Source organism: Pseudomonadota bacterium (assembly GCA_039028155.1).
Lineage (GTDB): Bacteria > Pseudomonadota > Alphaproteobacteria > SP197 > SP197 > JANQGO01.
The window spans coordinates 1-53,622 of sequence record JBCCIS010000020.1 but is presented as its reverse complement, the minus strand read 5'-3'; the positions used below and the strand labels follow the sequence as shown (position 1 = coordinate 53,622).

67 protein-coding genes (1 of these 67 only partly in view) are annotated in these 53,622 nt (G+C 63.6%); 18 read left to right on the top strand and 49 right to left on the bottom strand.

The features are described 5' to 3' along the window. The 4 genes from AAF563_12550 to AAF563_12535 form a co-directional block, all read left to right on the top strand. Window positions 1-1,061, top strand: partial view of a spermidine/putrescine ABC transporter substrate-binding protein gene (locus AAF563_12550; protein ID MEM7122105.1) — the 3' portion only. It extends 4 nt beyond the left edge of the window; only the last 1,061 of its 1,065 coding nucleotides appear in the window; the start codon falls outside the window, past its left edge; its stop codon occupies window positions 1,059-1,061. A 97-nt stretch (window positions 1,062-1,158) separates the two neighbouring features. Next, window positions 1,159-2,271 carry an ABC transporter ATP-binding protein gene (locus AAF563_12545; GenBank protein MEM7122104.1) on the top strand — a complete coding sequence of 371 codons (1,113 nt, stop codon included), beginning with the start codon at window positions 1,159-1,161 and terminating at the stop codon, window positions 2,269-2,271. Further along, on the top strand, window positions 2,268-3,176 hold the full coding sequence (locus AAF563_12540) for an ABC transporter permease (GenBank protein MEM7122103.1): 909 nt from the start codon (window positions 2,268-2,270) through the stop codon (window positions 3,174-3,176). Before AAF563_12545 ends, AAF563_12540 begins: the two co-directional genes overlap by 4 nt. A gap of 1 nt (window position 3,177) precedes the next feature. After that, window positions 3,178-4,026 (top strand): ABC transporter permease, encoded by an 849-nt coding sequence (locus AAF563_12535; GenBank protein MEM7122102.1) that lies wholly within the window; start codon window positions 3,178-3,180, stop codon window positions 4,024-4,026. A gap of 15 nt (window positions 4,027-4,041) precedes the next feature. Here AAF563_12535 and AAF563_12530 read toward each other — a convergent pair whose 3' ends face one another. After that, entirely contained in the window at window positions 4,042-4,755 is a 714-nt protein-coding gene (locus AAF563_12530; protein ID MEM7122101.1) for an RES family NAD+ phosphorylase, read from the bottom strand. Between the two features lie 13 nt (window positions 4,756-4,768). Next, window positions 4,769-5,179 (bottom strand): MbcA/ParS/Xre antitoxin family protein, encoded by a 411-nt coding sequence (locus AAF563_12525; GenBank protein ID MEM7122100.1) that lies wholly within the window; start codon window positions 5,177-5,179, stop codon window positions 4,769-4,771. Window positions 5,180-5,314: 135 nt separating this feature from the next. Here AAF563_12525 and AAF563_12520 point away from each other — a divergent pair, with 135 nt between their 5' ends. Continuing rightward, a complete protein-coding gene (locus AAF563_12520; protein ID MEM7122099.1) occupies window positions 5,315-5,737 on the top strand; it encodes a cytidine deaminase in 423 nt (140 codons plus the stop codon). A gap of 42 nt (window positions 5,738-5,779) precedes the next feature. Here AAF563_12520 and AAF563_12515 read toward each other — a convergent pair whose 3' ends face one another. Continuing rightward, window positions 5,780-6,349, bottom strand: coding sequence for a helix-turn-helix domain-containing protein (locus AAF563_12515; GenBank protein MEM7122098.1), 570 nt, complete (start codon window positions 6,347-6,349; stop codon window positions 5,780-5,782). A 149-nt stretch (window positions 6,350-6,498) separates the two neighbouring features. Here AAF563_12515 and AAF563_12510 point away from each other — a divergent pair, with 149 nt between their 5' ends. From AAF563_12510 to AAF563_12500, 3 genes are all read left to right on the top strand, one after another. Further along, window positions 6,499-7,656: a Rieske 2Fe-2S domain-containing protein gene (locus tag AAF563_12510; protein ID MEM7122097.1), complete on the top strand. Its 1,158-nt coding sequence runs from the start codon at window positions 6,499-6,501 to the stop codon at window positions 7,654-7,656. Window positions 7,657-7,743: 87 nt separating this feature from the next. Then, complete coding sequence (locus AAF563_12505; GenBank protein MEM7122096.1) at window positions 7,744-8,292, top strand: thiamine pyrophosphate-binding protein; 549 nt, start codon at window positions 7,744-7,746, stop codon at window positions 8,290-8,292. Then, entirely contained in the window at window positions 8,289-8,873 is a 585-nt protein-coding gene (locus tag AAF563_12500; protein ID MEM7122095.1) for a thiamine pyrophosphate-dependent enzyme, read from the top strand. The genes AAF563_12505 and AAF563_12500 overlap by 4 nt, the downstream gene beginning before the upstream one ends. A gap of 25 nt (window positions 8,874-8,898) precedes the next feature. On the opposite strand, the gene AAF563_12495 is transcribed toward AAF563_12500, so the two are convergent. Beyond that, entirely contained in the window at window positions 8,899-9,462 is a 564-nt protein-coding gene (locus tag AAF563_12495) for a lipid-binding SYLF domain-containing protein (protein ID MEM7122094.1), read from the bottom strand. Window positions 9,463-9,603: 141 nt separating this feature from the next. Here AAF563_12495 and AAF563_12490 point away from each other — a divergent pair, with 141 nt between their 5' ends. The 4 genes from AAF563_12490 (at window position 9,604) to AAF563_12475 (ending at window position 13,602) form a co-directional block, all read left to right on the top strand. Continuing rightward, window positions 9,604-10,098: an ester cyclase gene (locus AAF563_12490; protein ID MEM7122093.1), complete on the top strand. Its 495-nt coding sequence runs from the start codon at window positions 9,604-9,606 to the stop codon at window positions 10,096-10,098. A 167-nt stretch (window positions 10,099-10,265) separates the two neighbouring features. Then, window positions 10,266-10,682 carry a nuclear transport factor 2 family protein gene (locus AAF563_12485; GenBank protein ID MEM7122092.1) on the top strand — a complete coding sequence of 139 codons (417 nt, stop codon included), beginning with the start codon at window positions 10,266-10,268 and terminating at the stop codon, window positions 10,680-10,682. A gap of 92 nt (window positions 10,683-10,774) precedes the next feature. Beyond that, complete coding sequence (locus AAF563_12480) at window positions 10,775-12,544, top strand: adenylate/guanylate cyclase domain-containing protein (GenBank protein MEM7122091.1); 1,770 nt, start codon at window positions 10,775-10,777, stop codon at window positions 12,542-12,544. 152 nt (window positions 12,545-12,696) lie between these two features. Beyond that, window positions 12,697-13,602 (top strand): DMT family transporter, encoded by a 906-nt coding sequence (locus tag AAF563_12475; protein ID MEM7122090.1) that lies wholly within the window; start codon window positions 12,697-12,699, stop codon window positions 13,600-13,602. 1 nt (window position 13,603) lies between these two features. Here the strand turns inward: AAF563_12475 and AAF563_12470 are convergent, their stop codons facing one another. Then, a complete protein-coding gene (locus AAF563_12470; GenBank protein ID MEM7122089.1) occupies window positions 13,604-13,957 on the bottom strand; it encodes a hypothetical protein in 354 nt (117 codons plus the stop codon). 94 nt (window positions 13,958-14,051) lie between these two features. After that, on the bottom strand, window positions 14,052-15,461 hold the full coding sequence (locus tag AAF563_12465) for an amino acid permease (protein ID MEM7122088.1): 1,410 nt from the start codon (window positions 15,459-15,461) through the stop codon (window positions 14,052-14,054). Window positions 15,462-15,662: 201 nt separating this feature from the next. Here AAF563_12465 and AAF563_12460 point away from each other — a divergent pair, with 201 nt between their 5' ends. Next, complete coding sequence (locus AAF563_12460) at window positions 15,663-16,310, top strand: SOS response-associated peptidase (GenBank protein MEM7122087.1); 648 nt, start codon at window positions 15,663-15,665, stop codon at window positions 16,308-16,310. Between the two features lie 261 nt (window positions 16,311-16,571). Then, the gene (locus AAF563_12455; GenBank protein ID MEM7122086.1) at window positions 16,572-17,846 is read left to right on the top strand and encodes an MFS transporter; all 1,275 of its coding nucleotides are present in this window, start codon (window positions 16,572-16,574) and stop codon (window positions 17,844-17,846) included. On the opposite strand, the gene AAF563_12450 is transcribed toward AAF563_12455, so the two are convergent. The 23 genes from AAF563_12450 to AAF563_12340 all read right to left on the bottom strand — a co-directional run bounded on the left by AAF563_12450 (window position 17,843) and on the right by AAF563_12340 (window position 35,295). After that, window positions 17,843-18,010 (bottom strand): hypothetical protein, encoded by a 168-nt coding sequence (locus tag AAF563_12450; GenBank protein ID MEM7122085.1) that lies wholly within the window; start codon window positions 18,008-18,010, stop codon window positions 17,843-17,845. The genes AAF563_12455 and AAF563_12450 overlap by 4 nt on opposite strands. Next, window positions 18,010-18,255, bottom strand: coding sequence for a hypothetical protein (locus tag AAF563_12445; GenBank protein MEM7122084.1), 246 nt, complete (start codon window positions 18,253-18,255; stop codon window positions 18,010-18,012). Before AAF563_12445 ends, AAF563_12450 begins: the two co-directional genes overlap by 1 nt. 1 nt (window position 18,256) lies before the next feature. Continuing rightward, window positions 18,257-18,610 (bottom strand): hypothetical protein, encoded by a 354-nt coding sequence (locus AAF563_12440; protein ID MEM7122083.1) that lies wholly within the window; start codon window positions 18,608-18,610, stop codon window positions 18,257-18,259. A 1-nt stretch (window position 18,611) separates the two neighbouring features. Continuing rightward, window positions 18,612-18,779 carry a hypothetical protein gene (locus AAF563_12435; protein ID MEM7122082.1) on the bottom strand — a complete coding sequence of 56 codons (168 nt, stop codon included), beginning with the start codon at window positions 18,777-18,779 and terminating at the stop codon, window positions 18,612-18,614. A 91-nt stretch (window positions 18,780-18,870) separates the two neighbouring features. After that, a complete protein-coding gene (locus tag AAF563_12430) occupies window positions 18,871-19,200 on the bottom strand; it encodes a hypothetical protein (protein MEM7122081.1) in 330 nt (109 codons plus the stop codon). A gap of 13 nt (window positions 19,201-19,213) precedes the next feature. Next, window positions 19,214-20,638, bottom strand: coding sequence for a hypothetical protein (locus AAF563_12425; protein ID MEM7122080.1), 1,425 nt, complete (start codon window positions 20,636-20,638; stop codon window positions 19,214-19,216). Window positions 20,639-20,702: 64 nt separating this feature from the next. Then, the gene (locus AAF563_12420; GenBank protein ID MEM7122079.1) at window positions 20,703-21,893 is read right to left on the bottom strand and encodes a tail fiber protein; all 1,191 of its coding nucleotides are present in this window, start codon (window positions 21,891-21,893) and stop codon (window positions 20,703-20,705) included. A 254-nt stretch (window positions 21,894-22,147) separates the two neighbouring features. Further along, window positions 22,148-22,348: a hypothetical protein gene (locus AAF563_12415; protein MEM7122078.1), complete on the bottom strand. Its 201-nt coding sequence runs from the start codon at window positions 22,346-22,348 to the stop codon at window positions 22,148-22,150. Next, window positions 22,341-23,150, bottom strand: coding sequence for a serine protease (locus AAF563_12410; protein MEM7122077.1), 810 nt, complete (start codon window positions 23,148-23,150; stop codon window positions 22,341-22,343). The genes AAF563_12415 and AAF563_12410 overlap by 8 nt, the downstream gene beginning before the upstream one ends. A 623-nt stretch (window positions 23,151-23,773) precedes the next feature. Next, the gene (locus AAF563_12405; protein ID MEM7122076.1) at window positions 23,774-24,055 is read right to left on the bottom strand and encodes a hypothetical protein; all 282 of its coding nucleotides are present in this window, start codon (window positions 24,053-24,055) and stop codon (window positions 23,774-23,776) included. 104 nt (window positions 24,056-24,159) lie between these two features. Beyond that, window positions 24,160-24,414, bottom strand: a complete 255-nt coding sequence (locus AAF563_12400) for a hypothetical protein (protein MEM7122075.1) — start codon at window positions 24,412-24,414, stop codon at window positions 24,160-24,162. Between the two features lie 42 nt (window positions 24,415-24,456). Beyond that, window positions 24,457-24,717, bottom strand: coding sequence for a hypothetical protein (locus AAF563_12395; GenBank protein ID MEM7122074.1), 261 nt, complete (start codon window positions 24,715-24,717; stop codon window positions 24,457-24,459). Beyond that, window positions 24,714-25,871 carry an ADP-ribosyltransferase domain-containing protein gene (locus tag AAF563_12390; GenBank protein ID MEM7122073.1) on the bottom strand — a complete coding sequence of 386 codons (1,158 nt, stop codon included), beginning with the start codon at window positions 25,869-25,871 and terminating at the stop codon, window positions 24,714-24,716. Before AAF563_12390 ends, AAF563_12395 begins: the two co-directional genes overlap by 4 nt. 289 nt (window positions 25,872-26,160) lie before the next feature. Then, window positions 26,161-26,388, bottom strand: a complete 228-nt coding sequence (locus AAF563_12385; protein MEM7122072.1) for a hypothetical protein — start codon at window positions 26,386-26,388, stop codon at window positions 26,161-26,163. After that, window positions 26,385-29,210 carry an ADP-ribosyltransferase domain-containing protein gene (locus tag AAF563_12380; GenBank protein ID MEM7122071.1) on the bottom strand — a complete coding sequence of 942 codons (2,826 nt, stop codon included), beginning with the start codon at window positions 29,208-29,210 and terminating at the stop codon, window positions 26,385-26,387. The genes AAF563_12385 and AAF563_12380 overlap by 4 nt, the downstream gene beginning before the upstream one ends. Window positions 29,211-29,341: 131 nt before the next feature. Further along, complete coding sequence (locus tag AAF563_12375) at window positions 29,342-29,596, bottom strand: hypothetical protein (GenBank protein ID MEM7122070.1); 255 nt, start codon at window positions 29,594-29,596, stop codon at window positions 29,342-29,344. Beyond that, window positions 29,589-30,422 carry a hypothetical protein gene (locus tag AAF563_12370; GenBank protein ID MEM7122069.1) on the bottom strand — a complete coding sequence of 278 codons (834 nt, stop codon included), beginning with the start codon at window positions 30,420-30,422 and terminating at the stop codon, window positions 29,589-29,591. The genes AAF563_12375 and AAF563_12370 overlap by 8 nt, the downstream gene beginning before the upstream one ends. Further along, on the bottom strand, window positions 30,412-31,122 hold the full coding sequence (locus tag AAF563_12365) for a hypothetical protein (protein MEM7122068.1): 711 nt from the start codon (window positions 31,120-31,122) through the stop codon (window positions 30,412-30,414). The genes AAF563_12370 and AAF563_12365 overlap by 11 nt, the downstream gene beginning before the upstream one ends. A 37-nt stretch (window positions 31,123-31,159) precedes the next feature. Then, window positions 31,160-31,687: a hypothetical protein gene (locus AAF563_12360; GenBank protein MEM7122067.1), complete on the bottom strand. Its 528-nt coding sequence runs from the start codon at window positions 31,685-31,687 to the stop codon at window positions 31,160-31,162. Next, complete coding sequence (locus AAF563_12355; GenBank protein MEM7122066.1) at window positions 31,687-32,118, bottom strand: hypothetical protein; 432 nt, start codon at window positions 32,116-32,118, stop codon at window positions 31,687-31,689. Before AAF563_12355 ends, AAF563_12360 begins: the two co-directional genes overlap by 1 nt. 5 nt (window positions 32,119-32,123) lie before the next feature. Then, window positions 32,124-34,148 carry a hypothetical protein gene (locus AAF563_12350; GenBank protein ID MEM7122065.1) on the bottom strand — a complete coding sequence of 675 codons (2,025 nt, stop codon included), beginning with the start codon at window positions 34,146-34,148 and terminating at the stop codon, window positions 32,124-32,126. Then, a complete protein-coding gene (locus AAF563_12345; protein MEM7122064.1) occupies window positions 34,149-34,715 on the bottom strand; it encodes a hypothetical protein in 567 nt (188 codons plus the stop codon). A 121-nt stretch (window positions 34,716-34,836) separates the two neighbouring features. Further along, window positions 34,837-35,295 (bottom strand): hypothetical protein, encoded by a 459-nt coding sequence (locus AAF563_12340; protein ID MEM7122063.1) that lies wholly within the window; start codon window positions 35,293-35,295, stop codon window positions 34,837-34,839. Window positions 35,296-35,587: 292 nt separating this feature from the next. Between AAF563_12340 and AAF563_12335 the strand changes: the two genes are divergently transcribed. After that, window positions 35,588-36,451: a hypothetical protein gene (locus tag AAF563_12335; GenBank protein ID MEM7122062.1), complete on the top strand. Its 864-nt coding sequence runs from the start codon at window positions 35,588-35,590 to the stop codon at window positions 36,449-36,451. On the opposite strand, the gene AAF563_12330 is transcribed toward AAF563_12335, so the two are convergent. From AAF563_12330 to AAF563_12250, 17 genes are all read right to left on the bottom strand, one after another. Next, the gene (locus AAF563_12330) at window positions 36,448-40,062 is read right to left on the bottom strand and encodes a hypothetical protein (GenBank protein MEM7122061.1); all 3,615 of its coding nucleotides are present in this window, start codon (window positions 40,060-40,062) and stop codon (window positions 36,448-36,450) included. The two genes, AAF563_12335 and AAF563_12330, sit on opposite strands and share 4 nt — an antisense overlap. 118 nt (window positions 40,063-40,180) lie before the next feature. Next, complete coding sequence (locus tag AAF563_12325; GenBank protein MEM7122060.1) at window positions 40,181-40,666, bottom strand: hypothetical protein; 486 nt, start codon at window positions 40,664-40,666, stop codon at window positions 40,181-40,183. 13 nt (window positions 40,667-40,679) lie between these two features. After that, window positions 40,680-41,543, bottom strand: coding sequence for a phage capsid protein (locus AAF563_12320; GenBank protein ID MEM7122059.1), 864 nt, complete (start codon window positions 41,541-41,543; stop codon window positions 40,680-40,682). Between the two features lie 211 nt (window positions 41,544-41,754). After that, the gene (locus AAF563_12315) at window positions 41,755-41,913 is read right to left on the bottom strand and encodes a hypothetical protein (GenBank protein MEM7122058.1); all 159 of its coding nucleotides are present in this window, start codon (window positions 41,911-41,913) and stop codon (window positions 41,755-41,757) included. Between the two features lie 11 nt (window positions 41,914-41,924). Next, complete coding sequence (locus AAF563_12310) at window positions 41,925-42,122, bottom strand: hypothetical protein (protein ID MEM7122057.1); 198 nt, start codon at window positions 42,120-42,122, stop codon at window positions 41,925-41,927. A gap of 15 nt (window positions 42,123-42,137) precedes the next feature. Next, on the bottom strand, window positions 42,138-43,325 hold the full coding sequence (locus tag AAF563_12305) for a hypothetical protein (GenBank protein ID MEM7122056.1): 1,188 nt from the start codon (window positions 43,323-43,325) through the stop codon (window positions 42,138-42,140). Beyond that, window positions 43,325-43,951: a hypothetical protein gene (locus tag AAF563_12300; protein ID MEM7122055.1), complete on the bottom strand. Its 627-nt coding sequence runs from the start codon at window positions 43,949-43,951 to the stop codon at window positions 43,325-43,327. The genes AAF563_12305 and AAF563_12300 overlap by 1 nt, the downstream gene beginning before the upstream one ends. Further along, window positions 43,948-44,466: a hypothetical protein gene (locus AAF563_12295; protein MEM7122054.1), complete on the bottom strand. Its 519-nt coding sequence runs from the start codon at window positions 44,464-44,466 to the stop codon at window positions 43,948-43,950. Before AAF563_12295 ends, AAF563_12300 begins: the two co-directional genes overlap by 4 nt. 11 nt (window positions 44,467-44,477) lie before the next feature. Beyond that, entirely contained in the window at window positions 44,478-44,918 is a 441-nt protein-coding gene (locus AAF563_12290; protein ID MEM7122053.1) for a hypothetical protein, read from the bottom strand. Next, window positions 44,918-45,385, bottom strand: a complete 468-nt coding sequence (locus AAF563_12285; GenBank protein MEM7122052.1) for a hypothetical protein — start codon at window positions 45,383-45,385, stop codon at window positions 44,918-44,920. Before AAF563_12285 ends, AAF563_12290 begins: the two co-directional genes overlap by 1 nt. Window positions 45,386-45,388: 3 nt before the next feature. Then, window positions 45,389-45,733: a hypothetical protein gene (locus AAF563_12280; GenBank protein MEM7122051.1), complete on the bottom strand. Its 345-nt coding sequence runs from the start codon at window positions 45,731-45,733 to the stop codon at window positions 45,389-45,391. Between the two features lie 57 nt (window positions 45,734-45,790). Further along, window positions 45,791-46,603 (bottom strand): hypothetical protein, encoded by an 813-nt coding sequence (locus AAF563_12275; protein MEM7122050.1) that lies wholly within the window; start codon window positions 46,601-46,603, stop codon window positions 45,791-45,793. Continuing rightward, window positions 46,600-46,854, bottom strand: a complete 255-nt coding sequence (locus tag AAF563_12270) for a hypothetical protein (protein ID MEM7122049.1) — start codon at window positions 46,852-46,854, stop codon at window positions 46,600-46,602. Before AAF563_12270 ends, AAF563_12275 begins: the two co-directional genes overlap by 4 nt. Next, window positions 46,841-48,475 (bottom strand): portal protein, encoded by a 1,635-nt coding sequence (locus AAF563_12265; protein MEM7122048.1) that lies wholly within the window; start codon window positions 48,473-48,475, stop codon window positions 46,841-46,843. Before AAF563_12265 ends, AAF563_12270 begins: the two co-directional genes overlap by 14 nt. 229 nt (window positions 48,476-48,704) lie before the next feature. Next, a complete protein-coding gene (locus AAF563_12260) occupies window positions 48,705-48,914 on the bottom strand; it encodes a hypothetical protein (GenBank protein ID MEM7122047.1) in 210 nt (69 codons plus the stop codon). Beyond that, window positions 48,914-50,356 carry a TerL gene (locus AAF563_12255; GenBank protein ID MEM7122046.1) on the bottom strand — a complete coding sequence of 481 codons (1,443 nt, stop codon included), beginning with the start codon at window positions 50,354-50,356 and terminating at the stop codon, window positions 48,914-48,916. Before AAF563_12255 ends, AAF563_12260 begins: the two co-directional genes overlap by 1 nt. Next, window positions 50,334-50,804: a hypothetical protein gene (locus tag AAF563_12250; protein ID MEM7122045.1), complete on the bottom strand. Its 471-nt coding sequence runs from the start codon at window positions 50,802-50,804 to the stop codon at window positions 50,334-50,336. Before AAF563_12250 ends, AAF563_12255 begins: the two co-directional genes overlap by 23 nt. Before the next feature lie 14 nt (window positions 50,805-50,818). On the opposite strand from AAF563_12250, the gene AAF563_12245 reads away from it, so the two are divergent. Then, the gene (locus AAF563_12245) at window positions 50,819-51,247 is read left to right on the top strand and encodes a hypothetical protein (GenBank protein ID MEM7122044.1); all 429 of its coding nucleotides are present in this window, start codon (window positions 50,819-50,821) and stop codon (window positions 51,245-51,247) included. 165 nt (window positions 51,248-51,412) lie between these two features. Here the strand turns inward: AAF563_12245 and AAF563_12240 are convergent, their stop codons facing one another. Continuing rightward, the gene (locus tag AAF563_12240; GenBank protein ID MEM7122043.1) at window positions 51,413-51,883 is read right to left on the bottom strand and encodes a DUF5680 domain-containing protein; all 471 of its coding nucleotides are present in this window, start codon (window positions 51,881-51,883) and stop codon (window positions 51,413-51,415) included. Window positions 51,884-51,909: 26 nt separating this feature from the next. Then, window positions 51,910-52,287, bottom strand: a complete 378-nt coding sequence (locus tag AAF563_12235) for a GFA family protein (protein MEM7122042.1) — start codon at window positions 52,285-52,287, stop codon at window positions 51,910-51,912. A 108-nt stretch (window positions 52,288-52,395) separates the two neighbouring features. Between AAF563_12235 and AAF563_12230 the strand changes: the two genes are divergently transcribed. Further along, a complete protein-coding gene (locus AAF563_12230) occupies window positions 52,396-52,815 on the top strand; it encodes a RidA family protein (GenBank protein ID MEM7122041.1) in 420 nt (139 codons plus the stop codon). 9 nt (window positions 52,816-52,824) lie between these two features. On the opposite strand, the gene AAF563_12225 is transcribed toward AAF563_12230, so the two are convergent. Next, window positions 52,825-53,139 carry a metalloregulator ArsR/SmtB family transcription factor gene (locus AAF563_12225; protein ID MEM7122040.1) on the bottom strand — a complete coding sequence of 105 codons (315 nt, stop codon included), beginning with the start codon at window positions 53,137-53,139 and terminating at the stop codon, window positions 52,825-52,827. Between the two features lie 96 nt (window positions 53,140-53,235). Here AAF563_12225 and AAF563_12220 point away from each other — a divergent pair. Beyond that, window positions 53,236-53,622 (top strand): DUF899 family protein (locus AAF563_12220; protein ID MEM7122039.1); only part of this gene is annotated, 387 nt, incomplete at its 3' end.

Below are 53,622 nucleotides of genomic sequence, written 5' to 3'. Positions count from 1 at the left end.
GCGATCCAACCAGAACGGCGGCAGCAGCTTTGAAGGGCGTTTTCGCCGGCGTGGCGGTGGCCGCGCTTGTCGCGGCCACGGCGCCCGAAGCCCGGGCCCAGGGCGAATTGAACGTCTATAACTGGGGCGACTACATCAACCCGGAGGTCCTGAAGCGCTTCGAGGACGAGACCGGCATCAAGGTCAACCTGGATACCTATGGCACCAACGAAGAGATGCTGGCCAAGATCCAGGCCGGCGCGACCGGTTACGACATCGTGTTCCCGTCGGTCCACATGCATGACATCATGTACAAGCTGGACCTCTTGTGGGAGAGCAACATCAACGAGAGCCCGGGCTTCGAGAACATCGATCCGGACTTCATCCGTGCCCAGACGGATCCCGATGGTTCGTGGTGCCTGCCCTATGCCTGGGGCACGGTCGGCATCATCTACAACAAGAACATCGTGCCGGAGGTGACGAGCTGGGAAGACTTCTTCGCCATCCCCGAGGAGCATGGCGGCAAAATCACCATGCTGGACGATCTGCGCGAGACCATCGGGGTCGGCCTGATCGTCAACGGCTATTCGGTCAACACAAACAATCCCGACGAGATCAAGGTCGCCGAGGATTACATCACCGAACGGCGCGACAACATTTCAGCCTTCACCTATGACGTGATCCCGCTGGTGCAGTCCGGCGATATCGCCGCCGCGCACTGGTATGTCGGCGCCATGTACGCGGTGCTGCAGGATCCCGATAACCTGGGCTATGTCATCCCGTCGGAAGGCGCGACGATGTATCAGGAAGACATCTGCGTTCTTGAATCCGCGCCCAACAAGGAGAACGCGGTCAAGTTCATGGAGTTCTACCTGCAGCCCGAAATCCCGGTGCTGAACGTGGAACAGCAGCTGAACGGCACGCCCAATATGGTGTCGCGCGAGATGCTGCCGGAGGAGTTCAAGAGCCACCCCGGCATGAACCCCTCCCAGGAGGTGATGGCCAAGCTGCAGATCTTTGAGGATCTGGGCGAGGACCTGAAACTCTACGACCGGGCGTGGACGAGGATCCGCACCCAGTAATCCCAGAAACTGCGGGCGGGGGCCGCCATGCTTGCGGCACCCGTCCGGCTTCGTCATCCTTGGCACTGCTTGGGCAGTTGGGGCGTCTGATCATCCCATGCTTGTTGTCATCTCCGAAGCGGTCAAGCGGTTCGCCGCGCCGGAAGGCGGCTTCATCAACGCGCTCGATGCCGTTTCGTTGGATGTCGGCGACAGCGAGTTCGTGACGCTCCTGGGCCCGTCGGGCTGCGGCAAGACCACCCTGCTTCGCGCCATCAGCGGCTTCGAGGATCTGGATTCCGGCTCCATCACCATCGACGGCCAGGCGATGGAACACGTGCCGCCGCACAAGCGCCCGGTCAACACGGTCTTTCAGAACTACGCCCTCTTTCCGCATCTTTCCGTCGGCGACAACATCACCTATGGGCTGGAGGTCACCGGTTGTCCCAAGCCCGAACGCAAGAAACGTATGGCGGACGCACTCGAGCTGGTCGGGCTGGGCGGGTTCGAGCGGCGCAAACCGCGCCAGCTTTCCGGCGGCCAGCAACAGCGCGTCGCCCTGGCGCGCGCCATCGTCAACCGGCCTAAGCTGCTGTTGCTCGACGAGCCGTTGTCGGCGCTGGACCGCAAGCTGCGCCAGACCATGCAGCTTGAGCTGAAGAACATCCAGGACGAGCTCGGCATCTCCTTCGTCTTCGTGACCCACGATCAGGAAGAAGCGCTGACCATGTCGGACCGCATCATCGTGATGGACCACGGGCGGGTGCAGCAGATGGGCACGCCGACAGAGATCTATGACGCGCCGGCCTCGATCTTCGTCGCCCAGTTCATCGGCGAGAGCAACCTGTTCGAAGGCAAGGTCTCGCGCGACGGCAACGCGGTGATGGTGGAGACCGAACACGGCCTGCGCCTTTTCGCCACCGACAGCGCGGGCGCTCTGACAAACGGCGGGCGCGCGACGGTCCTGATTCGTCCGGAGGACCTGGACCTCGCCAAGGACGACGATACGGGCGGCAGCGATCACGCGCTGATCGACGCGACGCTGATGCAGACAGTCTTTGTCGGTTCCGACTTCCAGGTCGTCGCCGAGACGGCGGACGGTCAGGAGATCAAGGCGACGATCCGCGATCCCTCGCGCAGTCTTTCGTCCCGCCTGACCCACGGCGCGCCGGTGCGTTTCCGCTATCGTCATGACGCGGCGCGCCTGTTGCCGGCGGATCAGGTGTCATGAACGGCAGCGCGCGCGGGCGCCGCCGCGGCGACCTGATGCGCCTTCTGGCGCCGGTCACGATCTTTCTCGGCATCTTCTTTCTGGCGCCGCTCTCGATCCTGTTCGTGTATGCCTTTCTGGAGCCGGGCCTTTATGGCGGCGTCTCCTGGAACTTCTATCACCAGAACTTCGGGCGCATCCTGGGCTGGGCCGACGGCGTCTATGAGGAATACGACCCCGTCTATATCCAGATCTTTCTGCGCTCGGTGCGCCTGGCGCTGACCACCGTCTTCGGGTGTCTGATCATTTGCTATCCCGCCGCGCTATGGGTGAGCCGCCTGCCCGACCGCTGGAAGTCGTTCTGCATCTTCCTGATCACGCTGCCCTTCTTCGCGAGCCTGGTCGTGCGCCTGTTCGCCTGGATGCTGATCCTGAAGCCGAGCGGCTGGATCAACGAGACGCTGCTCGCTTTGAGCCTGATCACCGAACCCTTCGACATGTTGTTCACCGAAGGCGCGGTCATCGTCGGCATGATCTATGTCTTGATCCCCTTCATGTTTCTGCCGCTCTATGCCAGCCTCGAAAAACTGGACCGGAGCCTGATCGAGGCGTCGAGCGATCTGGGCGCCAACCGGCTCAAGACCTTCCTGCGCGTGACGCTGCCGCTGTCGCTGCCTGGCATCATCGGCGGCTCGATCATCGTCTTCATCCCGAGCCTCGGGAACTTCGTCGTGCCGGACCTTCTGGGCGGCGCCAAAGTGCTGATGATCGGCAATCTGATCGAGCAGCAATTCCTGATGGCGCGGAACTGGCCGTTCGGCTCCGCGCTCGCCATGATCGTGCTTGCCGCGGTCCTGATCTTCCTCTTGATCTATGTCTCCGTCGTCACGCGTTCGGAAGACACGCGCGGGCAGCAGGGCGTCTGACATGCTGGAGCGCCTGACATACCGGCTGACGCGGCTGAGCGGCAAAGTGCTGATGCTCTACGGCATCCTCTTCTTCTGCTTCATCTACGCGCCGATGCTGATCATCCTGGTCTATTCGTTCAACGCGAACCCCATCAACATGATGTCGTGGAGCGGGTTCACGTTTGACTGGTACCGCTCGATCTTCGGTCTCTCCAACAAGCTCACCGAGCAGGCGCTCTATATCGAGTCGACGGAGCAGCTGACCAACGCGGTGATGAACAGCCTGATCGTCGCGTTCACGACGACGGCAATCTCGACGGTGATCGGCACCATGACGGCGCTGGCGCTCGCGCGCTACCGGTTCAAGGTGAAGGCGTTCTACCGCATGCTCGTCTTCATGCCGATGATCATCCCCGACATCGTGCTGGGCCTGGCGCTGCTGATTTACTTCGTCACCATCGGCGTCAAGCTGGGGCTGACCACCATCATCATCGGCCACTGCACGTTCTTGGGCAGCTACGTCTTTATCGTGGTGAGCGCGCGGCTGGCCGGCATGGACCAGACCTATGAGGAGGCCTCCGCCGATCTGGGCGCCAACAGCTGGGTCACCTTCCGCCGCGTCACGCTCCCCTTGATCATGCCGGGCGTCATCGGCGGCGCATTGCTCGCCTTCATCATCTCGATGGACGATCTGGTCATCACCTACTTCATCGCCGGCGTCGACTCGACGACGCTGCCGGTCTTTATCTACGGCATGCTGCGCCGCGGCGTGAAACCGGAGATCAACGCCATCGCGACGCTGATGATCCTCTTCTCCCTGATCGTCGCATCCGCCGGGCTTTACTTCCGGTCGCGTTCGACGCGGTAGCGGGCGACAACCACTTCAAACGATCTCGAATACCTCGCCCGAGCCCGTGTCGCGGTAGTAATCCACCCGCTCGCCATTCCAGTGGTAATCGAGGTGGCGGCCCTGGAGCGGGTTGGTGGCGAGGTCGGGATAGAAAAGACCGGTGCACTCGCCGCCATCACACCGCACGCTGCGGTAGGCGACGCCGTCGGATCCCGCCCGGCGCAGGTCCGCGCCCACCACTTGGGCGGCGGTGTAGTCGTCGGGATCGTGTACATCGGCGGATGCCGCGTCGTCGGCACGCAGGTCGTGCAGTTCGCCGGCGACGTCGAGCACGATCTCGCGGAACTGGGAGGCCCAGCCGGCTGCCTCGTTGGTGCGCGCCATGAAGCGGCCATGGTGATAAACGGTCTCCAGCAGCGCGACCTCGAACCGGTCGCCGGCATAAAGCACGCCATAGGTGCCGTCGGTGAAGCGGCTGGGGCGGTCGGTGCTGATATGGGTGAAGGGCGCCATCAGATAGGTTGCGCCGACACCGCCGACGCGCCGGTCTTCGGGCACCAGATCGAGGTTGCCGATGGTTTCCATCAGGCGCGGGTTTGTCTTCTGCTCGGCGGAGATCAGCAGCGGCCAGTCGGCGGGATCGGCGATATCCTCAAAGAGGTCGATGGGCGGATGGCGGCTATTGATGATGCGCACGGCACCCGGCCACGAGACACGCGTCGTCGGGATCGTGTCCGTATCAATCACGTGTTGTTAGCCATCATGGGCCACGCACCGCGTCGAGATAGCGGCGCACGCGCATGAGATCGGTCATCTCGCCGCCCAGCATGACGTCGAGCGCGGTGCGCCCACCAAAGGCGTCGTTCGGCGCCTTGATCCAGCCATAGGCGCGCTGTGTCTCGCGGAAGGTAATGCGAAGTGCCTTGTGAATGCCCATGATGTTCGAGAGCCGCGCCCGCCCGTCGCGGCTGATGCGCCCCGGCCCTTCCGCTTTCCAGCGGCCATAGGTCCGGGGTTTGAGGTCGAGCAGGACGGCGGCCTCGTCGTCGGTCAGGCCCCAGCGGCGGAACAGATTGACCGCGGCGCGGAACATCGCGGCCGCCTCGTCGTCGGTGATCGGCGCGGGCACGAAGTCAGGCGCGCGGGTGTCGATGGGCTGTAGCTGGGCCATCACACAATCTCCTATATGGCACTATATAGGAATTTTCTCGCCAATTGGCAAGGTGACGGGTAGAACGGAGCGCGACGCGCCCGGGAGCCCGTGCTTTTCTTGTCGAAACAGGATGGCCGAAACAGGATGAATGCGATGAAGAAACTGCCCCTGGACCCCGCCGACCATGATCTGATCAAGGCGGCGCATGACGAGTTCGACAAGCCGACGTCCCATGACTGGCACGGCGTCTCTGCCGCGATCCGGCTGAAGTCAGGGTCGGTCGTCACCGGCCTGGTGCTGGAGGCTGAGGTGCCGGCGCTGACCGTGTGCGCCGAACCGATCACGATCGGCAAAGCGTTGGCCGATATCGCGAGTGATCCGGTTGTCTGCGTGGTCGCGACCCGGGAACGCGAGGAGAGCGACCACAAAGTCATACCGCCATGCGGACGGTGCCGGGAGTTCATCACCGACTACTGTCCCGAGGCCACGGTCATCGTGTTCGATGAGGCCGACGCTTGTCTCTATAAAGTCCCGGCCGGCGACCTGCTGCCGTTCAAGTATGTCGCCATGGCCTAGAGCGGATCGCGATTGATCGCGTCATTCCGCTCTCGATTGTCTCTAAGCAATCGGAAAGTCGTCGAGCGCCCTCGCCCAATCCTTCAGGCTTGCCACCATCTGTTTGGCCTCGTTCTTCGGCCGCGCCGTCGCGTCGCGCAGGACCGCATCGATGGCAAAGGTGAGGACGCGCATGCGCGCGATCTGTTCGGCGGTGGGTCGCGCCCCGCCGGCAAGGGCGGTCGCGCGATCGTGGACGACCTTGTTCATGACGTCCTGATCGTAGGCATGAAGCCGCGGAATGGAGCGGGCAGCGTTCAGGAGCTGTGACGCGCCAGGCTCCTGGAAGTAGATTTCAGCACGCGCGTCGATCATGGCGTCGATGGAGTCATCGTGCAGATGTTCCGTCTTCGCGTACCAGCGTTTCAGCAGCATCAGGAGAATGTCGTACTTGTCGGCGAAGTACTGATAGGCCGTGCCCACAGCCATGCCCGCCTCGCGCGCCGTCTTGTCGACCGAGAATCCATCGACTCCATCGCGTTCAAGAACACGGGCTGCGCCTTCGAGCAGGCGCTCAACGGTTTCCTGGGCGCGGTCTTGGCGCGGTTTTCTGCGCGATACGGATGATGCCATGGACGCGGGGATCCTCTCTGAAGCCGGGCGACGACGCCCTTAACCCACAGACGGGTCGTGTTGACAAACACGGTAGCATGGGCGATCTTTCCTGAATATGAGGAATTCCTCATATTCTTTGTCGCGCTAAGCTGAGGGAGAATTCGATCATGTCGTCGCTGGAAGGTCTGCTGGGCGCTTGCCATACCTACCTCGACCTGCCGGTCGAGCGGATCCGTACCTTCGAACCCGGTCACTACACGTCGGAGGCGTTCTATGACCTGGAGATCGATCACATCTGGAAGAAGGAGTGGATCAACGTTGGCCATGTCAGCGAGGTGCGTAACCCCGGCGACTATTTCACCATCGAGCTGATCGGCGAGCCGATGATGATCGTGCGCGGCCAGGACATGAGATTGCGCGCGCTCTCCACGGTCTGCCGCCACCGCTACATGCTGGTCTCGAAGAACAAGGAGACCGGCAACAAGCGGCGCTTCCAGTGCCCGTATCACCACTGGACCTACGACACCTCGGGCCAGCTCGTGCACGCCATGTACATGGAAGACAATCAGGACTTTGACCAGTCAACGATCTGCCTGCCCGAGTTCCGCCTGGAAGTCTGGAACGATCTGATCTGGGTCAACCTGGACGATAATGCCCCACCCTTCGCGCCGAAGGTGGAAGCCTTGGACGATCTCTTCAGCGTCTACGCGCCCGGTGACACCTGGGAGATGACCAACCACTACGACAAGATCTGGCCCGGCAACTGGAAGAACTTCTGCGAGAACAACATGGAGGGCTATCACCACATGGGCCTCCACAAGGACACGCTGGAGATCTATTCGCCGACGCGCAACACGACCAACATTACATACGGTGAAAACTGGACGCGCTATCAGGTGCTCTACGACATGGATCTGGAGATGGCGAAGGAACTGGTCGAACAGACCGACTGGAAGCCCGGCGACATGAAGCAGAACCATCCCGCACTTGACATCCTGATGATCCACCCGGCCAACGCCTTCGTCATTTATCCGGGTGGCGCCGGTTTCTACGCGCTGTGGCCGACCGCCGTCGACGAGGTGCGGTACCGCGCGGGCTCGATCAGACCGATCGGCGGCGATCTGGACCGCTTCACCGCCGAAGGCGAGGAGTACGATTCCATGCGACCGCTGGACGAGGACGGCGAGAGCATGCCGCACATCGCCCGCGGCGTGCGCTCATCAAAGGCCGCCGCCGGCTACCTCACCTGGATGGAGGAGCCGATCCTGCGCTGGATGCAGTGGATTTCCAGACGAGTCGTCGATGGGGCGGCAGCTCCGCACTGAGGACGGTTCCGGTACACTGAGAGCATGACTTGCCCTAACCTCTCGGGCGGCCGCAGTGTGCCGTGTTGATCATTGGGTGAGAGGGCAATGCCAGGAAACCAAGGCGCCGACGTCCAGCCGGCCGATTGGAAGACGCAGATCTATGCTGTCCTGAAGGAGGCCGGCGTGCGGCACGCGGTCTATGTGCCCGACGCCGGCCACGCGACGGCGATTGAGCTGTTCGAAGCGGACGACACCGTCACCTCCGTCGTTTTGACTACCGAAGAAGAAGGCATCGGCTATCTGGCTGGCGCGTGGCTGGGTGGCGAACGTGGGGTGCTCTTGATGCAGTCCAGCGGCGTCGGCAACTGCCTCAACACTCTGGCGCTGCAGACGTGTTCGCGGTTTCCGCTGTTAATGGTCGTCACCATGCGCGGCGAGTGGGCGGAGTTCAACGCCTGGCAGAACCCGATGGGTCAGGCGACGGAACCCGCGCTGAGACTGATGGGCGCTCTCACCTGGCGCGCCGATCGGCCTGATGAGGTTGAACCGTTGCTGCGCGGTGCCGCGACCATGGCGTTTGACGGCGATCAGGCCTGTGCCGTGCTGTTGGGCCAGCGCCTGATCGGCACCAAGGAATGGGTCAAACCGACATGACCGGCGCACGCTTGAACCGGCGCGACGTTGTCGCTGAACTTCTGCAGGGCCGTGGCGACCTTATCGTGTGCAGCGGACTGGGTTCACCGTCTTACGATGTCATGGCGGCAGGCGACCACGACAGGAACTATTATCTGTGGGCGGCGATGGGAAGCGCGGTAACGGTCGGACTGGGTCTTGCCATGGCGCGTCCGCAAGACAGCATTCTCGTCGTGACCGGCGATGGTGAAATGCTGATGGGACTCGGCGCGCTTGCGACCATCGCGGTCAAGGCGCCGAAGAACCTGACCATCGCTGTCCTCGACAACGGCCACTATGGCGAGACAGGCATGCAGCGAAGCCATACCGGCCTCGGCGTCGCGCTCGATCAAGTGGCAAAAGGCGCCGGATTTGCATGGACGTCACGCATCACGGCGATGGCGGGTGTCGCCGATCTGCGCCAGCGGCTGCATGCAAACGACTCCCTCGCCTTCGCATCGATCGACATTTCCCAGGACGACGTCCCGCGCGTTCTGCCGCCGCGCGATGCCGTCCATATCAAGAACCGTTTTCGCGCGGCGCTTGGATACGCACCCCTTTGAGGTCGGATGCCGTGGGCGTGACGCTTCACTCCGGCGTGAAGCGTGAGATCTTCGTGCCTTGGATGCCAGCGCCCGCCATGAGGCCTTCCTGATCGAAGAAGAAGACCAGGATGTCTTCTTCCAGCTCCGAGACGGTGACACTGGATGACCAGCCGTCGTCGCCATAGACGAGCGTCGGCGCGGAACCGACATCCCAGCCATCGCTGCTGTCGAGATACGAGAGCGCTTGGTCGTTCATGAAGAACATGGCGTAGCCGAAGGTCTGGCCGCCGATCTGCAGACCGAACGACGCGGCTGTGGTCTCGTAGTAGCCCTCTGTCTTGCCGCCGGACAGCAGCGCGCCTTCGCCATACTGGCCGCCGATGATGAGGCCCGCTTTGGTCACGTCCGGGAACACCAGAACGGCGACCGCCTTCTCGTTGACCTCGGCCGCGGCCGGCACCGTTTCGAGCAGCTTGGCGAGCGCCGCTCTGGTCGATGCATCAAGTTCGGCCGCCGTGGCGGCATATGTCTTGGACGGTGCCAACGAAAGCGACAACACAAGGCAGACGGCAACGACGTGCAACGCCAGAATAGTCCGTGTCCCCATGATCTTCCCCCTCTGGATCGATTGGACCAGGCTTCGTAGCCACCACGTTACCAGATAACCTGCGCGTGGCGACCACCCCAAGTGTGTTAACGTCACGACAGCGCACCAAACAAGACGTCACTTAGCAAACGGGAGGCGACGATGTTGAACCCTTTCAGAACGGCAACAATGGCTTTCCTGGTTCTCGTCACGAGCTTTGGCGTGGGCTGGGCCGGTTCCATGGATGAGGAAAAGGCGCTCTCGGCCGGTTCGATCGAGATGTGGTCAACCGGTGACCTGGATCTGGTCGATCAAACGTTCACGAAGGACTACATCAACCATCAGCAACCGGATGTCGACGGCGGCGTCGAGTCGCTGACGCTCGATGAGTGGACAAAAGCGCTGAAGGGCTACCGCCAGTCGTTCCCAGAGACCACCGTCGAAATCCTGATGCAGGTCGGCGAAGGCGACACGGTGGCGACACACTGGCGGTTCACGGGAACCCAGACCGGCACCTATCTGGGCCTGGAGCCAACCGGCAAGACTGTGACGTGGACCGGCACCCAAATTGACCGCTTCGAGGACGGCAAGATCGCCGAGAGCTGGGTCAACTGGGACATGTACACCATGTTCAAGCAGCTTGGCCTGCTGAAGTAGCGCCACCTCTCGCTGGACGGTGCGGCGACCTCCAAGGGGGGCATGAGTGGAGCGTCGTGAAACCCACTGCACCGGTCCGAACTGGCACTAGCTGTGGGCCCAGAACCCAATTTTTCGAAGAGGAAACCGTTCATCCCAAATCGATATTCTCAATAAGGAAGACAGACATGACACAGGAAGAATCGAACGTCGCAATTTTGAAGGGTGCTTACGATGCCTGGCACGAAACGAAGGGTGACTCCAATGTCTGGATGGACATTCTAGCCGACGAGATTGCTTTTGGCTCGGCAGCGGACGGGAGACCCGGGCTCGATTTTACGAAGGCCCGCGCCTCGAAACAGGAGGTTGCCGAGTACTTCGAGGGGCTGAAGCAAGATTGGGAGATGGAGTTTTACCACATCAATGAGTTCGTCGCGCAGGGTGAGCGCGTCGTGGCGCTGGCTGAAGTGTCATGGATAAACCGGCAGACCGGCAAACCGCTCAGAATGCCCAAGGCCGACGTGTGGATGTTGAAGGACGGCAAGGTAACGCAGTTCATGGAGTTCTATGACTCCCAACCAGCGATTGAGGCGACCCAAAACTAACGCGCTTGTCTAACCCGCCATCCATGCCGCCGCGCGGTTCATGGAAACTGGCGTTAAGCTCCGTTAATCTCCCGGCCAAGGGAGGTCAATCCATGGAGCGCCGTCTGGCCGCCATACTCGCTGCCGATGTGGTCGGCTACACGCGCCTCATGGGCAGGGATGAGGCGGGAACGCTGCGTCGTCTGACCGAGCTTCGCCAACAGCATCTGGAACCGCTGATCGCCAACCACCACGGCCGCGTCTTCAAGCTGACGGGAGACGGCTTCCTGATCGCGTTCGCCAGCGTGGTCGACGCGCTCGCCTGCGCGGCAGCGTGGCAGGACACCGTTGCCGCCGAGGAGGCGTCGACCGAGGACGACCGGCGGTTTGCCTTTCGCATCGGTATCAACCTTGGGGATGTCATCGTCGAGGGCGACGATGTGCACGGCGACGGCGTCAACATTGCCGTCAGGATCGAGAATCTGGCCGATGCCGGCGGCATCTGTCTGTCCGAAGACGCCTATCGACAAGTGAGAGGCAAGATCGATCTGACCTTCGACGACCTCGGTGAGAAGAGTCTGAAAAACGTGGCCGAGCCGGTTCGCGTTTTTGGCGTCGCCGACGTCACAACGGGCGCCCCACCCGTACCCGCGATGTCAGAAGCGCTGACGCTGCCCGACAAACCGTCGATTGCCGTGCTGGCCTTTGACAACATGTCCGCCGATACCGAGCAGGAGTTTTTTTCCGACGGCATTACCGAAGACATCATCACGGAGCTGTCGCGTTTCTCCGAACTCTTCGTCATCGCCCGCAACTCGTCCTTTGCCTACAAAGGACGGTCCGTCGACCTGGCGCAGGTCGCCGAAGAGCTCGGCGTTCGCTACATCCTGGAGGGCAGCGTCCGGCGTCTGGGCCATCGTTTGCGCATCAATGCGCAGCTGATCGACACCAAAACCGGCGGTCACATCTGGGCCGAGAAGTACGATCGCCAGGTCGAGGATATCTTCGAGCTTCAGGAAGAAGTCACCCGCAGCGTCGTCAGCAACATCGCGCCCCAGATCGAACTGGCGGAGGTCGAGCGCGGCCGCGCGGCCGGGGGCACGGACGTTTCCGCCTATGAGCTGGCGCTGAAGGCTCAAGGCCGTCTTTACGACGCCTTGCACCTGGCGGATTCAAGCCTGCTGGACGAGGCGATGGCGACGGCCGATGCAGCGCTAAACCTCGACCCCCGCAACACCCATGCGCTTTGGACCAAGGGCATGGGCTACTTCTACCCCCATGTTTACCGCTGGGGCGACGACCCCGACGCCCTGCTTCCCTTGGCCAATGAGATCGCCAACCGCCTGGTCCAGATCGATCCGGCGAACGCCAAACCCTACATCCTGCGCGCCTGGGTCAGCCTCTACGACAAGGACTTCGATGGCGCGATCGCCGATCACCGGCGCGCGCTCGCCCTCAATCCCAACCTCGCCTCTAACCTGTTCGCGATGGCGTGGAGCGAAAGCGCGGCAGGCCTGGCCGATGACGCGCGCCAACACGCCCAGATGGCGCTTCGGCTGAGCCCACGTGACAATTACACCTGGCTGGGCGAAGGCTATGGCGCGATGGGACTGGCGAGCTTTACCGAAGGCGACTTTGACCAGGCGCTTGCCTGGCTGCGTCAATCGATTCAGATGCACGCGCGCATGCCGGTCTGTCAGGCGCTGATGATCGCGACCAGCGCCTATTTGGGCAACATGGACGCTGCGAACCAGCACGCCGCCTTTCTGGACGGCTTCGCGCCCAAGTTCGTGCCGGGCGTGCTCGCGGGCCGCATCGAAGTCTGCAAGCTGCCCGAGCACAACGCGCTCCTGATCGAAGGGCTACGCAAGGCCGGGCTATAGGCATAGGCGCGCGCAAAAGACAGCTTGCGAATGTGAATGCGCCCCGGCCGGTTTCGCTGGACCCCGCGGCATTGTTCTTCCACCATGACGTGCCCGGTTGCCGGGTGGCCGCTGGCGTTTCGGCGCCGGCCCTGTTGTTGGGACGCGGGCCCATGAGGGTGCGAGGTTTCGATGCCGGTAACCGGTCAAGCTGGGTGCTTCTGGCGCTCTTCCTGGCGGTCGTCTGGAGTCTGTCGGGCCTGATCTTCCGCATGGTCGAGGAAGCGGACGCGGCCCAGCTTATCTTCTATCGCGGTATTGCGCTCTCGAGCTTTCTGGTCGGCCTGGTCGCGTTTCGGTATCGCGGCGGTACGATCCGGGCGTTCCGCGCCATCGGCGGTGCCGGCCTGACAGCAGGTGCCAGCCTCGGCATCGGTTCGGTCTTCTTCCTCTATGCGATCATGAACACGACGATCGCGAACGTCAGTTTCATCATCGCGTCGACGCCGTTCCTGGCGGCAGCACTCGCCTGGGTCGTGATGCGCGAGCGGGTGGGGTCGCGCACGCTTGCCTCGTGCGGACTGGGTCTGATCGGCGTCACCGTTATGGTGTGGGAGGGTTTTGCCTTTGGCGGTTGGTTCGGCAACCTGGCCGCGCTGGGCTGCGCGTTCCTGATGGCCGGCTATACGGTGGCGCTGAGGCGCGGCAGCCAGGTCGACATGATGCCGGCGGTCGCGTTGAGCGGGTACATCGCCGCCCTGACCGCCGTGACCTTGATCGACAGCTTCGCGATCAGCTGGCACGACTTTCTTTTGGCCGCGCTGCAGGGCGTCATTATCAGCGCGCTGTGCAACACCGCCTTTGCCTACTGCGCGCGCCACATCCCGGCGGCCGAGCTCACCCTTCTCTCGATGCTGGAGACCGTGCTGTCGCCGTTCTGGGTCTGGCTGGTCATCGCCGAGACACCGGAAGGCGCGACGCTGATCGGCGGCGCCGTCGTGTTGGCCGCAATCGGTTTCGAGGCGCTGTGGCCACTGCGCCAACGCTTGCTGCGGCGCGCGCGCAGTGTCGGGCGGTAGATCACGACGGCGCGCGCAGTTCGCCCGCGAGCGCGACGACATCCTGAGGGAACGGGCCAGCCGGGCGGAACATTTCGAACAGCAGATCGGTGCCGTTCCAGAAGGTGATGAGCCCCTCGCCGCGCGACGTGCCGATTTCCGCGCGGGTGACGAGATCCCAGTCGATGTGGGCGTGGTGGGTGCAGTCGCCGACATCCAGCCGATCCTCCTCGCCATAACGGCGAATGGTGAAGGTGCCGACCAGATTGGCGCTGACGCTGTCGCCGCCGTTCGAAAAAATCAGGTCGCCCGAGCCGCAGACCGCGTCCATCAGCGCTCGCTGGGCCGCGTTCATGGGTTTCCGGGGTCGCGCCATCGCCACCTCTCCAAGCAAGGGGCCGATACCTTAGATCGGATCGCCGGGGGATTGAACAGCCGCGTGGCGCGGCCGCCTCTATCGCCGGTGCGCCTCAGTCCTCGCCCGGCTGGCTGGCCACGGCCTGCAGGCCGGTTTTGAGTTTGACGTAGACGGGAACGCCGAGGAGCAACAGGAGCAGTCCCCACAAGGCCGCCTGGGGGCCGGAACCGTAGATCGTCCACATGGAGAACACGAAGGCGAGCATGGCAATCGGCAGATGTCGGCGCGTCCCCATGACGCTGACATCCCGGCCCAGGTTGCGCAGGATGACGCCCTCGGCGAAGCAACAGAAGACGAAGGGCACCATGTAGACGGTCATGGAGAGGTCGACGATGAAGTCGTAGATCTCGATCAGCGCCTTGGCGCCCGACACCTGCATCAAAAGGATCGCAGTCGACAGGCTGACGGAGAGCGCAATGCCCTTGGCCGCCACGCCGTTACGGTTGAGCTCGCTGAAGATCTTCGGCAACAAGCCATGGCGCGAGGCGGCCAGCGGCACCTGCGACATCAACAGCGTCCAGCCATTCAGCGCCGCGAGCGACGAGAGGATCACGGCCGCGGCCATGATGTAGCCGGCGACCGGTCCCCATATGTCGGTCGCCGCATCGGCGAACGGCGCATTCGACTTGGCAAGCGCGTCGAGCCCGATGATCCCCATCGTCGACATGGTGCCGGTGACGTAGATGACGACCGCGGTCAGCGTGCCGGCGATGGTTGCGATCGCGATGGTGCGTCGCGGGTTCTTGACGTCGCTGGCCGGAACGGTCGCCGACTCCATGCCCGCGAACGCGAACATGATAAGCGGCGCCGTCGCCGAGAGCGCCAGGAAGAACGGCATCGACGACGGATTGATCGGCGTAAACTGACCCCAGTCCACCCATAAGAGGCCAAGCAGCGACACGGCGAGCAGCGGCACCAGTTTGGTGCCGACAAGGATAAGCTGGATGCGGCCGGCTTCCTTGACGCCCAGCATGTTGGCCAGGGCGACGGCCCACATGGCGATCAGTGCGATTATCGTGTTGGAAAGGGGGACGTCGCCGAAACCCGGCACGAAGACATGCATGTAATCGACGATCGCCAGCGCGATCGCCGGCAACGACGCCCAGATCGCGATCCAATAGCCCCATGCCGCCAGGAACCCGGCGAAGTCGCCGAAGGCGCTGCGTACGTATGCGTAAGGCCCGCCGGTCTCCGGCATCAGGCGGCTGAGCCGGACGAAGACGATGCCCAGCGACAGGGCGCCGACCGCGATGACAACCCAGCCGATCAGCGCAACCGCGCCGTAAGGCGCCAGCGCGGCGGGGACCAGGAAGAAACCGGCACCGACAATGTTGCCGATGACGAGCGCCGTGCACGACCACACGCCGAGCGCGTGCGGCGGCCCGTCGGCCGCCCTGCCCCCGCCATGTGCGGAGGAGGCCGCGCCTTCCCGCCTCCGATTAACGGCCGGTTCAATCGTCACCCAACACCCCTTCTTCGCGGACGCCTCACGCGACCGCGACCTATAGCGCGAGGCGGCGCGAACCGGCGCCACCTCTGGGTCTATGGACCTGGGCCGGCGCCACGCTTAGGTTGGCTGTCGACCCTGATCGGCGTGTCCGGTTCGCCTCGCCTCAGATCGCAGGGAACCAGAAACCAGAACCCTACACGAGAGGCCGGCGTCATGTGTAATCTGTATTCCATGACCTCGAATCAGGAGGCGATGCGCCGCCTGTTCAAGTTCTCCAGCATGCAACTAAACCTGCCCTCGCTGCCGGCGATTTTCCCCGGTCACGATGCGCCGGTTGTGCGGTTGACCGGTCAGGGCGAACGCGAACTGGTCATTGTCTCCTGGGGCTTCGTCTTGCCGCAAAAGGACAAGGCGCCGAAACGGGTCACCAACGCGCGCGCCGACAAACTGAACCAAAGTCCATTCTGGAAAGGCTCGTTCGAAGAACGCCGCTGCCTGGTGCCCGCGTCCAGTTTCGCCGAACCGAAGGGCAAGAAGCCGGCGGTCTGGCATTGGTTCGGCATGGCGGGCGACGAACCGCGCCCGCTGTTCGCCTTCGCCGGGCTGTGGCGTTCCTGGCGCGGCCGGCTGAAGGACGAATTCGTCGAGATGGACGTGATGGCGATCGTGACGACAACGCCCAACGACGTCGTCAAACCGATCCACCCCAGCCGCATGCCGGTGATTGTCGATGAAAGTGACTACGATACCTGGCTTACCGCCGCGCCCGTTGACGCCTTCAAACTCGCCCGCCCCTACCCTGCCGAGAAGATGCGCATTGTCCACAAGGGAGAAACGAAGGACGACGCCGAGGCGGCTTAGCATCGAGCGGCGGTCTGAGGGTTCTGAGGATGCCGCCCGCCTGACTGCAGGGCTCTGGGTAAGATTTACAAACACGATGCGCTGAAACGTCCGAGCGCTTTTCGCTCATCGGTTCGATATCACGTCCGATCTGTCAACGGCCGCCCGGCGGTTGCGGTCTAGCGGAACGGAATCGTGGCGCCGCACGGCCCGGCGTGGCAGGCTTCGTTTCGAACTCACCTAGCGGGCATCTTTCCCATCACCACATCTGAGAACCAGGACGTGCCGGATAACGGTGCATCGCCATCACAGAGAAAACGCGTCGCGGCCAGCGGTGTCGTCGGCAACGTGCTGGAGTGGTACGACTTCTCGCTCTATGGCTACCTCGCGCCGATCACCGCGCCGCTGTTCTTTCCCTCCGACGATCCCCTGACCTCGCTGGTCCAGTCATTTGCCGTCTTCGCCATCGGTTTCGTGGCGCGCCCCATCGGCGGCGTTATCTATGGCCACATCGGCGACCGCATGGGCAGGCGACATCTGCTGATGCTGTCGGTGGTGGCGATGGCGGTGCCGACGGTGCTGATGGGCCTTTTGCCGACCTATGAGGCAATCGGCATCGCGGCACCCATCCTGCTCGTCGTCCTGAGGCTTGTTCAGGGTTTGTCGGCGGGCGGCGAATTCTCAGGTTCCATCATCTTTCTGGTCGAGCATGCGCCGCCGGGCCGACGCGGCTTCATGGGCAGCCTGTCGAACTTCGGCGCCATGATCGGCGGCCTGCTCGGCCTCTTTGTCGGCTGGCTGGTGACCGAATGGCTGGACGCGGAGACCATGAGCGACTGGGGCTGGCGCATACCGTTCCTGGCCGGCGTCCTGGTCAGCCTGTTCGGCCTGTGGGTGCGCAAGGGCATGCCGGATTCACCGGCCTATGTCAGTCTGCAAAAGGCTGGCCAGATCTTGCGCAATCCCATCGTCAACGCGTTCCGGCACCAGTCGCGCCCGATGCTGATCACCGTCGGCCTCAACTGGATCGTCTCGGCCGGCTACTACGTTGTGTTCGTCTGGCTGATCACCGATCTCACCAAGGTCGCCGGCCTCGACATGCACGACGCGATGGGCATCGGTGTGTTGGGGCTTGCCTTCGGCATGGCGCTGACGCCGGTCATGGGGCACCTCTCCGACCGCATTGGGCAACGCGCCATGCTCGTCATCGCATCGCTCTTGACCGCGGTCGCGGTCGTGCCGCTTCTGCTGCTCGCCGACATCGGGACCTACGGCAGCGGGCTTGCCGCGCAGCTCGGGCTCGCGTTCTTGATGGCCATGCTGCTCGGCACTATGCCCGCCGTGTTCGTCTCGTTGTTCACGGCCGACGCACGCTGTTCCTCGATGTCGATCGGCTACAACGCGGCACTCGCGCTCTTTGGCGGCACCTCGCCGCTAATCGCGACCTATCTGGTCGACGTCACCGGCTGGAGCGGCGCGCCCGGCCTTTACCTCGCCGTCACGGCGCTGGTCTGCCTGGCGCTGGTGCCCTTCGTGCCACGGTCCATGACAGACTAGTCGTCAATCTCGACGACGACGTGGGAATCGAGCACCAGGTCACACTCAAGACACTGGATCGAGCCATCCGAAAACAGCCGCCAATGGGTCTCGTCGCACTCCGGGCAGGCGATGCGCGCCAGTTCGACCTGGGGCTTAAAGACGATGACGTTGTCGTCGTCCATCAGGCATCACCGTCGGTGGGATCTGATACCGTCTGATCCTGGCCATCGCGGTCCTTGGCCGCCTGCCACAGCCGGTTGGCCTCGCGGACGTCTGTGCGCACACGGGCCTCCCATTCGGCGATCATTTCCTCTTCGGTCATCTCGCCGCGACCGGCCCGGCCGACAAAACCGACCGTCCACTGGATGAGTTCAAGACCGGCCGCGATGTAGGGCCAGGCCGTTACAAGACTTGCCGGCAACGCCATCTCACGTTTCCTCCACCGATTGGCTCAAGACGATCAGCTCGTAAAGCGAGGTCTGGATGGTTGAGAGCGCTATGGAAATGGCCAGCGGGTCGACGGGCGCCGGCCCATCGCAAACCGGATTGATGACCGCGCGCGCCGTATCCACCGTCAGCACCTGTTCGCTGCCAAGTTGCCCGGAGGCATGCGCCACCGCCGCCACCCTGAGCGCGGCGGCATAGGCGCGGCAGGCATCCGTCAGGCTGTTGAACACCGCCTGGCGCTCAGAGACCGAGCCGGTCGTTGCCGTGCATCCGGTCACCGTCATGGCGGCGACCAGACAGGCCCATGCCAGGGGCCGCCTTAGGAACCTACGCATATCAAACGCTCCGGTTCGGCACGAGCCAGACTAGGATCGGCGTCAGGCCGGCGATGACGACGGAAACCGTCTGTTCATCCCAGCCGAGATCAATGCCGAGGAACGTGTTGGCCAGAAACGCCGCGGCCATGACGACCGCGGTCAACGCCTTATCGATCGATGTGAACATGGGACCTCTCCGGTTGTTGCAACGAAAAAGGGCGGCTCCGAAGAACCGCCCTTTGTGGGTGTGTGCTTGATAGAAGAGCGTTTCGCCGCCGCTACGTTCGAAGCGCGGCGCCCCGTGGCTTGACGTCGCTCGGCAATTCCGCGTCGATTTCGGCGCGGCTGATGACGTTCTTCTTGATGGCGGCCTTCTCCAGCGCCTCCAAGCGATCCTCGATCGAGGCCTGCCGCCTGTCCTCGCCTGCCGCCCGCCATTCTGAAAACCAGCTGACGAGCTGCGTCGCTGTGGGCTTCGCGCCCTGATCCTTCGGCCAGGCGGTGATTTCGATGGCGCCGGTGTCGTCGTTTTCTCTTGTCTCGATGCCCTCGACGCCCGCGAACTTCCATTCCAGGACATTGGGGATCTTGCGCGGTGGGATAGCCATGTCGTCTGCTCCTCTAGTACGCCGACAACAGCTCGAGCACGCGCAGGCCGGACGTAAAACCCCCGCCGCCTTTGTCGCCGTCGCTCGAACGGTTCGTGTAGAGCGTGCCGGCACTGGCGGAGCCGACCCTGAGTTTCCACGTGTGCTGCACGCCGGCACTATGGCCGGTGTGGTGATGCTGCAGATGCAGTCGGAGCATCTGCGCGGCGGCGGAGCCGGACGATGCCGCGACCCGGCGGGCGCTGGTTTCGCTATCCAGGAACAGCGCGCCCCAGAACTCGACATAGCTCGTACCATGTCCGCCGTTCCACCAGGCGTCGACCCATAGCGTGCTGTCCGAGCGGAACGGTGTGTAGTTGATAGTCCGGATCTCGTTGCCTTCGGTCGATTGCGGGATCGTGTCGTCGTCGGGGATTGTCGTCGTGCCGGTCGCCTCGGCCGACGTAAACGACCAGGCCCAACCGATGACACCGGAATTGAGCATGAATCCGTTGGCGCGAAGCACGTTGGTCACGATCACCTGATTGTTGGCGAGCGCGAACAGCTCCCAGATGTCACCGGCCTCAACCGTGATGTTGGCGTCGCGCGGTGTGATCAGACTCGTTCCGTTGTAGTTGATCATCGGCGTCGACAGAAAACGCAACCAGAAGCGCGTGCCGGCGGTCACGGTCATCGCCGTGATTGGACCGGTCGAACCCGTCACGTCGAAGAAGTTGCCGTCACTGCCGATGACCAGTGTCGCTGCGCTGGCAATGTTCGCACCCTTGGCCAGGCGGGATTGGCCGCTATGCGTCGTCACCCCGGAGAACGTCTTGTTTCCGGCAATGGTCTCATTGCCGGTCAGGCCGGCCGCGCCTAGGGTCGTGCGCGCTGTCGCTGCGTCACCGTCGTCAAGCAGCGTATCGATATAGGCCGACACCGGCTGAAAGTCCGACGTCGTGCCCGCCGCGGCGATCGGTTTGCCGGTCGCGTCGAAGGCCAGGAACTTGCTCGCGCGCAGGCTGTCGATCGGCAAGGACAGGTCCGCCGCCGTATCGGATGACGGCACGACCAGCGCGCGCGACGCGGCCTCGTCCTGCTGCTGTACCAGCATGGTCAGCTTGTCCAGCGCCCGCTCGTGGGTTTCCGCTGGAAAGTTGTCGTTCTCGCCGTAGTCGACCTCCTGCGTGCGCGGCACGTTGCGCGTGATCACCAGGGTCTCACCGGACGCCGGCGTGTAGTTCGTCGGCGATGTCTTGACCGTCAGCGTGCCGCTGGTACCACCGGTTCCGCTCAACGTGTACTGCGTGCCTTCGGTCCATGCGGTTTCGCCACCCTGGGCATCGCGCAGGATGACCTGAACGTGGCTTTTCTCCAGAAACCGAAACGTGACCGTGAATACCGTTGTCGAACCGTTGCCGGCATAGGAGACCTTTGCCGTCGCGCTTGTTACTGCCATGCGCTTCTCCGTAAGCTCTGATACCGCCAGGCGGTTCCCGACGGGACAATGGCGCGTGGCGCCATCAGGTTTTGATCAGAAAGTTGACGACCGTGAACGGCGGCATGTTGTTGTGGGCGTTACCGCCGCCCGTGCTGCCGGTAACCGACGTTCCGCCGACCGTGTTGCCGGCACCGCCCGGACCTGATGCCGTCCCGCCGGGTGAGTCGAAACCCTGGTGCGTATGCGCCGGCATTTCGTCGACGCTCAGCGTGTGGTTTTCGGCGCCGCCTTCATTGCCCTCGTTACGCGTGCTTAGCCCACCATCGGCGCCATTCGGCAGAGCCGCATCGTTCGTACCCAGCGCAAAGCGCGCCCTCAGGTCCGGAACATTGAACGTTGTGCTGCCGTTACCGGCGCCATAGGTCGTGGCGATCACGGCGAACAAATCCGCATAGGTCGTGCGCGACACCGCCTGGCCATCGCACAAGAGCCAGCCGCTCGGTTCGCTGCCGCCGCCGGCGCCGTACATGACGATGGAACCCGCCGGCAGGAGCGACGTCCAAACCGCGTCCGTGCCATTGCTGCTCAGGACCTGGCCGTTGCTGCCCAGCGCGACCCGTTCGGCCACCCCCGATGCCCCGGCCCGCACGACGTCGCCGCGCGTCGTCATCACGTTCGCAAGCGCCCCCAATGTCGCCCGCGCCGCCGCCGCGTCGCCGTCATCCAGTAGCGTGTTCATGAACGTCGAAACCGGTGTTAGGTCCGCGCTGGTCCCCGCCGCGGCGATCGGCTGGCCGGTACCGTCGAAGGACAGGAACTTCCCGGCGCGCGCGCTGTCGATCGGCATGGCGATGCTCGCCGCCGTATCGGAGACCGGCACCGTCACCGCGCGCGCCAGGGTCTCGTCGAGCTGCTGCGCCAGCATGGTCAGCTTGTCGAGCGCCGCCTCATGCGTCTCGGCCGGGAAGCTGTCGTTCTCGCTATAGTCGGTCTCCTGGGTCACCGGCACCATGCGTCGGATCACCAGGGTCTCGCCGCTGGCCGGCGTATAGTCATCCGGGTCGGTCAAGACGGTCAGCGTGCCGCCGGCGGCCTCGCCTTCGCCTTCCAGCGTGTACTGTGTGTTCTCGACCCAGGTCGTTTCGACGCCCGCGGCGTTGCGCAGGATCACGTCGACATCGCTGTTGGCGAGAAACCGGAAGGTCACCGCGAACACCGTGGTCGAGCCGTTGCCCGCATAGGACACCTTGGCCGTGCTGCTGGTCAGCGTCATGCCGTCCTCCAAGTCATGATGAGAGAGTGCGCGCCGTCGCCGAGCGGAACCGCGCCTCAAATAGTCGGCGCCGCGCCTTGAACGTCGCGGCAAGCCACCCATATGTTCTTACTGCGTTCTCCAGGACATCGTTGATGTCAGCCGGAGCAACCACGTGATCGGGCTCTGAGTTTCGGACTCGGTTCGGTTTCGGACGTGGCTCGGGCACCTCTGGCTGTCCCGGCACTGGAGAACGCACCGCGCTTTCCCACCCCTCAAAGCAGCCGGTCGGCCAGGAACAGGATCACAGCACCCTGGCCGCCGACGAGCGTCGCGACCATCCACCACTGGGCGCGCTTCAGGCCCATCATCTGGTCGCGCGCCTCGCGCCAGCGTTCGGCGCATTTGTCCTCGTGGTCGTCGATCTTCTGGTTGGCCAGCGCCGCCTGCTGGCGCGCGTAGTGGTCCTCAGTCATCGCCGGAACCATCGCCATCCCCGTCATCACCATCTCTGCCGACAGCTGACGGCCCGACGTCATGCGCCTCGGCATGCACCGCCATAAGATACCGGCGATAGTCGATGGGCGTGGCGAAGATCACCGGCAGGCCGGTCATCGCCTGGCGCGCGGCGACCAGCACGCCCACCACCTCGCCCGTCGCCACATCCACCACCGAGGAGCCGGACGAGCCCGGCGCGCCGAAGATCTGCATCAGGATATAGTTGTCCATGTCGTTGCCCGGCCGCTCGAACCGCCCGGCGACGATGCCCTCATAGACGATCTTCGACACCCCCAGCGGATAGCCGACAATGGCGAGCTTGGCGCCATAGACCAGGTGGCCGCTGCCGGCCGCCAGCGGCGCCACCAGCACGTCGGCGCCCGCCATCAGGAACAGCGCCATATCCGTTTCCGGCTCGCCATAGGCGCGCGGATAGGCATCCGCGTTGACCGCATAGTGCGGGATCTTCCACGCGGTCACTGGGCGCAGATTGTTGTCGCCGAAATTGATCAGATAGCTCACGCCGCGCTGCAGGCAGTGATAGGCGGTCAGGATCACCGTCTGCCCCTGATGCCGGTCGACCGCCGTCGCCGTGCACAGGAACTTCAGGTCGCCGTCGCTTTCCAGCGCATAGAGCGCACCGACCGAGGGCGAGACCGCGGCAAAGGTCTCGATCAGCGCCTCGCGCTCGGTCTCCGCGCGCGCACCGCCGCCGGCTGCGCCCGCGGTCACAAAAAGGGCGGCCAGCGCGGCCAGCCCAAGGGTTCTGAGGCATCGCATGATGGAGTGATCCCAGATGTTTGAAGGAGGTTCGGATAACGCGTAGGTCGCCTGGGTACGGGCGGTGGGTCCCGCGATCGGCTCAAGCCAGCGCTTATCTAAGATTGTATTCTTAAGAGCGACACATCCGTATTTGACATACAGTTCAGATCACACTAGTGTTCGCTCTGCGTTCTCCAGCACGTCTTGGGCGTATGCTGGGGTGTTTATCGCATGATCGGGATCCCGATTTTTTGGATTCGGGCCGTTTCGGACGTCAAACCTCGGGCATGCGGTGCTTTGGCACGATCGGGGCACCGAGTTAATCGCTCGGTTCGTTTTGGACGTTTCATCTCGGGCGTGTTGTGTGGCTGCTAAGTGATCGGGCCATCAGCCTAAAAAACTGGGACGTTTCGGACGTGGAGGCCCGGGCACTTGGCAAACGATCCAGCGCTGGAGAACGCACGCTGCATCGCAGTGAACGTTTCGATCAGCGGACACCACTGGGCGTGGCGGCCGGTTTGACGGCGCGGCGTCCTCGGATTATGTCACGCCTCGCGTTCTCCCAGTGCGGTTTTGGACGTAACCTCAGGCATCGCAAGATGATGGAGGCCTGGGAGGCGCAACCACCTAGTGGCGCTCAGTCAGCTGTCTTTCTTGCTTTGGCCGTCGCGCTTCTCTGTGCGGCGGCTTTCTTCCGCTTCGTCGCGTTTCTTCTCTTCCCACCACTGTCGAAATGCCGTCACCCTTTTTGTCGTGAACGGGTGCACCGCTTCAAAACCGACGTCGAGTGTCGGCTTGTTCTTCTTGTCCGGCACATCCTTAAGAAGGTCGATGAACTCCTGACATTCCTGGTCAAGGTCGCGGCGTTCTTCTTCCGTCAGAGACGGGTTGTACCAGACATTATCTTTCTTCTCGCCGCTCATGTGGGAATCTCCTCAAGGCGAGCTAACGTTGCTCAACCTGCGCTCCGCGCATTACCCATCACGACGACTGAAGACATGTAGTGGGCCGAAAGCCACATTTGCGTTCAGCCATTGCCGTCACTACTTCCCTTTTTCACGTTCTCCGCCGCCTGTTCAGCTCGCCACTGTCTGTAAGCCGTCTGCCGCAGAGGCTCGCCCGGTCGCACAAACTCGAACTCAACATCGAGCCTTTGTTTGTTCTTTTTCTCAGGTCTGTCCGTCACGCCATCCATGAGCTCGTGATACTCGCGATCTCGTTGACGCCGTTCATCTTCCGTTAGCTCCGGATTGTACCAGACCTTACCCTTCCTCGGCCTCATGCTGTTATCTCCTCAGAGACGTCACCACCGCTAGGCGTCGTTCTATGAATCCTCGTTCGTATCTTTGTTGCTGCCCGGCCCTTTCGCCAGTCGCTCGGCTTTCTCGCGCTTCCACTTTTCGTGAGGCGTCTCCGGCGCCGGTTCACCTATCTTTAGGGGGCGAAAGCCAACTTCGCCTGACTTCGTTGGCTTGACTTTCGGTAACCTCTGCAGCCTGGGAATGAGCTCCTTGTCTTCTTCTTCCAATCTTCGACGCTCTTCGTCGGACAGGCTTGGATTGAACCACTTCTCTCCCTTTCTCATTCAACGACCTCCCTCAGTTTGATGAGCAGACGTCCCTCCGGACCACCTCCCTCAACAAACTCTGTCACGATAAATCTCGTCTTCGGCAAGAACAGCACCTCCTCGTCGAGGGGGTTGAACGCCATTGGCGAAAAGTACCGCGCGCTCGATGCTTCTATCTTCATATAGACATTACCGGTGTAGGTTAAAGCCCTATCCTCCAAAAGCGACGCGCTCATGAAAGCTGCATCGTCAATACTTCCCTTCAGTCGAATCTCTTCAATCAACGCGTCGGGTAAACTGGCGACACGATAGAAAGTTTGTTGCCCCGTGGTCGGCAAGCTCAGAAGTGCCGACTCCAGATCGTCGGAGAACGACGACAACGCATCTGTCATCGGAATCAACCCACGCTTCGCACTGTTCAGTTCGTCGTGGATCGAGACCGCGACTTGTTCCCCATTCAGCGTGAATGGATCAAGCGGACGTCGCGTGTAGACGTGAAGGGCATAAGCCTGCGGGTCGGTCAAAGACGAGAACGGCCCGCCGGCCTTCACGGCTAGGCTTCGCGCATGGCTCGTCATGAAAGCCTCGACTCCCTCATCGCTCAGCCCCACCAGTCGCGGTGGCGTATCATCGGTGCTTTCTGGCGTCGATGACTGAGGGATCTGCTCGAGATCGCCTTCGGCCTGTGTACCGCCGTCGAGCATCCGGCGGTTGCCGGCGGCCACGATGTTGATGCCCAGCCGTAGTGCCTGGTCGTTCAGCGCATCCGCGACCTCGTCCAGCCCGCGCATGCGCCGCACCAGGTTGCGCATGCCCGGCAGCAGCTTCAGCACGCCCTTGGTCAGACGCACGCCCGGACCCAGCAGCGGCACCGCCCCCAGGGTCGAGATCGTGCCGCGCAGCAGGTTGTCCAGCGCGCGGTCCGTGTCGCCGTCCGCCAACGCGCTCACCGCGATCGCGAATGCGTCGATCGCGTCGACGGCGCTGATCACCTCGCCCGTGCCCGGCAGGATTTCGAACAGGAACCCGACGAGCTCGCGGGTGTCCTCGCCCATCCGGCCGTCGGAGCGGATGTATTCCTCGATCAGCCTCCCGAGCTTGTCGAACTCGTCGGCGCCCAGTTCGACGACGTCGCCGGTCTCCAGGTCGACGATCTCGGCGGAGACCGGCACCCCGTTCTCGTCGGTCGTCCAGTTCTGGACCTTGATCGTGCGGTAGTTCTCGGCCGGGATCTCCGGCCCTTCAACAAGACCCGTCAGCTCATTCAGAACATGGATGCTCTCGACAGCGCCTCATGGTCAGGTGAAAGCCCACGTGAGCGAAACAGGCTGAACTCTTCGGTCGACCCCAGTTAAGTTGCCTGCAGGCCAAACCCGAGTTTCAACCTATGTCGTGTTGTCCATGGCTCTAGTTCGAATGTGCGAAGCACACACCATCGCTCACGACAAACAGCCAAGGACATCAGCGCTCGTCGCTGTCCTTGTTCGTGCGCTCTTCTGCTTCCCGCTTGTCTCGCTTTGCCTTCGCTTTGGCAATACGGTGCTCATCCTCGATAGCCCAACGACGGAACAGTGGATGTTCCATGGGGTCGACCTTTGGCGCCCTCATCAATCGCTCGGCGAACGCTTTCCTTTCCTTTTGACGCTTCTTTTGGTGCTCCGTGAGGTTCTTCACGGTTCCAAACTTCATGGCTCTTTCTCCACAAGTTCAACGTGGATTGTACCATCAGGCTGGGGTTCAACCGAAGTGATATCGAACTCGGTGCCTCGGGGGATGAGTATCTCCTGCTCGAAGTCGGATCGCGCGTACGGCGCAATGTCACAGCCAGAATGGGTCGTTATGATGAACATGTACTTTCGACCACGCGGTGTTCGCGCTTCGTCAAGTGAGGCGCTCATGAAGCCAGGATCGACCCAGGTGCCTCCAGGGAACAGCTTCGCTTCTTGATCGGGCTCCAGGTCAACGGAACGAAAGACCTCTCCCTCAAATGCCGGAAGCTGTTCGACACCCAAATCCATCATATCGATGATCGCATCGATCCTAGGGTCCTCGCCAACGGTTCCGTCGCGAAGCGCATCGTTGACAAGCAGGTATGTCGAATCCCCGCTGCCGATCTTCTCCGTCGTGTAGAGATTGAACGCCGTCCTCGGCTCGTCGTCGAGAGGATCATCATCGGAACTCACGCGGCGATCGCGATTTGCGTCGTCCAAGTGCAGTTGATAGTCCAAGCCCATGGCGTCTCGAAATGCCTGTTTGCGCTCGTCCACCGATGGCAGCGGCACGTTCGCGCCGGACTGACCACCGCCGGTTGACGCTCCGCCGCCAGTCGACAAACCGCCGCCGCCTGACCCACCGCCACCGCCGCCTGAAGTGCGATTGTCGATCGGTAGACCGCCGCCACCTGAGCCACCACGACCGCCGCCTGACGTACGACCGTCGGCCGGCACGCCGCTGCCACCGGCGGACTCGCCGCCAGTCGACACACCATTGCCGCTTAACGTGTCACTGTCAGTCGCCACATCGCTGCCACCGGGCGCGTCGCTACCAGTCGACACACCATCGGCACCCGACCCGTCACCGCCAGTCGTCGCACTGCTGCCGCCTGACTCGTCACCACCAGTCGATGCGCCGTCTTCAGCTTGTGTGCTGTCGGTTGAGGTCGTGGAGCCTTCGTCAGTAGACTCCTGTGGAAGCGGTATCGGGGTATGATCCGTCTCGTCGGCGGAGTCGTCCGGCGGTTCGAGGAGCGGTGTACCGCGCTCGGTCAAGTCATCGGGCTCGACGGTAATCCATCTCACGAGACGCTCCAGAAATCGGCGTGCAGGCTTGATGCCTTTTGCGACGAGTTGTGCGAGCCGCGCAAAAAGAGGGCCAAGTACTGCGGCATTGATCGCCGTAGGTGCGGGCTCGATGGCATCGAGTAACGCGTTTGCTCGGGCTTCATCGAATGAGGCTTCGCTGCTCACGAGCTCGGTTAGTTCTTCGAGGGCATCACGCACCGCTGAACCGGACGCCGCCTTTCCGGCTCCGGCGTCAGGACGAAAGGCCGCGACCGTGCGCAATTCGGGCGCTTCAACGGGCGCGAGCGCATCGGCATTGGGGATCAGGGTGTCGGTGCCGTGGCCATCGAGCGCGATGACGGTGCCCGCGCGCGCCAGTTCGCCGTCGGTGAACGCGGCACCCGCCGCCGCCGGCGCTGCCTCCCGCAGCGCCGCGATCTCGCGCGATGCCATGAGCGCCACCGCCGGGTCCGCGCTTCTGAGATCAAGCACCAGGTCCCGGTGCAGATCATCGGGCACATGACCCAGGCCCGACACCGCCTGCGCGACCGTATCGATGCGTGCCTCAGGGTCCAGACCGGCGAACAGCGCTTCGCCCTCGGCCGCGTACCACAGCTCCGCCGCCAGGCGGTGCTCGCGGTTGCCGGCGTCCAGCGGCGCGCCGCCGGCGGCGGCGTCGCCGGCCAGGTCGATCAGCCGCTCCCGCTCGGCCTGGCGTTCCGCGCTCTCACGTGTGACCCGCGCGAGCTGGCGCCGCTCCGCCGGGCTGATGACGCCGTCTTCGGCCAACTGGTCCGCCTGCCAGCCGACATCCGCGCCCGCCTTGGCGCGGGTCGTCAGCAGCAGCATCCGCTGCCGCCGCTCGCTCTTCCCGGCCCGCTCAAGCGCCTCTTGACCACTTTCGATACTACGCTCCAGGAACGTCGCCTGCCCGTCCGGTAGTTCACCGCTATATTGCGACAACACACCCTCAGCCGCGTCGATCTCGCCACGCGAGACCAGGCCCAGCACGTGGGCCTCAATCAGCTCGCGGTGTGTGTTCGCGATGAAGTTGTCAACCACATCGGCGCCCAGGCCCGGGGTGAACCGTTCGCCCAGCTCGCGCACCTCCTCGAACGATGTCTCCAAGTCGCCCCCGGCGCGCGAGGCCAGCACCAGGCTATCGGCCGATGCGTCCAGCTCGGCCATGGCGCGGTCCATCACCTCGCGGTCCTGCAGGGCCTGCGCCTTGACCACAGCGTTCGCGCGCATGGCCGCGTCGTGGCGTTCGCGGTTCAGCAGCGCGGCGTCGGAGATGCCCGCCGGCCGGTCGGCGCGGTCGGCCTGCTGCGCCTCGGCCACCGCACGCTCGACACCGGACGTGAAGGTCGGCGATGCCGGATCGTCGTCTTCCGTCGCCCGACGTACCAGGATGTCGCGTACTTGACGCGACAACGCCCGGTCCCGCCCGGTGACATAGATCTCGTCTGTCAGATTGGCGATGTGTGGCGGACGATCGTCGGCCGCCGGCTGCGGCACCGGTGTGTTCAACGCGGCAACCTGGTCCGCGGGATCGTTACCGCCACCGTTCAACAGGCCCTTGGTCATGATCGCCTCCAGGCTCTCGGCAAGCGGCACGGCCGCGTCGGCGACCTCACCGGCCAGGAACGAGGCCCTCTCGGGGTCCTGCTGCACAAGGCCCGACTTCTTAGGCAATTGCGCCTGGGTCAAGAAACGCGGGATCACAGGCATGGGAAGATCTCCCCGGTGCCCGGTCGCGTCATGGTCGTTGTCGTCGTCATGATGTGCTCCATCAATAAGGACGTCCTAGAAAGGGCCCGCGCTGTCGCGGCTCCTCAATCTCATGGTGGTTTGGCTGGGTGTCAGGCCGCGCTGCCGTCGTCGTCCGGCGATGGCCGCCAGATCCAGCTGTCGTAACCAAAGCGAATGCGCCGCGCTTCCAGTTCAGCCTGCGCTTTTTGATCGATCTCCGGCTCAGGCGCCGGCGGCCCCACGCCGAACCTTCGGGATCGACCTTTCTCTTTCGCCAGTGCCTTCACGCGCTCACGCCAGGCGGTGTCTCTCTCGCCGGTCGGCCGCGCACAGCCGGGGCCGGGGAAACGGATGACCTCACCCATGGTGCCCGCTGCCTGCGCGCTGCCCATTGGCGCGATGGGCATTCAAGCGAAAGGCGCGGTCGACCAGCGCGCCGTGATTGGGATGGAAGCGGTCGGTATAGGCGGCCTCGCCCATCACCCGCGCCAGCTCCAGCGCCGCGCGGTCCTTGGTGAGCCCGCTGACACCACGCTCGGCGAGCGAGGCGACCAGGCGCACCAGGGCCGGATCGTTGCCGGCGCGGGTCTGATCCAGAAGCGCCACCAGCCCTTCACCACCGACCGAACGTACCAGAGCCTCGGCCTGGCCGACGTTTTTCTCATAGGCGGCACCCCATTCCCGGCGCAGTGTCCGCTCGGCGCTCTCGCGCGCGGCGGCCTGGGCCTCAGGCGTAGTCGCCACGGCCTTCAGGCTGTGCGCGTGAAAGCGGTCCCAGACCGCGCGCGCTTCCGTCTGGCTCAACCCGGCATCGTGAAACCAGCCGCGCGCGGTCGCCGCCAGGTCGTCGTCGAACGTGGCACCGTCGCTCAGGTTCGGCCGCGGCAGATCGTAATCGTCGGGGCTTTCCGGCGACCCGGCCGCGTCATCGCTCTTGCCCTGCGGGGGTTCGTCCGCTGCTGTCGCCTCGGCATCAACACCCAGCATTTCCTGGCGCAGGTGAAGCGCGCGCTGGACCAATTGTTCGTGGCGCACGGGGTTGGCGCTGCGGCTCTGATAATCGGGATCACGCATGATCGTCTGCAGCGCGGTCTCCTGCGGCAACGGTCCGGGCGCGGCATCGCCGCTCGCATCGGGCGCTGCCGTCGCGGCGGGCATCGCCGTCTCCACCACCGTGTCGTCACGCGTCATCGCAAATCTCCTCAGCGCCATAGAACGTGCGCATCTTCTTCTTCAGCCGTTCGCTCACGCTGGGCAGCGCGTGGTCGACGCCGTGCGCGGCGATGAACTGCTCGGCGTTTTGCTTAGCCGCCGCCGCGACATCCGGGCGCTTGTCCAGGATCGATTCGGGGATCGCGCCACCGTTGACCAGCCAGCCCAGCCCCAGCTTCACCGCGCCGACGCGCAACTGGTCGCGTTCGGCGGCGCTGTTGAAGGGCGAGGCGTTGCGCCGCACCGGGTCCGGCCAGGCATCGACGATTTCGCCGGCCAGCGCGTCGTAACGCTGATAGGTCTCGGCCAGCACGGTCATCTGCTTGGTCATCTTCTTGGCGAGCTTCAGCCGTTCGTCCATGCGCGCCCTGGCGCTGGCCTCCGAACCCCGGCGCGCCACCTGTTCGTCGCGCGCGGCCTCCAGCGCTTCCAGTTCGCCGATCTCGGCAAGCGTCGCCTCCAACCATTCGCGCTCACGGCGCAGCTCGCGTGTCCGGCGTTCCAGGCTGACGATCTCGCCGCGCACCTGCGGGTCGTCCAGCGCGTCCAGCTGGAGGTCGCGGATCTTCTCTTCGGCCTCGTTGTGCCGGTTCAGCACCTCGGTCAGTCGCGCCTCGGCCTCCGCCCGTTTCGCCGCCAATAGCGCCAGCACGTCGCCCGCGGCTTTCTTCGATGTCATCAGCGCTGTCTCCATGGTGGGTGAACACAATGTCTGGTCATGCAAACGAGGAACCGGTGCCGAGCGTGATGCGAGAGCTAGCCGTTCGGCTGGTCTTAGGTCCGGTCGGCGCCGTCGTGCGCCCGCGCGAACCAAAGGCTCCGGCGTCCGCCCCCGCAAGCAACGTCTGCCCTGCATTCAGGAACCCGCCCGTGCGCAGCGCCGATGCCTCGGACCGCTGGACCGCCGCACTGTTGCGCAGCGATGTCGCGTCGACATTGCCGCCAAAGCGGATGATGCGCGCCTCCAGTTCACCTTCGGCCGCCGTTTCGTCCTGCACCAGAAGCGGCGTTCCCTGCAGCGTCACGCCGGCCTTGCCAAAGCGCGCTCGCTGCGTCGCCAACAGCCGCGCTGTCTGGCGTCGTGATTGCTGTTCCTGCAGGCGCGCCGATTGCTGGGTCGCAATGGCGTCTGCCTCCAGCGCCTTGGCGTTCGCCTTCGCCGCGTTCGACGCCTGGACGCCTTGTGCCACAGCCGCGCCGGCCGAAACGACCGTGGCGGCCAGAAGAACCAATTCCGGGCCCATCAGACGACCCTCGCCAGACGCCAGTAGTCGTCGCCGTTCAAACCAAACTTTTTCATCAGTCCCTCGTTTTGAAAGCCCAGGCGCTCCAGCCAGCGGACGCTCCGGGGATAGTGGACGTGAACCACGGTCTGCACGCGGTTGAGCCGCTTCATGGTCTGGACCTCGTTCAGCATGCGCGCGACGGCCCGGTGCATGGCGAAGCGGTGGCGGTTGGCCAAGGTCCCCGGCAGCATCCAGCCCTCGCCGACGCCCGCCCACAGCAGCATCACGCCGCCGCAGCCGACCACACGCCCATCGCAGACAAGCGTCCAGGCCGGCCCCAGCGTTTCGCCGGCCATCAGCGCATCGGGATTGGCGCCGCCTTCGATCGAACCGGGCCAGCGCGCCTCGAACAGATCCGCGTGCGCGGCCTTGAAGGGAACAAGCTGCACGCTGGCTAGAGGTCGTTCGTCTGCAGTTGCGGCATCAGCGCGATGACATGCATCGGCAGCGGCTGATCCTGCTGGATGACGACGCGGCCTTCCGTGTTCCAGCCGCCGCGCAGCGCGACGCGCTTGTCGCCGGTGAAGAGCGGCGGCGCCGAGTCCATCGTGTCGGCGCCGGTGCGGAACGGCACCGTGTCCAGCTTCGCCGCGTCCGTGCCGATCTTCAGCCCCAGCGTGCGGAACAGGCGCACGGTCGCGCGGTGGATGCGCTTGGTCTTGCCCTGCGCGGTGCCGTCCTGCGCGCCCGCCTCGATCCGCATGGTCTTCAGCCGTGATGTAAAGGCGAGCCCCGCATGCACCTTGGTCGCCGGGTCCGGCAGCGTGATCTGGCCGGACGCCACGACCTTGTCCGGCACCACCGCGCCGTCGGCCAGCACCGACACCGTCTCGCCCTCCAGGTGATCCAGGCCCGACATCACCGTCGCCGCCGCGCCTGAGTATGTTAATCCGCTGTCGACGAAGAACGCGTCTTCGGCCGCGGTCGACCCGTCGAAGCCGTCTTCCATGAACTCGATGTACCGCACGGTCGCGCCGCCCACCGTGCGTTTGACAACGATCCACAACTGGTCCGCCGTGCCCGCCGGGCTAGGGATCGCCGCGACACTCTCGACCACCGCCTGACCGCCACCGAACGAGCCGCCGACGGTATGCCGGTGCCAGCCGACCACATCCTGCGGCCGGTCATAGGTGAGGCCCAGCAACGTGCCGTCGGCGCGCACGCACCAGACAACGCTGTCCGGCTCCTGCTGATAGGCGATGTCGGTGATGCCGCCCTCGCTCACATGTTCGGCCAGCAGGGTCAGGTCCGGCGCCACATAGGCGTCGGTCTCGAACTGATAGACCAGCTCGCGCAGCTTCCGGCCCGCCCGCTGCATGAAGAGAACGGCGTTGCCGATGCGCAGCGGCCGGATCGCCGCGCTGCCATAGGTCGTCTGTCGGCGCACGTTCACATTGGTCGGCGTCAGCGGATCGCCCGCCGTCGTCGAACGCATGATCCATTCGCCGCCCACCGTGCCGATCAACAGCACCTGGCCCGCGTTGATCCAGCGGATCGCGTTCACCTCGCCCGCGGCCAAGGTGTAGCTCACCGGATCGTCGTCATTGGTGCCCGGCGTGAAGTTCTCGAAATCGGCGATCTTCGAACCGTCGATCCGCTGCGGAAAGTCGGTCGCGCCGGCGAACATCAGCCGCTGTTCATAGAACGTCACCGTCGCCGGCCAGCCCGTGGTGTCCGACCACGTGCCCAGCCGCCAGGTCGTCACAGCCGTCGCGCCGTTGAAGTCCTTGACGACATCCGCGGTCACCACCGTCGTGCTGGTGAAGCCGGTGATCTTGGCATAGCCCCAGGTGCCGCTGTGCTCCATCGCCACCAGGCGCCCGACATCGCTCGTCTTGAACCCGTCGCCGCCGTTGATGCCGGTCACCGCCGAGGCGGTAATCGTGATCCCCGTCCCCGTCGCCGCGGAGGGATCAAGCGTTGTCGCCGTCGTGTTGTCGTCCATATAGGGTCCGTCGGTGAAGTCGATCACCGACAGCGTCCAGCTCGTATGGCTGGTGCGTTCCAGCTTGCGCGGCTCGTGGTTCGGGTGCACCAGATAAAGCACGTCCGCCGACTGGGCGAACTGTACGTCGAACAGCTCGGCCTCCAGGTACGGCGTCGCGACCTCCACCGCCCCGCCATCCACGATCTGGCCTTCGTTGCGGTAGAACCGCATGTACTGATCGCCCATCTCGATCACATAGGCCTGCACGGTCGAGAACTCGAACGGGATCAGCCGCGTCGCCTGCCCCGCCGTCTTGACCGCCGCGACATGGCGGAACCCGCTCCGCCGAACCGCCCCGCCATGGGGTTTGGCGGTGAAGTTCAGGAACTCCGAAAGCCCGTTGAAGTACTTGTTGAAGTCGACCCGGCCCTCAAGCTGGGGCGACAGCTCGCCCGCCGTGAAGTTGGTCGTGATCGGGGAAACGCGCGCCATCTAGAACCTCGCGTCCAGCCACTCGTCGGCCTGGAGCTGCTCGGCCGTGCCCTCCTGGGCGTCGGCCTTACGCGCCTCGACGAGCTTCCTTTGATAGATCTCCCACATCTGCCCGGCGAGCGAGGCCGAGCCGGCCAGCGCATAGGCGAGATCATGGGCGAGCCTGGCCGCGATCGCGTCGACCAGCAGAATGTCGAACTCGTTGGGGTCCTCGATGCGCTTGATATAGAGCACCTGCAGCGGCGTCGTGTCCGACAGCACCCGCCTGCCCGCCTCGACCTTAAACTCGACCCGCCGGTCGTCGGCCTTCAGCCGCAACAGCCGCACGCAATCCGACGGCAGGCTGTGCTGATGCGCATAGCCGAACGCCGGCGCCGTCGACAGTGCCGCCAGCTCGGCGCGCGCCACGGCCGCGTTCCACGGATGGGCGCGCAACACGGCGTCACGCGTATCCGCATACAGCAACTCGCAGCGCCTTGCCGCCTCGCTCTCGTCGGTCAGCGCCGTAATCGGCTCCTCGCCGATCAGCGCCAGCGCCCGGTTACAGATCCCGACCACAGAAGCCATGCCTGTCTCCCCAATGAAAAAAGACCGCGCCCTCTGCCGGGCTGCGGTCTTTCGGTGATGGTAGTGTGTGTTGTTGGTGGTGAGGCGCGAAGACCTCCGGAAGCGTCGCGCGCGCGGTCAGCTAGGTGTCGCTGTCCGTCTCCTCGTCATCAGACTTCCCGGCCGCTTCTTTTGCCTTCCGTTCGGCCTCAAGGCGCTTCCACTTGTCGTACGCAGACTCCGGCCAAGGTAGCCACGGCTTTTCCTTGAATACTGGAACGAACGGCTCCGGTTCTCGCTTTGGTTTGTTGCTCGGTTGCCTCTCCAGCCGGTCGAACAGCTCGCGAAGCTCGCGGCTTCTTTGATCGAGTTCTCGACGATCCGCCTCGGTAAGGTTAGGGTTCGTCCACCTGCGCCCCTTCTTTTGGCGCAAGCTCGATGCAGACGCAGGCTCCTTGGATTCTCTTGCCATGGGGACTTGTCGACTGGTCTCTTCAACAGCAACAGGTTTTGCCGTTCTACGATCAACGCGGACGCCTGTAAGCTCGGCCCTCTCAGCCTCACTCAGGCTCGGATCGATCCATCGTTTCGCTGCGGCCATGCCCAGTCCTCACGATGCAAACCCTTCCAAGATGCCATGTCAGCTACCCTGCTCTCAGTAGGCCAACAGCAACCCCGGATAGATATACTATATAGTCAATACCGTGATTTGACGCAATTCCACATAGTTACTAGTGTTCGTCCTGCGTTCTCCAGCACGTCTTTGACGAATCTGCGACGGCTGCGTGACCGGACTCTGAGGGATAGCTCTTGGCACGTTTCGGACGTGGACCGGGCATGCTTTGGCCCAAGCCAGGGCTGGGAAACGCACAACCAACAAGGACGACACCACCATGCCCAGTCCCTGGCACCAGCACCCGACCGCCTATCCCGACCTCTTCCTCCATAAGCGGGAGGAGCAGGTGGTTGCGGCAAGACTGTATGGTCGACTGTTCTACAGTCAGGTCGACGATGAGGTGTTGTTAGCGCCTCTTCGTGACGATCAGGGACAACCGGTGGTCTTTGCCGATCGTGATTTCGACGACAATACGCATGACGGCATCCACTATCACGCCACCATGTTGGGCATCGGAACTTATGAGACCCTCAACTGGCGCGTGACCATGTCGTCATCGGGCGAATGGGGCAACTGGAACGTCGTCGTCTATCCAAGTGAACAGAACTGGTGGGAAGCCCACGTCCTCGAGGAGGTTTCGGGAGACCGTCACGGCCTTCGCCGGTTTCTCTATGCTTCCCGTGTCCTTTCCGACAGGTATCCCGTCCAGATCTGGGAAGGCGACTTGCCAACCCTTGACGATGCATCTTTCGATGCTATCGAGAACCTTAAGGGTGACGCAACACGCTATCCTGGCCTCTTCAAAGATGCCGAAAGCGAGTCGTGGCTGGTCAATTCGCTCGTTCTCTCATCACAAGAGAATTGGTTCATGACGTGCACCATCCCTTCGGAAATGCGAATACATGACGTGTGGCTCGTCAACGTTTGTTATTTTCACGGGCTAACCCAGGTCGGCCTCCGTCACAGTCGTTTTGCCTGTTTGTTCGATTCGCCAGGCAAGAACTGGGGACGTTGGTCCTGCTACTTTAGGAGTGAGGGGGGACGGAGCTGGTTCGATTGGATACACGGCGACACCGACGGCATGGGTAGATTTCTCGCACGATACAATGGTCCCGTAGCGTGGATAAGTGACGACGGCTAGAACGACTCTGTTTCTTGTCGAAAGAGCAATGTAGAGCGGTTCAACTGACTGATATTGAAGGCCGGCTGGTTCTGTTGGCTGACGTTCTTTTCATATCCGGTCAGCACCCATGTTCGTGGTTCGCCACTTTCACCGTACAGGAGGCCAAGAATTGCTACCCGGCCCTCGTGCTCTATCTTGAGGTTGACGGATTGTCCGCCGCCAGCCTCTGGTTCAAGCGGTTTGATCTCGCCGTTGGCAATTGTGTTGACGACTTGGACTAGCTCTTCGATGCCATGCTTGGCGATCAGGTGCTCGATACCGTAAGGATTGCCCTTTCTCGGATTCTGTGAACCCCACAGAAAATCTATGCTCGTACTCGCGGATACTCTTTGATTGCCAATGTTGAATGTCGTCTTCGCAAGATCTGGCCGATACATGACCCCGCTGATTTCTGTACCTACCCCAGGCCCGGGGTGCGACAAGAGCGCGTCGATCGCAGCTAGTCCACGCAAGATGTTCTCACGCGCATTCTCAGTCTGGGCCGGTATCTTCGTTAACGCTGACCGACCTGTTTGGTCGAAGAACCCAGCTTTACGAAGATCTTCAAGCCAGGGAAAGAGTTCCTTCGCCAGCTCACGTGTATCGTTGTAGCGCTGCTCGGGTGTACCGCCGGTGTGTGGGGTGGGTCGCCCGCCCTTCGGCGACGTGCCGTCGACGCCGAAGTCCAGAACCGGTATGTCGAGCACTTCGATCTGTGCCTCGATATCGTCCTGACTCGGATCAAAGATCTCGTACTCCCTGAGGGCCTCCCTCGCGAGATCTTCCAGCGTTGGCGGTTCCGTTCCAATGATCCGATCGATGAAGTCCGCCGTGCCATCAGCAAGGCGTTGGGCGCGACGAAGATCTTCGGCGGTTGGCGTCTGTCCGGTCGGAGGTGGGTCAATCGGACGTGGCCCTTCCGGATCACCCTGAACGGCAACGGCCGCGCCATCCTCCGGCGTTGTATCGTCCGGTACAGGGATCGGGATGTCTTTCTTGCCCTCGCCCTCTTCCTCGGACTCATCATCGTCCGGACCATCCCCCTCACCGCCATTGGGCGTGTCCGCGTCGTCACTCTCGATGATGGCAAAGCCTTCGATGCCAAGCAGTGCGCCGAGCCCGATACCCAACATGGCAGGCGCCAACTCATCGATGCGAGACCCACCATGTCCGTCCCGGCGTGGACGAACGCCGCCCAGCTCGCCGAGGAAGACGGGGTCGTCGAAGGCGTGCAGATCGATCTGCACGACACCGTCCTTGTCCAACATGGCGACGTCGGTGCCCTCGAGAGTCAGAACCGGCGCGCCCGCGCGATCCCTCGCGATAGCACTGGCCACCAGAAGGATCTGCGCTTCGCCGACGCTGATGGACTGCCCGTCAACGTCGGTGATCGGCTTGCCCGTCTCACCATCCGTCAGATAGACACGACGGTCAGCCCCGACGACCCAAACGCCCTCGCCGCCGTAGATTTCACGCAGCTTGTCGAACGTCTCAAGCAGCAATGTCGGCGCCTGATAGGCCTCGACAATGCGCCGGTCCTGTTCCGCGCGCGCTTCAGCCTCATCGACGGCCCGCGACAGCTCGGCCATGTCCTCCGGACCGAGCCCGGCGATCGACAACTGCGGCACAAACGGTGTGTCATCGCCCTCGCCGCTTTGGCCGCCGCCAGTTGAAGCTTCGAGATGCTGTTCAACGTTCTCAACACCTCCCTGGCCGACCAGCCAGCGGAGCAACCCGTTGAGAACATCTGCTCCACTAGCCCCGCTGCCGCCAGCACCGGCGCCGCCGCCAAGCGGCCGGCCGAAGCGGTCGAACGCCACTTCAAAGCCAAGAACTTCATCATCTTCGCCGGGCCGGATCGTGGCGACCTGCAAACCATCGGCAGTAGGTCCTGCGCCACGACGGCGCGCCCGAGCGATCTGGTCGGCAATGAGGAAGACCTGCGCCTCACCGGCGCTGACCGGCGCGCCGTTTTCATCCAGAACCGGTTGGCCCGTTGTCCCATCGATCAGATGGAACCGCCCGTCGTCACCAATGGTCCAAGCGCCCTCATTGCCATGAACGCGGCGCAGCTCGGCAAAGGCGTCGCGCAGGATGAGCAGGCCGGTGTTGGCGTCGATAGCCTCACCAACCGGTCCGACATTCGGGTCATCCACGGGCGCGAGCGCGTTGGCGTCAGGGATCAGGGTGTCGGTGCCGTGACCGTCGAGCGCGATGACGGTGCCCGCGCGCGCCAGTTCGCCGTCGGTGAACGCGGCGCCCGCTGCCGCAGGCGCCGCCTCCCGCAGCGCCGCGATCTCGCGCGATGCCTGCAGCACCACCGCCGGGTCCGCGCTTCTCAGATCAAGCACCAGGTCGCGGTGCAGATCGTCGGGCACATGCCCCAGACCCGACACCGCCTGCGCGACCGTGTTGATGCGCGCCTCAGGGTCGAGCACGGCGAACAGCGCTTCGCCCTCGGCCGCGTACCACAGCTCCGCCGCCAGCCGGTGCTCCCGGTTGCCCGGATCCAGCGGCGCGCCACCGGCGGCGGCATCGCCGGCCAGGTCGATCAGACGCTCCCGTTCCGCCTGGCGTTCTGCGCTCTCGCGCGCGACACGCGCGACCTGGCGCCGCTCCGCCGGGCTGATGACACCGTCTTCGGCCAACCGGTCGGCCTGCCAAGCGACATCCGCGCCCGCCTTGGCGCGGGTCGTCAGTAGCAGCATCCGCTGCCGGCGCTCGCTCTTCCCTGCCCGGTCAAGCGCCTTTTGGCCGCTTGCGATACCGCGCTCCAGGAACGCCGCCTGCCCGTCCGGCAGCTCGCCGCTGTATTGCGACAACAGACCCTGCGCGGCGTCGATCTCGCCACGCGAGACCAGGCCCAGCACGTGGGCCTCGATCAGCTCGCGCCGTGTGTTCGCAATAAAGTCTTCGACCACGTCGGCGCCCAGGCCCGGGGTGAACCGGTCGCCGAGCTCGCGCACTTCCTCGAACGATGTCTCAAGGTCACCGCCGGCGCGCGAGGCCATCACCAGGCTGTCGGCCGACGCATCCAGCTCCGCCATGGCGCGGTCCATCACCTCGCGCTCCTGCAGGGCCTGCGCCTTGACCACAGCGTTCGCGCGCATGGCCGCGTCGTGGCGTTCGCGGTTCAGCAGCGCAGCGTCGGAGATCCCCGCCGGGTGGTCGGCACGGTCGGCTTGCTGCGCCTCGGCCACCGCCCGTTCGACACCGGACGTGAACTTCGGCGAAGCGACGTCGTCGTCTTCCGTCGCCCGGCGTACCAGGATGTCGCGCACCTGACGCGACAACGCCCGGTCGCGCCCGGTGACATAGACCGCATCCGTCAGGTTGGCGATGTACGGCGGGCGATCGTCGGTCGGCGCCTGCGGCGCCGGCGTGTCCAGCGCCGCAGCCAGATCCGCCGGATCGCGCACCGTTGGCGTCAACAGGCCCTTGGTCATGATCGCCTCTAGGCTCTCGGCCATCGGCAGGGCCTTCTCGGCGACCTCGCCCGCCAGGAACGAAGCTCTCTCGGGGTCCTGCTGCACAAGACCCGACTTCTTCGGCAATTGCGCCTGGGTCAAAAAACGCGGAATCACAGGCATGACCGATCAGCCTCCGAAACGCTCATGAGAATCTCCAAAAAGAAAGGAGGAGAGGACCGAAGTCCCCTCCCCCAAGTCGTCATCCCCGGTTCCATGCGAACCCGGAGACAACCGCCCCCTAATCGACCACGTAGAGTAGGTAGCCCACCAGGTCGTCGCCGTCGGCGATCGCGGTGCTCTGCGAGGTCGCGCGGATTACCACGCCGTCCTTGCTCTCGAACACCTTGGTGCCGCCGGTCGCCGTCAGGATCGAGCCGAAGGTCTGGAAACCCGCGGTGTCGACGTTGATACCGTCGTCGATGCCGTCGGAATCGGCGGCAACCGCGTTGCCGTCCGGGTCCGTATAGGCATCCCAGCCGAGATCCAATGTCGCCGACGCGGTCGTCCAGTTGACATACGCCTTCGACTGCGAGGCCAACAGGCGCACCTTGCCGCCCGGCAATTTGCCGAGCGCGACGGAGCTTGTCGCATCGCCGGCGCCGGCCTGCGCGTGGGTGAAGAACATCTGGCGCACCCGGCCATGATGTTCGCTCGGTCCCACGTTCACCGCCGGCACCGCCGTCACGTTCGTGTACTCGCTCGATTTCTGTGTCGTAACAGCCATCGGTCAATCTCCCTTAAGACTCAACGCAGGGGATTTCGACGACGCGCTTTTCTTCAAGGCGTGTCGCACCCACCGACATGGAGAAGTAGACCTGGGTCGCGTGCGACTTGTCCGCCCGCTCGCCGATCCGCGCTTTGGGTTCCGCACCGACGTTGAGCTGCATGCCCGTGCGCGCCCAGGCGGGCACGCGCCGTTCGGAACTGCCGTTAACCGGCAGCCGCTCGGTGTGGATGAAGGTGAAGCCCATGAAGCGGTTGACCTGGCCGTCGACCAGCGCCTTGACGCTGTTGAAATCCTGGCTCGCGACTTCCGTCGTCGCCAGAAGATCGTCCAGCTGCTCGGCCGAGACCGCGATATAGAGGTCTTCGTCCTCCGGCACTTCGCCCGCACGCAGCAACCGCCGTGCCTCGCGCAGTTTGGCGATGGTCAGCCCCGTGGCGCCTGCCGCGACCTGCTGGCCGGCCGGGAACGCCACGGTGGTCGAACCGTCCTCGCCCGAGTACGCCGTACCGAAAAACGCCTCGATGATCTCGTCATCGATGCCCCGGCCCATGGCCCAGGCGGCGTTCTCCGCATAGGGGCTGGTCGGATCGATCAGGAGGCGCACCTTGTCCTCGTTGTCGATCAAATCGGCCCACTCGTAGTCCACCAGCGAGATCCGGCGCCGGGCGTGCGGCGTCGAGATCAGCGGCGTATCGCCGTGGCGGGTCGTCTTCTTCTGCGCGGCCGTCGCGCCGATCTGGTCGACAAACCCGTTCTTGCCGACCTGCATGTCGTTGACGACCGCGGGCCGAAGGACAGAGCCCTTCTGCTGCACGAGCATCATGACATTGCCCTTGTACGATTCGACAAAGGCTTCGTTGATATTGACTGACATGGTTGTCGTCTCCAACAAGTTGATGAACCTGCCGGAGCGGGTTGCCCGGGTGATTGACCACGATCAGGATCGTCGCTGATCCCTTCGATAAGCGGCGTGAATCCCTATCGCAGAGAATCCCTCCGGAGCCGTCCTCGCGCTTAACGTCCGCTCGACGCCCGGGTCTTTCCCCGGGGCCGTCAGCCGGAGCCGCGCACCACGTGCACGCGGGTTACCCGGACTTTTTCGTCGCCGCCTTCACCGGCTTCTTGTTCGCCGTGCCGGCGACGAAATCCACATACCGTTCGGCCATGGCGAGCAGCTTGTCGGCGTCCTGCAGGGAGGCCCGCGTCGCGTTGTCCGACGCGATCTCCAAACAGGCGAGCCTCATCGCCTCCGGCGTCACGACGTGATCGGCCAGGTGCCGATCTCACGGATACGCCGCGCCAGACGCGACAGCAGCACCGACGCCTCATGCGCGTTCAGCACCTTCGCGTCATCGATGATGACGGTAATCCCCTTCGATGTCGAACCGCCGGTAGTCGCGGCAAGCGCCGCCACCTCATCGGTCAGATCGCCGCTGATCGTCTGTGTCGCCATAATCGTCTCCTTCGTTCAAGAGGCCCGGCGCCGCCGGCGCCGCATCAGATAATCGTCATTGGCCGCCGGCGGCTCGCTAGCCTTCTGTGCCGTCGCCGCAAACGCCTGTTCGCTTGATGCCGCCAGCCCGAGGGCCCGCTGTTTCAAGGTAGCAATGGCAAACGCCGCTGACGTCTCGTTCACCGTGCTGACGGCAAGCCCACGGATCGGCGCCATGTCGAACGCGCTCTCCGCCGCCGACCCGATCCCCGCCGGCGCAAGCTTCGCCCGGCCCAGAATAAATGCCGTTTCGGACCCGCTCGCGAGGCCAATTGCCCGCCGCTTGCCGCCAGCCGCCGCCAGGGCCGATGCGGTTTCGCCCGCCTGACCGATCGCCAGCAGTTTCAGCGCCGTGAGCGTGAAGGCCGTCTCAGCTTCGGTAGTGAGACCAAGCGTTCGCGCCCTAGTGTGCGTGAACGCAAAGGCGCTGTCTGTTTCCGATGTAAGGCCAATATTGACGTCAGCGCCGCTACCTAGACCGAGCCGGCCATCGTTATCGTCGGTGCTGATGCCGCTGGAAAAACCGGTGTCCGACCACGTTGCCAGGCTCTCGCTGGTCTTCAGTGTCGATGTGAACTGGCCCGACTGTAGGTAAGCCTTATTGCCGGTGCCGCCCGCCCACGGAGTGTTGACGCCGTCCCACGATATACCGCGAGGAGTGCTGTCGACACCACCAACACCCTGGCTGTCCTTTAGGGTCGATGAATACCTGCCACTGGTTAGATAGAGCTTGTCAGCCTGGCGCCCCGCCCAGGATGTGTTGGCCTCATCTGCGCTGAGACCTCCGGGGTTGCTATCAACGCTACCCACGCTTTCGCTGGTCTTCAGCGTCGACGTGAATTGACCGCTTTGCAGATAGAGCTTGTCGGATTGCTGCCCAGACCAAGGCGTGTCGGTCCCGTCCCAGGAAACGCCCCTGGTATCGTTGTCAACGCTCTGGACGCTCTGGCTTGTCTTTAAGGTGGTCGTTACCAGGCCGCTCGCCAGAAACAGCTTGTCGTCTGATCCCAGCTGCGAGAAAGCGAGGTTCGTGCCGTCATACTCCAGCTTAGACGGGTTTGTCGGCGTCACATCGGCGCTGGTCTTGAGCGTCGACGAAAACTGTCCGCTCATGACGTGGATCTTGTCGAAATCCGCTGTGAACGGCGTTTGTGTCGTTGCCATTAGCTCATGCCCTGGAAAGCGCGAATGACCTCGCCAAGCTCAAGCTTGTTGAAGTGCATGCACTGATAGTCGAAGTGCGCCCAAATCTCGTGGCCACGCGCCGTCGCGCGCTCGCAGAACGCCATGTCGTTGCCACGCTCAACGGTCCCGTCCGCGTTGGTAATGCGCTGGAACGGCGCCTTTCGCATCTCAGAGTCTTCAAAGACGCGCCGCGCCACCAGGAAACATCCGGTCCCAATCGCGTCAACGCGCTGTAGGCCGTCATGGACCGGCCATTCAGTGTAGCCGCCGGCCACTTTCTTGAAGACATTCCAAAGGAACGGGCGTTCATTGGGCTTGCCGGCGTAGTGCCAGATCGGCGTCGGGCAGCCGATGACGTCCTTGTCATAGAGGACCAAATCAAGCGGGTTCTCTAACGGCGGATTGTCGGCGTCGAACGACAGCCAGTAATCTTCACCACCGGCCATGAAGTCGTTCACGATGTGATGCAGGTTGTTTTCGAACGGCCTGTGCGTCGGCAGCAGAATGCGAAGCTTGAAACGCCTATCCAATTGCAGCTTTAGAAGCGCAAAGGCGCTGTGTTTGTGTATCCATCCCGTCGTTGGGACGGTAACGAGGACCTTCAACGCCCCTTCTTCTTGATCGTCACGCCCATGGATGCCTTGCGGTCCTTCCACTTCCTGCCAACGTTCTTGCGTCTTCCCGGTGTCGGGTCGTCGGGGTCCAGGGCCTTGTCGATCTCCAGTTGTGGGACTGTCTCACCAAGGCTGCGACGATGAGCAAGATTCTGGATGGCGTTGAAATCCTCCTTCACCTCAGGTTCATGAGCATGGGCGCGTTCGTCATGGAACGTCTCAAACTCCGCTTCAGAGATGATTGAGCAGACTCCAGGGAATGCAGCGACAGCCTGGGTCGCGAAGTCATCGTCAACGAGCAGACATCCCCACTGCGTGCCTCTCGGAGAATCGGGCTCATCCATGTCGTGGCCGCACACCTTGTCGTAGTGCCACCCGCCCCCGACACTATCGACATAGTGTGACCAGTCCTGGCCCGATGCCGTCACAGTATCCAGGCGGTTGAAGTCGGGATAATCAGCCTGCCGCTTCGCGCTACGGCCAATCTTCACCTTAAGGGCCGTCAATTCAGTAGGCATCAGCTGGCCCTATAGAAACCGGAGGCATTGATTACCGCGGTTACGTCAGACCCGTCCGTTGTGATCGCGAAATCGTGGTGGGTCAGCGGCACGCGGCCCGTGTCGGCGGCCGAGTTTTCGTAATAGACGATCAGCTTGGTCAACGTGTTGTTGGCTGCGCCGCCCGCGCTCGACCAGGTCTGGTCCGGCACGTCGATGTCGACACGGTTGTTGGTATCGTCGATCGTGATCGTGCCGGTCAGACCGGTTTTCCGCGCATAACTCGTGAAGTCGGCCTCCGTGTTGCCGGCGGCACCGAGCAGAACCGACAGGTTGTCGTGCTCGATCAGGTCGGCTTCCGTCTCGTTCGCCTTCAAGAGAACCATGCCCAGATTGCTGGCACCGTCGCGCACCATCTCGGCCGCGGCACCCTTGGCGATATTGAACACACCGTCAGCCATTATTCGTCTCCCGTCAGCGAGGCAATGAACGCGGCGCGGCGGTTGCGCGCTTCTTCCAGCGCTTCTTCTTCCTGGCGCCGCGACCGGCTCATGCTGGCGATCGCCTCGTCATGGTCAGCGCAGGCCGCTTCCAAGGAGTGATTGAGCCGCGCGATTTCAGCCGTCAGCGCTTCCTGGTGTTCTGTAACCAGCCTGGCGCTTTCCTCTTCCGCTTCGCGCGCGGCCTGGCGTGCCGTCTCCGCCTTGGCGCCGGCGATGCGGCGGTGCTCTTCGAGGTCCGCAATCACCGTCTCCAGCGCTTCCTTGCGCGCGGCCATCGTGTCGTCGACCTTGGCCGCCGCGCGCTCGGCCTTCTTCGCGGCCGCCTCGGCGCGCGACGCGCGGTCCAGCACCGCTTCGGCCTCCTCGAACTTTTTCAGGAAGCGAACGATCTGGCCCGCCTGGTTCTTGGCTTCAACAAAGGTCATGGCTCACCTCGCCAACAGATAGACGTCGACATCGACGCCGGTGCCCGCATCCAGCACCGGGCGGATGAAGACCGCGTTTTCCTGGATCTGCACGATGCCCGCCGATGTCAGCGATATCGCATCGCCCTGCGGATCGTTCAGCTGGGCGAAACTCACCCCGTCCATCGACCCTTCGATATGCACATCGCCCGAGGTGCCGAAATTGCCGGTCACCTGGATCGCCTTGTCGGCCAGCGACGAGGCCTTGATCGCGGTCGCCGTGTCCGCCTCCGTCAGCGACTCCCAGCGGTAAAGCTGGGCGTAGCCGACATCGAGCAGGTTCACGCGAACCGGCGCAATGGTTGCCATGTCCGTCTCCTTGTTGCGTTGGCGTAGACTGTTTGGGAACTGAAAGAAGGGATGCGGCTAACCGCCGCCGTCACCACCCGGATAAGCCAGCTGGTAGAGCCCGCTCATGCGCGCGACCGCGTCGGCGTGGTCGGGATGGGTGCGGTCTTGGTAGGACCGGATGAAGTCTTGATCAGCCTGCAGTCGCGCGATCTCGTTACGCGCCTCGCCAGGCGAGCGGCCCAGGCCGCGCGGTCCCTCGCCGTCGACTCGGCCCTCGACGACGCGTTCGCCGACCGCGGCCAGCAGACGCAGGACAAAGGGGTCGGTGCCATAGCCCTTGGCGTTCAACTCGTTGACACCATCATCGCCCAACAGCGCGTGGACCGCGGCCGAGGCCAGCGTGATCTTCTCGTCATAGGCCGCACCCCACTCGTGGCGCAGCGCCATTTCGTTGTCGCGCATCATCGCGGTCATCTGTTCCTGGATGCCGCCATGGCGCGCGCCTTCGGCCCCCATGAACCAATCGAACAGCCCCTTGGCCTGATCCGCCGACAGGCCCAGACCGTGCGCCGTCTCGCGAAAGCCGGCGATCATACCGTCATCGGTCGAGAACCCACCGGGCGGTGCCAAGTCATAGGCATCGCCATTCTTCGGCCGCCCCAAGCGGTCATAAACCTTGCCCCAGGCCTCCGTGTCGCCGGCTGATGGCACGGCGATCTTGTCGGCGCCGACCATCTTCTGCGCCGAGACAAGCGCCTTCGCCATGGCCGGCACGTCGTTGAAACGCCCGAGGATAGGGTCATCCCTCAGATCCTCCGGCAACGCCTCGCGCCAGCTCGGCTCCGACGCTTCGGGCGTGGCTGTCTGAACCTCGTTCTCCTCGCTCAAAGCGGATCTCCTTCGTGATCGCCAATCATGCGGCGCATGGCGACGTCGTCCAGTTCCAGCAACGCGGCGAGCCTTAAGAACACCCGCCGCTTGCCTTCGTTGAACGCGGTCTCGTCCGGCGCGCCGGGCACGAAGCTCGGCTGGCCCATGCCGCAGAAACGGTAGAGGTCCTTCAAGACGCGCTTGCCGTGGTCGCTGGAAAACGTCAGGCCGTAGTCGACGCGCCGCTGGCTCGATCTAAACGGCGGCATTCAGTTCGCGGATCGCCGGCGCGGCATCGCCCGCGGCCTTCGCGACCTCCATCGCCTGCTGCAGCGCGAGTTGCTGTTGCTGCGCTTCCTCGCGCGCCGCCCGCAACGCCTCGACCTCCTGCGGGTCGCGCACGAACTTCGCCGAGATCCCGGTGATCTGGGAGATCTCGCGCGCACCCTTATCGAAGTCGAAGTTGTCGTAAACGGAAGGATCCAGCGCGCCCATCGGCCCCACCATCTCCATGGTACGGGCGAACTCGACGAGGTCGCCGGACCGTTGCGCCCGTGCGACCGGGCTCACATAGCGCACGGAGAACGCGCGGCCTTGAAGCACCTCCGGCGCCGAGCGGAACGCGCCGCGCCTTGCCAGGATCGCGAACACCCGCTCGATCAGCGGGCCCAGGAACTCGGTCTGCAGGCGGCCCAATACCGGGCTCATCAGCCTGAGCCGTTCGTCGCGTTCAATCACGACCTCGGTCGCCGTCTTCACCGGACTGTCGGGCGTCATCATCAAGGGCGCCATAAACGCAAAGCGGATGTGTTCGCGTAACCGCTCGATCATCTCCAGCCCAATGTCGATGCGCGCGCCGGTCGCCAAGGGCTGCACGAGCTGGCGCCCGTTGGCGTCGACACCGCCATAGTTGAGCCCGCCCGGCACCGTCGACAACGGCTGAATAACGCCGTCATCGGCGATCAACAGCGGCGGATCGACGGTCTTCTGCGCGCCCTTCAGCACCGTCTTCTGCATTGCGTTCAGCATCTTGATGTCCGGCAGCATCGTCCACGCCGGCGAACGCCCGAACTTCTCGCCCGGAATCTTCGCCCAGCGCGGCACGACATAGGGGAACTCGCGGAAGCCGGAATCCTCCAGAACGGTCTTGGTCTTCACATCGACATAGACCGACATGAACGCCATGTTGCGGTTGTCGAGCCGCCGCGGATCGCGTACCGGCCGCGGCGCGACGCAGTGCACGATCTCGAACGTCTTGTCCGGCCGCTTGTCGTGGCCACCACGACCCATCATCCCAGCAGCCGCGTTCTTGATCTCCGCCGGCAGCACCGCCTCGCCGAACCGTTCGGCAATCTGGCGTGCCGTCCAGGAGAAGCGTCGGTAGACCGTGTCGATCAGACCCACCTGGTTCTCGACCGGAAAGATCTCGGCCAGATGAAACGTCCGGAACCGCACGCCGTCCTCGATCAGCATGCAGCCCGTGCCGAACGCGCCCAGATCCATGTAAAGCTCGTGCATGGCGGGCGCGAAGCCCGACGACGGCGTCTGGAACACAAGTGCCATGCGCCGGCGTGCGTCCTCCAACCACTCCTTCACCGCGTCGATCTCGTTGACCGCCAGATCGTCCATCTCCAGGCGGAACCAGTCGCTGTCGGGGTTGGTCAGCAGGCTGTGCAGGCCCGCCGCCAGCATTTCGTTGGCCAGCACCGGCGTTGAATCGAACACCTTGCCCGCGCGCAAACGCTGCTCGCCTGCCAGACGTTTGATCTGAAAATCGGCACGGCGCGGCAGCACATAGTCGGCAAGCTCCGACCATGCCTCTTCCCACACAGACCGGTCGGCCGCCAAGTGCTCCTGGCGCTTGACGACCTTCTCACCCAGTTCGTTCATCTAAGACCCCAGAAGTGTTTTGTGTTGTGCCGGCGTCTGACCGGAATCAGTGCTTCCACCGGTCAAGATTGTGCTTCCCTGGCCTCTCGTCCGCACCGGCGGTTCCCCCCGATTGATGGGTGCAGGTCTGGGAGGAACGTTGAAACCCACCTTGCGCGCAAACGCGTCACGCTCAGGTCCAGGCTTCATGGTTGCGAATTGGATTGCGTTTGAGAAAGCAGCCACGGTGTCAGGCCCCCAGGATCGTCTTGACCTGTACCGGCGCTGACGACGTCACGCCCTGACTGCCGGTCAGGATCGTACTCTGCCGTCCCTTGGCTTGGGCAGCGGCCAGGCGCTGGCGGCGCACGACCTCCTCGTTCTCCGCATCGTCGATGGCGGGTGCCGGCTCCGGCACGGGCCTGAACTGCGGTTTGGGCGGTGAAAAGATCGCTCCCATCATTGGCTCCAATCGTAGTCGGAATGGGCGACGCGTTGGCGCCGCCGCGTGTGTGTCTTCTCGCGGTTCAGCACGGCCTGGCCTTCGCCGAGGCCTAAGTTCGCGTACTGCCCGGCATCGGCGATGTGGCTGTATTCGTTCTTGTCGGGGCGGTCCTGAACCCGACGCTCGCTGCCCTCGCCCTTGCGGCGATAGCAGTAGCCGCCCATCAGCGCCTTGCGTGCCATGCGACAGCGCGGATGCAGCACGAATCCGGGCTCGCCGTCGATCAGGCGTCCCATCGGCCGCGCGACCGCCTCGCGCCGTAACGTAAAGTCGTTAGTCGGTGCAGGCCTTGCGGGAATGTCGTGCGCCCGCAGAATATCGAACACCGTGCGTTCGTCGGTCTGGGCGCGCGCATCACCGGCGGGATCGCCGACCCAGGTGATCTCATAGTCAGCCCACTGCGCGGCGACGCGTTGATGCAGGGCCTCGGCGAAACGGACCGCGCCCATGTCCTCGCCGATCACCTCATCGAACCACAGGACGCGGCCGTTGGAACGTTGCTGCGAAAAGAGCGCCGCCGGTGTCAGTCCGAAGTCCAACCCCACCGTTACAGGCAGTCCCTTCACCGGCTCGACCTCGCGACAGTGCACGCTGTCGGCGTATTCCGAGAACACCGGCTTGCCGTCCATGACAAAGCCGTACTCGCCAGCCAGGTAAACCTTGATCCAGTCTTCCGTGTTACCGGCCAGCTGGTTCCTATAATAGTTGGCGGGGAGGTTCTGGACGTTCTCGGCCTTCTTGTTTTCGACCCACTGCCCATTGTCTCTGACCACCCCGCCGGGCTGACGGAAAACCGACCAGCCGTCCGGCCGGTCGACCTCCGCAACCTCATAAAGCCAATGGTCCTCGCCGCACGGATTGGTATCCGCGATGGCGCCAAACCAAGCGGGACCGCCATCGCGCTGCGGCGGAAAGCGCCCGACGCGGCCCAGACCCATGGTGACGACGGCGCGCGGTATCTCGCGCAGCTCGTTGAACCAGATCCCGGTCAGCGCCATGCCGCGCAGCTTCTCCGGCCCGTCCGGATCGTCGAGCGCCATGAACACCACCTCGGCCTCGACCTTCGTCCGATCCGGCAGCGCTACGTTGATGCGATGCAGCGGCGGATGCCCATGGGTGAAGCGCCCGAAGGCGTCGCCGAACAGCCCGCGCCATTCCGGGATGGTCGTGGTCTCCAGCTCAGGATAGGTGCTTCTGACCATCAACCAACGCGATGCGCGCACGCCTTTGGCACCGGGCGCCTGGGCCGCAATGCGCCGCCACACCTCCATGCAGCACGCCGTCGTCTTGGCCGAGCCCAAGGGCCCGATCAGGACACGGAAGAAACTGTCTGAGAGATGAAAGCGGTCGAGCGTCGGTCCGGCGGGCCTGTAGTCAATCTCGACCTGTTGCGCCACCCAGATGAATCCTCGTTGTCACGACGACATCGCCGTGGTGCTCGTGCTGAATGCGCTCGCCATAACGCTGCGGCGCCAGTTTCGAAAGCAGCCAGCGGCGCGTATCGATACGCAGCTTGGCGCGCTGCACCTCCGCGCTCGCCCGCGCTGCCGGTCCGTCGCTCGAACCCGCGGTGTCGGCGATCTCCAGAAGCTCGTCGGCCATATCATCTAGGCCGACCATGCGGGCGCGTGTGTAGCGTTCAAAAAAGTCCGCGTCGCGCGTCAGCCAGTCCGCCACCGTCTGGCGACCCGGCATATCGGCATCGCGGCATATCGCGCGCAGGCTCTCGCCCGCCGCCAGCCGGTCGCACAAGACCGTCGCGATCGCTTCGGTATAGGTCGACGGCCGGCCGCTTTTTCTGGTCAGATCATGCCTCCCGTCGTATGCGTTGCGCCCCCTGGCCACGCGAGTCCAACACCATGACCGAAAGAGGCAACGACCAAGACCCCGTCGACATCCACATCGACCGTCTCGGCAATCAGATTCACATCATGGATCAAGGCAAGGCCGTCGCGGTCACAGTCGAGGCCAAGGATGGCCGGCGTCATCGCTTCATCACGCCGACCTCAGCGATCGGCAATCTTATCGGTTATCTGACCCGCGCCCGCACCAAGGCGATCGAGCGGCTCGAAGCCGCCGGCATCGATCATCAGATCAAGACCACGGTCGATACGGACACGATGGTCGAGCCGAAATCGGTCAACCTGGGCGTCGCCCGTGACATGTCCATGGCGGTTCTGCAGATCGCCGATGCCCAGGGCGGCATCATCAATGTCAGTCTGGCGCCCAACCTCGTCGCGGCACTGGCGCAACAGATGACGCGCGCCGCCAAGGACATGGGCGCCTAAACCACACAGTCGCCCCAATGCAAAACGCCCCGGCCGATGTGGCCGAGGCGCAATGCTTCAAGGATGATGCACCTTAGCCAGATTTGTCGCACATTGCAAGCAAAAAGTGCGGATTGTTTTATCGAAACAAAACAGGGTCATAGACGCCTACCGCGCGCATCGTTGTCAGATCACCGCGCCGCCGGCGTAGCTCAGCGCATAACAGAGTCGTCCACCATCATGAATTTCCTCTCGCCCCTCAAATCGCGCGGTATCGCCTGACGCCACGGCGCTGTAGGTGAACGCGCCGCTCTTGTGATGCGCCGGCCCCCGGAACGGCTGATCCTCCGGTACCATGCGCAACGCGTCGCGCAGGAAACGGTAGGTATCACTCACCGCCGCGTCTTCCATACCGTCGACGACACCACCGGAATAGCTCATCGCCCAGACCGCTTGGCGATCGCGATAGACCGTCTCCAGCCCGGTAAACAGACGCATGCCGAAATAGACATCGCGATAGAGCAGCGGACCGTCCTGCCATTCCAATTGCTTGGAACACGGCAACAGCGGTTCGGCCGCACCGGCATCGTCATCCTGGCCGGCATAGGTGCGCCGCTTGGCTTCCATCAGGAAGCCCTTAAAGTTATGGTTTTCCATCACCTTATCCCAATCCCAAAAGTCGTTTAGGCATCGCTGCTTGCATCGTTGCGCGGCAGGCCATCGGCCAGATGGACCCATGGCAACTGGTCGGCGACAAACGAGTGATACTCCGGCGCGTAGGTCTCAGGTTCTTCCATGCTCGCGACGTAGAAGTGCATTTCATGCGGATAACGTTCGGTCGAGAACGCCATTGGCGTGCCGCAGACATGACAGAAATAGCGTTTGGCACCAGGTGACGACTCATAGACATGCGGTTCAGCGGCGGTGAAGCGCCACGCGCCGTCGGGAACGCCGATCCATGTGGTGAAGGGCGAGGACGTGTTGCGCCGGCAGTCCCGGCAATGACAGTGCGCGCACCAGTTCTCCGGACCCGCATATTCAAACGTGACGGCGCCACACATGCAGCGGCCTTTTTTGTCGTCATGGTGTCGGCTCCTCGTTGACGGCGGCGGCGCCTTACGCCGATGATCTCGGCATCAACACCGTGACTATACACAGGAGAACAAACCATGGCCAAGGGATTCAACCCACCGGGCACCTGGCAACCCCATGGCCGCGGCTTCTCCATGGGCGTCGTCCAGCATGCCGGTCACGTGATTCACCTGACCGGTCAGGTCGCCTGGGATGAGAACGAGACGATTGTCGGCCCGGGCGACATCACCGCCCAGACCCACCAGTGTTTCCATAACATCCGCGCGGTGCTGGCGGGCGCCGGCGGCACCCTGGACGATATCGTCGCTGTCACCACCTACTACACCGACACGGCCCAACTGCCGGCGATCCAGGCGGTGCGCACGCGCTATTTCGGCGGCGACAACGCGCCGGTCAGCACATCGGTCATGGTCGCCGGCCTCGGCCACCCCGGCTTCCTGGTCGAACTGACAGCCATCGCCGTCATCCCCGACGACCGGTTCGTCGATCCCGCCTGACGCTACCGATTAGTCCTTCTCGAGATAACGGTCCAGCCGGTCAAAGCTGTCGTCCCAGAATTGGCGGTACTCGTTCGTCCACGCGTGCACCTCGCTCAGTGCACCCGCGCGCACCGCATAGATACGCCGGCGCCCGTCCTTGCGCCGCGTCACCAGACCGCTTTCCAGCAAGACCTTCAGGTGCTGCGAAACCGCGCCGACCGTTACCGTCATCTCGGCAACCAGCTCCTGCACCGAGCGCTCGCCGTCGCGCAGCAGATCCAGCAGCCGGCGGCGGTTTTCGTCGGCAATGGCATGAAACACATCGGCGGGCTTGCTCACCATTGTCGCCATCCTATATTATAGCAATCACTAAAATATTAGCGCAGGTCTGCCGGTGATGCAGCCTTAATCTGCGGCGACCTCAGGAGGGAAACCGTCATGACACAGCATACCGTTGTCTCCAAAGACGATTGGGTCGCCGCGCGCCGCGACCTGCTGGCCCAGGAAAAGGCCTTCATGCGCCAGCGCGACGACCTCGCCGCCGCGCGGCGCGATCTCCCATGGGTCAAGGTCGACAAGGGCTATGTGTTCCACGGCGCATCGGGCGACATATCGCTCGCCGACCTGTTCGATGGCCGCAGCCAGCTCATCGTCTACCACTTCATGTTCGGGCCTGAATGGGAACAGGGTTGCCCCAGCTGCTCCTACCTCGCCGACCACTTCGACGGCCTCACCACCCATCTCGCCCAACGCGACGTCACCCTGGTCGCCGCTGCACGCGCTCCGCTTGACCGGCTCGCCGCCTACAAGCAGCGCATGGGCTGG

Bases quoted from the DNA above. Each gene is read 5' to 3' on its own strand.
- AAF563_12545 (MEM7122104.1), top strand. From the start codon at position 1,159: ATGCTTGTTGTCATCTCCGAAGCGGTCAAGCGGTTCGCCGCGCCGGAA.
- AAF563_12540 (MEM7122103.1), top strand. From the start codon at position 2,268: ATGAACGGCAGCGCGCGCGGGCGCCGCCGCGGCGACCTGATGCGCCTT.
- AAF563_12535 (MEM7122102.1), top strand. From the start codon at position 3,178: ATGCTGGAGCGCCTGACATACCGGCTGACGCGGCTGAGCGGCAAAGTG.
- AAF563_12525 (MEM7122100.1), bottom strand. From the start codon at position 5,179: ATGGCCCAGCTACAGCCCATCGACACCCGCGCGCCTGACTTCGTGCCC.
- AAF563_12520 (MEM7122099.1), top strand. From the start codon at position 5,315: ATGAAGAAACTGCCCCTGGACCCCGCCGACCATGATCTGATCAAGGCG.
- AAF563_12515 (MEM7122098.1), bottom strand. From the start codon at position 6,349: ATGGCATCATCCGTATCGCGCAGAAAACCGCGCCAAGACCGCGCCCAG.
- AAF563_12510 (MEM7122097.1), top strand. From the start codon at position 6,499: ATGTCGTCGCTGGAAGGTCTGCTGGGCGCTTGCCATACCTACCTCGAC.
- AAF563_12505 (MEM7122096.1), top strand. From the start codon at position 7,744: ATGCCAGGAAACCAAGGCGCCGACGTCCAGCCGGCCGATTGGAAGACG.
- AAF563_12500 (MEM7122095.1), top strand. From the start codon at position 8,289: ATGACCGGCGCACGCTTGAACCGGCGCGACGTTGTCGCTGAACTTCTG.
- AAF563_12495 (MEM7122094.1), bottom strand. From the start codon at position 9,462: ATGGGGACACGGACTATTCTGGCGTTGCACGTCGTTGCCGTCTGCCTT.
- AAF563_12490 (MEM7122093.1), top strand. From the start codon at position 9,604: ATGTTGAACCCTTTCAGAACGGCAACAATGGCTTTCCTGGTTCTCGTC.
- AAF563_12485 (MEM7122092.1), top strand. From the start codon at position 10,266: ATGACACAGGAAGAATCGAACGTCGCAATTTTGAAGGGTGCTTACGAT.
- AAF563_12480 (MEM7122091.1), top strand. From the start codon at position 10,775: ATGGAGCGCCGTCTGGCCGCCATACTCGCTGCCGATGTGGTCGGCTAC.
- AAF563_12475 (MEM7122090.1), top strand. From the start codon at position 12,697: ATGAGGGTGCGAGGTTTCGATGCCGGTAACCGGTCAAGCTGGGTGCTT.
- AAF563_12470 (MEM7122089.1), bottom strand. From the start codon at position 13,957: ATGGCGCGACCCCGGAAACCCATGAACGCGGCCCAGCGAGCGCTGATG.
- AAF563_12460 (MEM7122087.1), top strand. From the start codon at position 15,663: ATGTGTAATCTGTATTCCATGACCTCGAATCAGGAGGCGATGCGCCGC.
- AAF563_12450 (MEM7122085.1), bottom strand. From the start codon at position 18,010: ATGGACGACGACAACGTCATCGTCTTTAAGCCCCAGGTCGAACTGGCG.
- AAF563_12445 (MEM7122084.1), bottom strand. From the start codon at position 18,255: ATGGCGTTGCCGGCAAGTCTTGTAACGGCCTGGCCCTACATCGCGGCC.
- AAF563_12440 (MEM7122083.1), bottom strand. From the start codon at position 18,610: ATGCGTAGGTTCCTAAGGCGGCCCCTGGCATGGGCCTGTCTGGTCGCC.
- AAF563_12435 (MEM7122082.1), bottom strand. From the start codon at position 18,779: ATGTTCACATCGATCGATAAGGCGTTGACCGCGGTCGTCATGGCCGCG.
- AAF563_12430 (MEM7122081.1), bottom strand. From the start codon at position 19,200: ATGGCTATCCCACCGCGCAAGATCCCCAATGTCCTGGAATGGAAGTTC.
- AAF563_12425 (MEM7122080.1), bottom strand. From the start codon at position 20,638: ATGGCAGTAACAAGCGCGACGGCAAAGGTCTCCTATGCCGGCAACGGT.
- AAF563_12420 (MEM7122079.1), bottom strand. From the start codon at position 21,893: ATGACGCTGACCAGCAGCACGGCCAAGGTGTCCTATGCGGGCAACGGC.
- AAF563_12415 (MEM7122078.1), bottom strand. From the start codon at position 22,348: ATGACTGAGGACCACTACGCGCGCCAGCAGGCGGCGCTGGCCAACCAG.
- AAF563_12410 (MEM7122077.1), bottom strand. From the start codon at position 23,150: ATGCGATGCCTCAGAACCCTTGGGCTGGCCGCGCTGGCCGCCCTTTTT.
- AAF563_12405 (MEM7122076.1), bottom strand. From the start codon at position 24,055: ATGAGCGGCGAGAAGAAAGATAATGTCTGGTACAACCCGTCTCTGACG.
- AAF563_12400 (MEM7122075.1), bottom strand. From the start codon at position 24,414: ATGAGGCCGAGGAAGGGTAAGGTCTGGTACAATCCGGAGCTAACGGAA.
- AAF563_12395 (MEM7122074.1), bottom strand. From the start codon at position 24,717: ATGAGAAAGGGAGAGAAGTGGTTCAATCCAAGCCTGTCCGACGAAGAG.
- AAF563_12385 (MEM7122072.1), bottom strand. From the start codon at position 26,388: ATGAAGTTTGGAACCGTGAAGAACCTCACGGAGCACCAAAAGAAGCGT.
- AAF563_12380 (MEM7122071.1), bottom strand. From the start codon at position 29,210: ATGCCTGTGATCCCGCGTTTCTTGACCCAGGCGCAATTGCCTAAGAAG.
- AAF563_12375 (MEM7122070.1), bottom strand. From the start codon at position 29,596: ATGGGTGAGGTCATCCGTTTCCCCGGCCCCGGCTGTGCGCGGCCGACC.
- AAF563_12370 (MEM7122069.1), bottom strand. From the start codon at position 30,422: ATGACGCGTGACGACACGGTGGTGGAGACGGCGATGCCCGCCGCGACG.
- AAF563_12365 (MEM7122068.1), bottom strand. From the start codon at position 31,122: ATGACATCGAAGAAAGCCGCGGGCGACGTGCTGGCGCTATTGGCGGCG.
- AAF563_12360 (MEM7122067.1), bottom strand. From the start codon at position 31,687: ATGGGCCCGGAATTGGTTCTTCTGGCCGCCACGGTCGTTTCGGCCGGC.
- AAF563_12350 (MEM7122065.1), bottom strand. From the start codon at position 34,148: ATGGCGCGCGTTTCCCCGATCACGACCAACTTCACGGCGGGCGAGCTG.
- AAF563_12345 (MEM7122064.1), bottom strand. From the start codon at position 34,715: ATGGCTTCTGTGGTCGGGATCTGTAACCGGGCGCTGGCGCTGATCGGC.
- AAF563_12340 (MEM7122063.1), bottom strand. From the start codon at position 35,295: ATGGCCGCAGCGAAACGATGGATCGATCCGAGCCTGAGTGAGGCTGAG.
- AAF563_12335 (MEM7122062.1), top strand. From the start codon at position 35,588: ATGCCCAGTCCCTGGCACCAGCACCCGACCGCCTATCCCGACCTCTTC.
- AAF563_12330 (MEM7122061.1), bottom strand. From the start codon at position 40,062: ATGCCTGTGATTCCGCGTTTTTTGACCCAGGCGCAATTGCCGAAGAAG.
- AAF563_12325 (MEM7122060.1), bottom strand. From the start codon at position 40,666: ATGGCTGTTACGACACAGAAATCGAGCGAGTACACGAACGTGACGGCG.
- AAF563_12320 (MEM7122059.1), bottom strand. From the start codon at position 41,543: ATGTCAGTCAATATCAACGAAGCCTTTGTCGAATCGTACAAGGGCAAT.
- AAF563_12315 (MEM7122058.1), bottom strand. From the start codon at position 41,913: ATGAGGCTCGCCTGTTTGGAGATCGCGTCGGACAACGCGACGCGGGCC.
- AAF563_12310 (MEM7122057.1), bottom strand. From the start codon at position 42,122: ATGGCGACACAGACGATCAGCGGCGATCTGACCGATGAGGTGGCGGCG.
- AAF563_12305 (MEM7122056.1), bottom strand. From the start codon at position 43,325: ATGGCAACGACACAAACGCCGTTCACAGCGGATTTCGACAAGATCCAC.
- AAF563_12290 (MEM7122053.1), bottom strand. From the start codon at position 44,918: ATGGCTGACGGTGTGTTCAATATCGCCAAGGGTGCCGCGGCCGAGATG.
- AAF563_12285 (MEM7122052.1), bottom strand. From the start codon at position 45,385: ATGACCTTTGTTGAAGCCAAGAACCAGGCGGGCCAGATCGTTCGCTTC.
- AAF563_12280 (MEM7122051.1), bottom strand. From the start codon at position 45,733: ATGGCAACCATTGCGCCGGTTCGCGTGAACCTGCTCGATGTCGGCTAC.
- AAF563_12270 (MEM7122049.1), bottom strand. From the start codon at position 46,854: ATGCCGCCGTTTAGATCGAGCCAGCGGCGCGTCGACTACGGCCTGACG.
- AAF563_12265 (MEM7122048.1), bottom strand. From the start codon at position 48,475: ATGAACGAACTGGGTGAGAAGGTCGTCAAGCGCCAGGAGCACTTGGCG.
- AAF563_12260 (MEM7122047.1), bottom strand. From the start codon at position 48,914: ATGGGAGCGATCTTTTCACCGCCCAAACCGCAGTTCAGGCCCGTGCCG.
- AAF563_12245 (MEM7122044.1), top strand. From the start codon at position 50,819: ATGACCGAAAGAGGCAACGACCAAGACCCCGTCGACATCCACATCGAC.
- AAF563_12240 (MEM7122043.1), bottom strand. From the start codon at position 51,883: ATGGAAAACCATAACTTTAAGGGCTTCCTGATGGAAGCCAAGCGGCGC.
- AAF563_12235 (MEM7122042.1), bottom strand. From the start codon at position 52,287: ATGTGTGGCGCCGTCACGTTTGAATATGCGGGTCCGGAGAACTGGTGC.
- AAF563_12230 (MEM7122041.1), top strand. From the start codon at position 52,396: ATGGCCAAGGGATTCAACCCACCGGGCACCTGGCAACCCCATGGCCGC.
- AAF563_12225 (MEM7122040.1), bottom strand. From the start codon at position 53,139: ATGGTGAGCAAGCCCGCCGATGTGTTTCATGCCATTGCCGACGAAAAC.